Genomic DNA, 57,671 nt, shown 5'->3' with positions numbered 1-57,671 from the left:
GTTATCGATGGACCTTTCAATGGTTTCAATGGAACTATTGAAAAAATAAATGAAGAAAAGCGTAAACTTGAAGTAATGGTGAAAATTTTCGGTAGAAAAACACCTTTAGAATTAAGTTTTATGCAAGTTGAAAAAGTATAATTTTTGTTACATATATATAAACCCGCATTAATCGCTTCCAATGGTTAATGTAAAAATTTAAAAAATGGCTAAAGAAGTTAGTAAAGTAGTTAAACTACAAGTTAAGGGAGGTGCTGCGAACCCGTCGCCACCGGTTGGACCTGCTTTGGGAGCTGCTGGAGTTAACATCATGGAGTTCTGTAAGCAATTTAATGCTAGAACACAAGATAAACCCGGCAAAATATGTCCAGTACAAATTACTGTATATAAAGACAAGTCTTTTGACTTTGTTGTAAAAACTCCACCTGCTGCGGTTCAATTAATGGATGCTGCAAAATTAAAGTCTGGTTCAGGAGAGCCTAATCGTAAAAAAGTAGCAAGCGTTACTTGGGATCAGATTAAGGCAATCGCTGAAGATAAAATGGCAGATTTAAATGCATTCACAATGGAAGCTGCAATGAGTATGATTGCTGGAACAGCTAGATCTATGGGTATAACTGTAACTGGAGATTCTCCTCTAAAATAAGAGATATGGCAAAATTGACAAAAAAGCAAAAAGAAGCTGCAGCAAAAATTGAAAAGAATAAATTATATTCTTTAAAAGATGCTTCAGTATTAATCAAACAAATTGCTTCTGCAAAGTTTGATGAATCAGTTGATATCTCTGTTAGACTTGGAGTAGATCCAAGAAAAGCAAATCAAATGGTAAGAGGTGTGGTTGCATTACCACACGGTACAGGTAAAGATGTAAGAGTTTTAGCCTTAGTTACTCCAGATAAAGAAGCGGAAGCTAAAGCAGCAGGTGCAGACCACGTTGGTTTAGATGACTACCTTCAAAAAATCAAAGATGGTTGGACAGATGTTGATGTAATTATCACTATGCCAGCTGTTATGGGTAAATTAGGTCCATTAGGACGTGTTTTAGGACCAAGAGGTTTAATGCCAAACCCTAAAACAGGTACAGTAACAATGGATGTTGCTAAAGCAATTCAAGAAGTAAAAGCTGGTAAAATTGACTTTAAAGTTGATAAAACTGGTATCGTTCATGCAGGAATAGGTAGAGTATCTTTCGATGCTGATAAAATCTATGACAATGCACACGAAATTGTTCAAACATTAATCAAATTAAAACCAACTGCAGCGAAAGGTACTTACATTAAGTCTATTCACTTAACAAGTACTATGAGTCCTGCTATCGCTTTAGATCCTAAAGCAGTATAATTGGTAGTTAAATATATTTAGTATGACTAGAGAAGAAAAATCAATTGCTATTGAAGATTTAACTGCACAGTTAGCAGATGTGAATGTTGTGTATTTAGCAGACATTTCTGGACTTGATGCAGGGACTACTTCAGACTTAAGAAGAGCTTGTTTTAAAGCAGGAATCAAATTAGAAGTTGTAAAAAACACTTTATTAGCGAAAGCTATGGAGGTTTCTGCAAACGACTATGGAGATTTATCGTCAACTTTAAAAGGAAATACTTCTATAATGATTGCAGATACCGCAAATGGTCCTGCAAAAATTATTAAAGAATTCCGTAAAAAAGGACAAAAACCTGTTTTAAAAGGAGCATATATTAATCAAGAAGTTTACATTGGTGACGAACTTTTAGATAGTTTAGTAGCTATTAAATCTAGAGAAGAAGTTATCGGTGAAATCATCGGATTATTACAATCTCCAGCTAAACGTATCCTTTCAGCTTTATTAAACAATGCTGAAACGAAAGGTGAAGCTGCAGAATAACAAAACAAAACGCACTTAATAAATTACATATTTTAAACACATTAAAGATAGAAAAAATGGCAGATTTAAAACAATTCGCAGAACAATTAGTTAATTTAACAGTAAAAGAAGTTAACGAATTAGCAACAATATTAAAAGACGAGTATGGTATCGAGCCTGCTGCTGCAGCTGTAGTAGTTGCTGCTGGTGGTGGTGATGCTGGTGCTGGTGCTGAGCAATCAGAATTTACAGTAGTATTAAAAGAAGCTGGTGCTTCTAAATTAGGAGTAGTTAAAGCGGTTAAAGAATTAACTGGTTTAGGTCTTAAAGAAGCTAAAGATTTAGTAGATGCTGCTCCAGCAAATGTTAAAGAAGGCGTTTCTAAAGATGAGGCTGAAGGGCTTAAGAAAGCTTTAGAAGAAGCAGGAGCTGTTGTTGAGTTAAAATAATCTCACTCAGTTTGAAATACAGGTTTAGGTCTTGGAAATCGTTTCCAACGACCTAAACCATTTTTCGTATAATAAAATTATATAGTTTTATAATTTCGAAAAATGTTTTTTTAAATCAATACGAAGAAAAAAAATAAATTTCATTTGTTTTTAAAGATGTATTGGTTGTAAAAAAAAAGTATAAAATATTTTATAAATGTTGTGTTATCACAAAAATTACTTTTTTTTAATCAAAAATATTATCCATTGATGATTGCTAATCAAACAGAAAGAATCAATTTTGCCTCGACAAAAAACATTCCGAATTATCCAGATTTTCTAGATATTCAGGTGAAGTCATTTCAAGATTTTTTTCAATTAGAAACTAAATCAGACGAAAGAGGTAACGAAGGTCTTTATAATACCTTCATGGAAAATTTTCCAATAACGGATACTAGAAACCAATTTGTATTGGAGTTCCTAGATTACTTTATTGACCCACCAAGATATACAATCGAAGAATGTATTGATAGAGGTTTAACGTATAGCGTTCCTTTAAAAGCACGTTTGAAATTGTATTGTACAGATCCAGAGCACGAGGATTTTGAAACTATTGTGCAAGATGTATATTTAGGTACTATTCCATACATGGCGCCAAGCGGAACTTTCGTTATTAATGGCGCAGAACGTGTTGTGGTTTCTCAATTGCATAGATCACCAGGGGTTTTCTTTGGTCAATCTTTCCACGCAAACGGAACTAAATTATATTCTGCCAGAGTAATTCCTTTCAAAGGTTCTTGGATAGAATTTGCAACAGATATCAATAACGTAATGTATGCGTACATTGATAGAAAGAAAAAATTACCAGTTACTACTCTTTTCCGTGCCATAGGTTTCGAAAGAGATAAGGACATTCTTGAAATTTTCGACCTTGCGGAAGAAATTAAAGTGTCTAAAACTGGAATCAAAAAATTCATCGGAAGAAGACTTGCTGCTCGTGTATTAAATACTTGGCATGAAGATTTCGTTGATGAAGACACTGGGGAAGTGGTTTCTATTGAGCGTAATGAAATTATCTTAGATCGTGATACGATTTTAGATAAAGAAAACGTAGAAGAAATTATTGAAGCAGATGTTAAAGTAATTTTATTACACAAAGAAGATAGCAATCAAGCCGATTTCGCTATTATCCACAATACATTGCAAAAAGACCCTACGAACTCTGAAAAAGAAGCCGTAGAACATATATATAGACAATTACGTAATGCCGAACCGCCTGATGAAGAAACGGCTCGTGGTATTATCGACAAATTATTCTTCTCTGACCAACGTTACAATTTAGGTGATGTAGGTCGTTACAGAATGAATAAAAAGTTAAACTTAGACATCCCTATGGACAAACAAGTTTTAACGAAAGAAGATATCATTACGATTGTAAAATACTTAATAGAATTAATTAATTCAAAAGCTGAGATTGATGATATTGACCACTTATCTAACCGTCGTGTTAGAACGGTTGGTGAACAATTATCTGCACAGTTTGGTGTAGGTTTAGCTCGTATGGCGCGTACTATTCGTGAAAGAATGAATGTACGTGATAACGAAGTATTTACTCCTATCGATTTGATTAACGCTAAAACGTTATCATCTGTAATTAATTCATTCTTTGGTACAAACCAGTTATCTCAGTTTATGGATCAAACGAATCCATTAGCAGAGATTACTCACAAACGTCGTTTATCTGCACTTGGACCTGGAGGTTTATCCAGAGAAAGAGCGGGATTCGAGGTTCGTGACGTTCACTATACGCATTACGGACGTTTATGTCCTATTGAAACACCTGAGGGACCAAACATTGGTTTGATTTCTTCACTTGGTGTATATGCAAAAGTAAATGGAATGGGATTCATCGAAACACCTTACCGTAAGGTAACTGATGGTGTAGTAGATTTAGAGTCAACTCCAGTTTATTTAAGTGCAGAAGAAGAAGAAGGAAAAATGATTGCACAAGCAAACATTGAAATGGATGCTAAAGGTAAAATTACTGCTGCTAATGTAATTGCTCGTGAAGAAGGAGATTTCCCTGTGGTTTCTCCATCTGCAGTACATTATACAGATGTAGCACCAAATCAAATTGCTTCTATTTCAGCTTCATTAATTCCATTCTTAGAGCATGATGATGCGAATAGAGCCTTGATGGGTTCTAACATGATGCGTCAGGCAGTACCTTTATTAAGACCAGAAGCGCCTATTGTAGGAACTGGTTTAGAAAGACAAGTTGCGTCTGATTCTCGTGTGCTTATTAATGCAGAAGGTGCTGGTATTGTAACGTATGTAGATGCTGATAAAGTAACTATTAAATACGACCGTACTGACGAACAAAGAATGGTAAGTTTTGATGAAGATGAAAAATCTTATAACTTAATCAAATTCAGAAAAACCAATCAAAGTACTACTATTAACTTAAAACCTATCGTAAGAAAAGGTTCTAGAGTGGAAAAAGGTCAAGTACTTTGTGAAGGATATGCTACTCAAAACGGAGAATTGGCTTTAGGAAGAAACCTACAAGTTGCCTTTATGCCTTGGAAAGGGTATAACTTTGAGGATGCAATTGTAATTTCTGAAAAAGTAGTTAGAGATGATATTTTTACATCTATTCACGTTGATGATTATTCATTAGAAGTTAGAGATACTAAATTAGGTAATGAAGAGTTAACTAACGATATACCTAACGTTTCTGAAGAAGCTACTAAAGATTTAGATGAAAATGGTATGATTAGAATTGGTGCAGAGGTGAAACCTGGCGACATTCTTATTGGAAAAATTACACCTAAAGGGGAATCAGATCCAACTCCAGAAGAAAAATTATTACGTGCTATATTTGGTGATAAAGCGGGTGATGTAAAAGATGCTTCATTAAAAGCATCTCCTTCATTACACGGTGTGGTTTTAGATAAAAAATTATTTGCTAAAGCCGTTAAAGATAAACGTAAGCGTTCAAAAGATAAAGAAGATTTAGACAAACTTGAAATGGAATTCGAAGTGAAATTCACCGAATTAAAAGACAGGTTAATTGATAAATTATTCTTAATCGTAGACGGAAAAACTTCTCAAGGTGTAATCAATGATTTAGGTGAAGAAGTACTACCAAAAGGTAAAAAATTCACTAAAAAAATGTTACAAGCTGTAGACGATTTTGCTCACTTAACAAAAGGACAATGGACTACAGACGAACATACCAATTCATTAATTAACGATTTAGTACACAACTATAAAATCAAATTAAACGATTTACAAGGGGTACTAAGAAGAGAGAAATTTACAATTTCTGTTGGAGATGAATTACCTGCTGGAATTTTAAAATTAGCTAAAGTATATATCGCTAAAAAACGTAAGCTAAAAGTTGGGGATAAAATGGCAGGACGTCACGGTAACAAAGGTATTGTTGCTAAAATCGTTCGTCAGGAAGATATGCCTTTCTTAGAAGACGGAACACCAGTAGATATCGTATTAAATCCATTAGGCGTACCTTCTCGTATGAACATTGGACAGATTTATGAAACCGTATTAGGTTGGGCAGGTCTAAAAACTGGTAAAAAGTTTGCAACCCCTATCTTTGATGGTGCTTCATTAGATCAAATTAATGGCTATACTGACGAAGCTGGAATTCCAAGATTCGGTCATACGTATTTATACGATGGTGGAACTGGAGAGCGTTTCCATCAACCAGCAACTGTTGGAGTTATCTATATGCTTAAATTAGGGCATATGGTAGATGATAAAATGCACGCACGTTCTATCGGACCATACTCATTAATTACGCAACAACCTTTAGGAGGTAAAGCGCAATTTGGAGGTCAACGTTTCGGAGAGATGGAGGTTTGGGCGCTTGAAGCATATGGTGCATCAAGTACTTTAAGAGAAATCTTAACTGTTAAATCGGATGACGTTAATGGTAGAGCCAAAACGTACGAAGCAATCGTTAAAGGTGAAACTATGCCAGAACCAGGATTACCTGAATCATTCAATGTATTAATGCATGAATTAAAAGGTCTTGGTTTAGATATCAGATTAGAAGAATAATTTCAGTATTCAGTGGTCAGTTTTTAGTAGTCAGTCTGAACACTAAAAACTGAACACTGAACACTATATTAATAAAGAGTTTTTAGGATTTATACCCGTAAACCGTTCCGATTTTTTATAGAAATATAATTAGCACTTACAACGTTAATGTTGAAGTTTAGAGAAGTAAGCCGAGGTAGCGTTAAATCTAAAGTAAATCTTTAGAGGATAACAAGAATCAATTTTAAATTGCACATAAATCAATAGTAAAAACTATGATGAATAATAGAAATAACAAAGACAAAAGTACAGGAGTTAAAAGATTTAACAGAATAACAATTGGTTTGGCATCGCCAGAAGCCATGTTAGGTGAATCAAGAGGTGAAGTGTTAAAACCTGAAACCATCAACTACCGTACACACAAACCAGAAAGAGATGGACTTTTCTGTGAACGAATTTTCGGACCAGTAAAAGATTTCGAATGTGCTTGTGGAAAATATAAAAGAATACGCTACAAAGGAATCGTTTGTGACCGATGTGGGGTGGAAGTTACTGAGAAAAAAGTACGTAGAGACAGAGTAGGGCATATCAATCTTGTGGTGCCAATTGCTCATATCTGGTATTTCCGTTCACTTCCAAATAAAATTGGTTACGTTTTAGGATTACCATCTAAAAAATTAGATATGATTATTTACTACGAAAGATATGTAGTAATTCAAGCCGGTATAGCTAAAGGTCCAGAAGGAGAAGAATTAAACAGATTGGATTTCTTAACAGAAGAAGAATATCTAAATATTGTGGATACTTTACCAATGGAAAACCAATATTTAGACGATAACGATCCAAATAAATTTATCGCCAAAATGGGTGCTGAATGTATTATGGATTTATTAGCACGTACTGATTTAGATGAGTTATCATACAAATTACGTCACGCTGCAAATAATGAAACGTCTAAACAAAGAAAAACAGAAGCATTAAAAAGATTGAATGTTGTTGAATCTTTCCGTGAATCTAACAAAAACAGAGAAAACCGTCCAGAATGGATGATTTTAAAGGTAATTCCGGTTATTCCACCAGAATTACGTCCTCTTGTGCCTTTAGATGGTGGTCGTTTCGCAACTTCAGATTTAAATGATTTATACAGAAGAGTAATCATCCGTAACAATCGTTTAAAAAGATTAGTGGAAATTAAAGCGCCTGAAGTAATCTTACGTAATGAAAAACGTATGTTACAAGAAGCGGTAGATTCACTTTTCGATAATACAAGAAAAGCTTCTGCAGTTAAAACAGAATCAAACAGACCATTAAAATCTTTATCCGATTCATTAAAAGGAAAACAAGGTCGTTTCCGTCAAAACTTATTAGGAAAACGTGTAGATTATTCTGCTCGTTCTGTAATTGTTGTTGGTCCAGAAATGAAATTGTTCGAATGTGGATTACCAAAAGATATGGCTGCTGAATTATACAAACCATTCGTTATTCGTAAATTAATCGAAAGAGGAATTGTTAAAACAGTGAAGTCGGCTAAGAAAATTATCGACAAAAAAGAACCAGTAGTATGGGATATCTTAGAAAATGTTATCAAAGGACATCCAGTATTACTTAACCGTGCGCCTACGCTTCACCGTTTAGGTATCCAAGCGTTCCAACCTAAGTTAATTGAAGGAAAAGCAATCCAGTTACACCCATTAGTATGTACGGCATTCAACGCCGATTTCGATGGTGACCAGATGGCGGTTCACTTACCTTTAGGTCCAGAAGCAATTTTGGAAGCACAATTATTAATGTTGGCGTCTCACAATATCTTGAATCCTGCGAATGGAGCGCCTATCACGGTACCTTCTCAAGACATGGTGTTGGGTCTGTATTACATGACCAAAGAGCGTTTATCAACTCCGGAACATGCCATTTTAGGAGAAGGATTAACTTTCTATTCTGCGGAAGAAGTAAACATTGCTTTAAACGAAGGAAGATTAGAATTAAATGCTAGAGTGAAAATTAGAGCAAGAGATTTTAATGAAAATGGAGAACAAGTAAACCAAATTATTCAAACTACAGCAGGTAGAGTATTATTTAATGAAGTAGTACCTGAAGCTGCAGGATATATTAATGAAGTTTTAACAAAAAAATCGTTAAGAGATATTATTGGTAAAATTTTATCGGTAACGGATGTACCTACTACAGCAGCTTTCTTAGATGATATGAAAGATATGGGTTACAAATTCGCTTTCAAAGGTGGATTGTCATTCAGTTTGGGTGATATTCGTATTCCAGAACAAAAAACGCAATTAATTGCTGATGCTCGTGTACAAGTAGAAGGTATTTCTATGAACTATAACATGGGACTTATTACAAATAACGAGCGTTACAATCAGGTAATTGATATTTGGACATCTGCCAATGCACAATTAACAGAATTAGCTATGAAAAATATCCGTGAAGACCAACAAGGTTTCAACTCGGTATATATGATGCTTGACTCTGGTGCAAGGGGTTCTAAAGAACAAATTCGTCAGTTAACTGGTATGCGTGGATTAATGGCTAAGCCGAAAAAATCGACTGCAGGTGGTGGTGAAATTATTGAAAATCCAATTCTTTCTAACTTTAAAGAAGGTTTATCAATTTTAGAATACTTCATTTCTACTCACGGTGCACGTAAAGGATTAGCGGATACGGCTCTTAAAACTGCCGATGCAGGATATTTAACAAGAAGGTTACATGATGTATCTCAAGATGTTATTATCAATTCTGTAGATTGTGGAACATTAAGAGGTGTTGAAGTTTCAGCATTAAAGAAAAACGAAGAAATAGTAGAAACCTTAGGAGAAAGAATTTTAGGACGTGTGGCCTTACAAGATGTTGTAAATCCATTTAATTCTGAAGTTTTAATTCATGCAGGTGAGCACATTACAGAAGCAATTGTTAAAGCTGTTGAAGCTTCGCCAATTGAAAAAGTAGAAGTTCGTTCAGCATTAACTTGTGAAGCTAAAAAAGGAATCTGTACAAAATGTTACGGTCGTAATTTAGCTACTGGTAAAATGGCACAAAGAGGTGAAGCTGTCGGTGTAATTGCTGCACAGTCAATTGGAGAGCCAGGTACACAGTTAACACTTCGTACGTTCCACGTTGGAGGGGTTGCAGGGGGTATTTCTGAAGAAGCAGGAATTTCTGCACGTTTTGCTGGAAAATTAGAAATCGAAGATTTAAAAACTGTAAAAGGAGAAGATGCTGATGGTAACGCTATCGATATCGTAATTTCTCGTTCTACCGAATTAAAATTAGTTGACGTTAATACAGGTATTTTATTAAGTACACATAATATTCCTTACGGTTCTACAATTTTCGTTAAAGACGGAGATAAAGTAGAAAAAGGAGCAACAATCTGTAAGTGGGATCCTTATAATGGTGTAATTGTATCTGAATTTACAGGTAAAATTGCTTATGAAGATTTAGAACAAGGACAATCATTCATGGTTGAAATTGATGAGCAAACAGGTTTCCAAGAAAAAGTAATTTCTGAAGGACGTAACAAAAAATTAATCCCAACATTACATATTTATGGTAAAGATGGAGAATTAATTAGATCATACAATTTACCAGTAGGGGCACACCTTATGGTTGATAATGGCGAGAAAATTAAAGCAGGAAAAATTCTTGTTAAAATTCCTCGTCGTTCATCTAAAGCAAGTGATATTACAGGAGGTTTACCAAGAATTACCGAGTTGTTAGAAGCTCGTAATCCTTCAAACCCTGCAGTAGTTACTGAAATTGATGGTGTAGTTACTTTCGGAAAAGTGAAAAGAGGTAACCGTGAGTTATCAATTGAATCTAAATTCGGAGATGTTAAGAAATATTTAGTGAAGCTATCCGCTCAAATCTTAGTTCAAGAAAATGACTTCGTAAGAGCAGGAACGCCTTTATCAGACGGAGCAATTACTCCAGAAGATATCTTAAGAATTCAAGGGCCATCTGCTGTACAACAGTACTTGGTAAATGAAATTCAAGAGGTGTACCGTTTACAAGGGGTAAAAATCAATGACAAACACTTCGAAGTAGTGATTCGTCAAATGATGAGAAAAGTAAGAATTCAAGATCCAGGAGATACATTATTCTTAGAAGATCAATTAGCACATACTTCAGACTTCATTTTAGAAAACGATAAGTTATACGGAATGAAAGTTGTAGAAGATGCTGGTGACTCTTCAAGCTTAAAACCAGGACAAATTATTTCTCCAAGAGAATTAAGAGATGAAAATTCATTATTAAAACGTGAAGATAAAAACTTAGTTTCTGCAAGAGATGTAATTACGGCTACTGCAACACCAGTTTTACAAGGTATTACAAGAGCATCGTTACAAACAAAATCATTCATTTCTGCGGCATCGTTCCAGGAAACAACTAAAGTATTAAACGAAGCGGCTGTTGCTGGTAAAATTGATACATTAGAAGGATTGAAAGAAAATGTAATTGTAGGTCACAGAATTCCTGCTGGAACAGGTATGAGAGATTACGATAACATTATTGTAGGTTCTAAAGAAGAATACAGCGAATTAATGGCTGGAAAAGAAGAATTTAATTACTAATTCTTTTTCTTAATATACTAAAAAGGCCTAACAGATTTTTTTCTGTTAGGCTTTTTTTTAAATCAAAAGGTTTTTGTATTATTGCATTACACGAAAGTCGAAAGTCAAAAGTATAATAAAAAAGCTTACATTCTCTTATATGCCTTATATGTTTAATTTAAAAGTAGAAATTTACAATTTACAATTCACCTAACACCCAATAAAAATGGAAAACAACAACCAAGAAGGCCAAATCAATATTGAACTAGACGAAAAAGTAGCAGAAGGAACCTATTCCAATCTAGCCATAATCAACCATTCGAATACCGAATTTGTATTAGATTTTATTGCTTTAATGCCAGGCGTTCCTAAAGCAAAAGTAAAATCTAGAATTATATTAACGCCACAACACGCCAAACGCTTATTAAAAGCATTAAACGAAAACATTCATCGTTTCGAAAGTACACACGGACAAATAAAAGAGGAAGAGCATCCGCCCATACCTTTAAATTTTGGACCAACTGGTCAAGCATAAATTTAAAACGCCTCAATAATTGGGGCGTTTTTTTTTGTTTTTGTTTGCAAATTCATGCTTTAACTGACAGTATAATAATTATTTGAAAAAAAACATGAATTATTGTTGTTTTTTAAAATTTTTAAATATATTTGTCAATTACACATATCAAACTAAATTACTTATTATGAAAAACAATTACGATTCGGTTGTTTCCTGTAATTCCTCAGGAACACCACAATCTCAAAAACAAGAGAGCACATCGTACACCGCTACAAAACGAAACTGGCTTTCATTTGTAACAGTGTTTGTAGCTTTACTTTCTTTTGTTTTTGTTCAAGGGCAATCATCATCTGCCAATTACACTTTTACATCAGGTGTTAGTACTTTAAACTCGATGACGGGTGCAACAACTTTAGTTACAGGTAATAATGATAACTGGGGAAGTTCCGTATTTCCAATTGGATTTAATTTCGTTTATATGGGGAACATTTATTCTCATATAAGTGTCAATAGTAACGGTCAAGCAAGATTACATGCTAATAGTGCAGCGACTGCAATCGGATCTTCAGCTATTAGTGCATACGCGGCTTCAACAGTTACATTAGCTCCTATGGCTGGAGATAATGAAGTTAATAATGGGATGTCTTATTTGGTTGTGGGTTCAGCACCAAATAGAAAATTAATAATAGAATGGAATCAATTTTACGCATCTAATACAGACATAACTACTTCTGGTAATATGCAATTGGTTTTAAATGAAAGCACTGGTGTTTTTGAGTTTTTATATGGAAGTATATTAAATTCAAGTACTTCAAGTGTAACTAGATCAATTTTTCATAGTTCAAGTAATATTGCTAATTCATCAGATTTTATTACTGTTGGTGTTCCATCAACTCAAAATACTACTACGACAACTCCTACAGTCAATACGTTTGCCGCTAGTGTACAAATAGCTAATTTAGCTAATACTTTTTATACCTTTACACCACCGGTGGCTTTAGCGCCAAGTGCATTAACATTTAGCGGAGTAACAGGTGGAACTACTACTTTAAACTGGACAGATAATGCTACTAATGAATTAGGTTATTTTGTGTACCGTTCAACGGATGGTATTACATATACTTTAGTAAATACATCAGCCGCTAATACTAGTACATATGCGGCTACAGGCCTTACTTTTGGAGCTACTTATTATTGGAGAGTTGCGGCATTTACTGAAGGTGCGGTTAGTGCAAATTTAGAAGGCACTCAAGCTACCCCATCAGGTACTCTAACGGGAACTAAAACTGTTGGTACGGGTGGTGATTATGCAAATTTAACTACTGCTTTTGCCGCTATTAATTCAAACGGATTAGTAGGTAATATTAATCTAGAATTAATTACAGGTTATCCAGTAACACCAGAAACATTTCCTATAGTAGGACCTACAGGTGGAGCAGGGGCTGGGTATACAATTAATGTATATCCTACAACAGTAGCTACACCTTTAACTATTTCTAATGCTACATCATCTTCTATTTTTGATTTAAATAGCACAGCAAAATTAACAATTGATGGACGTGTAAATCAAACAGGTACAACTTCTGTTATGACAATTGCTAACTTAGCGCCAGGTGGAGCTACAGCATCAACTACAGCAACAGGTTCTTCTATAGCAGCATCAACATTTACTGTCGGAACATTAACAGCAGGTTCAGGACCATTTTTAATTGGTCAAACACTTTCAGGAACGGGCGTACTTCCAGGTACTGTAATTACAGGATATGGAACTGGAACCGGTGGCGCTGGAACATATACGCTAAACAACAGTACTAATAATGTATCTGCAATTGCCTTAACAGGAACCTCTACTGGAGGTGCAAATGCCATTATGTTTACTAATGATGCCAATAACAATACCTTAAAATATCTAGATATTAAAAGTGCTAACCTTTCTACAACAGGAGGTTCAGTGTATTTTGGTGCTGGATTGTTTTCAGGTAATGACAACAATACTATCAATAACTGTACCTTTACAGCAAATGCTGCAACGGCAGTGGTTACAGGTTCTCAAACGACAACTGCTATAACTGTATCTGCAGTTACTAGTGGTTTTGTAGTTCCGGGAGCTACTGTTTCAGGAACAGGTGTTACTGCAGGTACAATTATCACGGTAGCAGGAACAGGGACAGGTGGAAATGGAACGTATACAGTAAATGCATCTGCAACAGTTGCGTCAACTGCATTAACACTTACTAACTTCCCAGCGAATGCTATCTATTCAGTAGGTACAAGTGCTGCGGTAGATAATAGTGGAAATACAATAGATAACAATCAAATTTCTGATTACTACAGTCCAATAAGTGCTACCAACGGTATTGCACTTGCTTCAACAGGAAACTCAACGTGGACAATTACCAATAACAAATTATTCCAAACCGCAACCCGTTTATATACTACAGCTAATACGCACAATGGTATTAATATTGGTTCTGGAGGTGGATACACCATTACAGGTAACACTATCGGTTATGCTAATGCATCTGGAACTGGAACAACTAATTTATTAGGTAACTCGCTTCTTCTTACTGGTTTTCCTTCTTCTTATGTTACTTCAGGTACAGCAACAGCAACTCGTTATACAGGTATGACTTTAGGTTTTACAGCAGGTGCTGCAATTTCTAACATTCAAGGAAATACAATTGCTGGTTTTGCATTATTTACTTCAAGTGGTGCATCTACTACAAATGGTATATGGGCAGGTATTAACGTAACTTCTGGAAATGCAAATATTGGTACTACTACAGCTAACACAATTGGAGCAACTACAGGAAACTCATCTGTTTATGCAGCTTGTACAACAACTGGTGGTCAGGTAGTAGGTATTTACGCTACAAGCACAGGAACTGTAACTATTCAAAACAATACTATAGGTGCTATTGATGCTGTGGGAACTACAGCATCAATTAGTGGTGGATTTACAGGAATTGATACAGCTGGAACAGCTGGTGTATTCAATATTAGTAATAATACGATAGGAAATACTACTACTGATAATATTAGAACGGGTTTTACTGCTACTCCTCTTTCAAATTCATCGGGTGTACTAGCTTCAACAACGGGTGCAACTGCAATAGCATTAGGAATTAGAAGTACGGCAACAGGAAATACTTTAGTCGTATCAAACAATACCATTCGTGGTATAGCCGTTTCAGGAACAGTAACTGCTGTTACAGGTATTATTACGTCTGGATCAATGTCAGGAACAACGCCTTCTGTTAATGTTTCTACAAACAGTATCGGTACATCTGCTCTTGGATTTGTAAGATATGTTTTTGCAAATTCAGGAACCTTAACAGGATTAAGTGTAGCGAATACTCTTGCAACAACGCACAATATCACCAATAATGATTTTCAAGGAATTACTCATGCTGTTGCAGGTACACACTCTCAAACATATATTAACCTTACTGGAGCTACAGTAGCCAATAATATTGCTACCGTTTCTGGTAATACTTTTACCAATTTAAATGTAAATACTACAGGTTCAGTAACGTTTATTTCTCACAGTTATTCTGTTGCAGCAACAGGTACTCAAAATATTACTAACAATAATATTGTAACTGCATTTAATAAGTCTAGTGCAGGTGGAGGAATTACAGGGTTTACTTCTAATGGATCATCAGCTACAGGCGCTATAAGTACTATTACAAATAATAATTTTTCAAATATTACTACAACAGGCGCTACAGCTATAACAGGTATTAATAATACTGACGGTTCTAGCTCTGGTGCAACACGAACTGTTACTGGTAATACATTTAATAACTGGACAACAGGTGCGGGTGCAATTACTGGAATGAACTTTGGTTTTTTTGGAGGAACTTCTTCATTATCAAATAATACAGTTACTAATTTAACTGGTCAAAGTTCAATTATAGGTATTACCATTGGATCATCTGGTAACTTAGCCAACCCATTAAATATTGCAAATAATACCATTACGGGTTTATCATCTACAGGAATAGGTGGCTCAGTTACTGGTTTAACATGTGCAAATACATCGCCGGTTGTTAATATTAATGCTAATACTATTAATACATTATCATCATCAGGTGCTTCATCAACTGTGTTAGGTTTAGCTGTTACAGGAGCCACCTTAACAAATGCATTCCAAAATACAATTCATACTTTATCTGGTTCAGGAGCTACATCACCATTAGTACATGGTATGCAAGTTTCTGGTGGAACAACTGTAAATATGTACAGAAATAAAGTATATGGTTTATCTCAAAGTGGTGCAATTACTAGTGCTTTACTTACAGTCAATCCTGTAAAAGGTATTTTATTGTCAGGAGGAACAACTGTGAGTACTTATAATAATATTATTGGTAGTTTAACAGCACCAAATGCAAGTTTACCAGATGCTATCCACGGTATATCTGTTTCTTCAGCTGCTGCAACTTCAGCGCAAAGAGTGTATAACAACTCGGTTTATTTAGCAGGTAGTGGTGGAGCAAACTTTGGAGGTACAGGTATTTTACATACCACAAGTACAACAGCTACAACTGCTTCGTTAGATTTACAAAATAATATGATTTTCAATAACCTAACACCAACAGGTACAGGTTTAGCTGTTGCTTTTAGAAGAACTAGTGGAATTGCTTCTACATTAGCAAATTATGCAGCAACATCAAACAAGAATTTATTTTATGCAGGAACTCCGGGTGCTAGTAATTTAATTTACAGTGACGGAACAATGGGTGCACAAACTATGGCACAATATATTGCAGGAGTATTTACTGCTGGTACAATAGCGCCTCGTGATGCAAATTCATTTACAGAAACTGCTTTTGTTCCAGCAACTTTCTTTACTTCTACAACAGGTTCAGACGCTACCTTCTTAAAACCAGCTGCTGGTATTTCGACTCAAGCAGAAGGTGGAGGAAATCTAATTACTATAACAAGTCCAGATTTTAACGGTGTTTCTCGTCCAGGAGGTTCAGGTACAGGTTATGATATAGGTGCATGGGAATTTGATGCGATTTCACCAAGTCCAGCTTTATCAAATTTATTGATGACACCAATGGGTAAATTTTGTCCAAATATAGCAAGAACAGTTACTGTTACTGTTACTCCAGTATCTGGAACTATTGCTAGTGTTGTAATTAATTATAGTATTAATGGAACAGCACAAACACCAATAACCATGACAAATACATCTGGTAATGATTGGTCGGGTGTTATACCAACTGTTACTCCGTCTAACGGAACGGTAACTTGGTCGGTTACAGCAACCGATTCTAACTCATTAAATAAAAATCAAGAAGGTGTTTCATATACAGATGAAGGATTTAGTAATGATATTATAACAATAACACCTTCAGTTCCTAATTTTTGTGGTACAGGTGGTGATGTTACATTAAATGCAAGTTCTTCAATTACAGGTGTAGTTTACACATGGGAATCATTAACAAGTGGTACTGCATTGAGCACTACAACAGGAGCTTCAATAACGGCTACAATTTCAGCTACTACTGATTTTAAAGTAACCGGAACACCAAATAATGGTGGTTGTCCTTCTGTAGCGTTTATTTCTGTAGGTGTGTATCCTTTGCCTACTGCTACGGTTACTACATCAGCTAATGGAGTATGTCCAGGAACTAGCGCAACTATCAATTCAGGATTAAGTGCGGGGAATTTTACCGCAACTTGTATAACAGCACCAACGGCATTAAGTACAATTCCATCTAATGGTGTAGTATTATGCGAAAATGGAGCAGCTGTTGCTGGTACAGGTAATGTATCAGGTATTGATGATGGTTATTGGAATGCAAAACCAATAGGATTTAACTTTAACTTTTTTGGAACCATTTATACTACGTTAAATATTGCCACTAATGGTACAGTTAATTTTGGCGCAACTGGTTCAACATTATATTCTTTTACTGGAGGTTTTCCAAACACAGCTAATCCTGCGAGTACAATTGCAGTATGTGCTAGAGATTTAAAATTTGATAATTCTACAGTTGGAGTAGATAAAGGAAAAATAGCATATTGGACAGAAGGAATTGCTCCTAATAGAAGATTTATAGTACAATATGCAAATGCTCCATTATGGTGCTCAACTAATGCAACAGATGGTAGAAATTCTGCAGAGTTGGTATTATATGAAACAACGGGAATTATTGAAATTAGAGTTATTAGTGCTACAAACCAATTAGCTACAACATGTTCATTTAATAATGATTCAAGAAATAAATATATTGGTCTTCAGGATCCAACAAAAACAATTGGTGCAACTGCTCCAAACTGCACAACAAATGCAGCAAATTTCTGGAATGGTGTATCGAATGAAATAACTACTCCTTTAGCTTGGAGATTTTCACCACCGGCAAATTATAATACAACATGGACGGCTACTGATGCCAATGGGACAACTACAATTGCAACTGGAACAAATATTTTCTCTCAATCTGTAGCGCCAGTAATTACTACAACGTATTCTATTTCTTATACGAATCAAACTACGGGTTGTACAAATGCCCCAGGTTCGGCTCAAGTATTAATGAATATTTTAAATAATACTCCACCTACAGGTGTAAACACAATAGCTAGTGCTACTACAATTTGTTTGGGTACTAGCGTAAACTTAAGTATCGATTACACAGGAAGTAATGATGGTTTAGCTTTCCAATGGCAATCTAGTATTGACAATGGAGGTTCGTGGCAAGATGTTGCATCTGCAACAGCTACTACTTTAACAGTTACACCAGCTGCTGCCACTCAATATCGTTGTAAGATTGTTGCTTGTGGAGGAACTCCTGGATATTCAAGTATAGCTTCAGTAGTATTTAACAATAACATTACTGCAACAACACCAGCTACTCGTTGTGGAACAGGTACCGCGAGTATTCAAGCTACAGCCAACACCGGATCAACAATTAAATGGTATACAACTGCAACAGGTGGTACTTCTGTAGGAACAGGTTCGCCATTTGTTACGCCACAATTAAGTACTTCGGCTACTTACTATGCTAGTGCAGAAACAGTAAACTCAAGTAATTCATATGTAGGTCTTGCATCAGATTTAAGTTCAAATTTATCATCTCTTGGAGCTTACGGCATGTATGTAGCTTCAGTTAATAGTACAACTATTAATTCAATAGATATTTATCCATCTACCGCAGGTACTCTAAATATTACACTTAGCAATAATTTAGGTGGTTTAGTAATAAGTCAAGCATTTACAATAGATGCTTCGGAAATTAGTACATCAGTAGTTAAGACACTTAATTTAACAGGATTCGTTGTTCCAGCGGGAGCAACAGGTTGGGTTTTAAGTTATGATTTAGCAATTTATAGAGGAGGAGGTACCTACGTATATCCATCTACTGTTAACGGATTCTCAATTACAGGTAACACTATTGATGGTAATAATTTAACCTCAGGATCACGTTATTATTTCTATAATTGGAATGTAAATACTAGTGCGGTTTGTGCTTCTTCAAGAGTTGCAGTTCCAGTAACTGTTAACCCGGCACCAGCGTTAACGTTAAGTAGCGCAAGTACAACAATTTGTGCGGGGGTTGTAACTACTGTTCCTGTAACTGTAACATCTACTTTATCAGATTTTGATACTTATGATTTGTCACCTTCATTAGGTGCTTCAGGAGATAGTATAAATGGTTGGGTGTTTAATCCAACAGCAACTACAACATATACATTAACTGCGAATCAAACTTCTGGTGGACAATGTGTTAATACGGCTACATTTACTGTAACAGCTAACCCATTACCAGTGGTTGTTGCAAATGCTCCAAGTGCAGTATGTATTGGATCTACAGTAGACTTAACAGCTACTGCTGTAACAACTGGTACAACTGCAGGTTTAACCTATAGTTATTTCACAGATGCTTCAGCTACAACAGTATTGGCAAATCCAAATGCAGTTGCAAGTTCTGGAACGTATTATATTAAAGGTACAAATTCTAACGGTTGTGTTGCAATGGCATCAGTAATAGTAACAGTAAATGCTTTACCAAATGTAGTAAGTGTAAACCCAACAACGGTTTGTGCGCCAACTACTGTAAATCTTACAGCATCAGGGGTAACAACAGGTTCTGATTCAGGATTAACATTTACATACTTTACGGATTTAGCGGCTACTACTACTTTAACTTTACCAAGTGCTGTTAGTACCTCAGGTACCTATTATATTAAAGGGACAAATACTAATGGATGTTCAGTTATAGCTCCAGTTACAGTAACTATTAATCCACAACCGGTATTAACAATTACTAACCCAGCCTCTGTTTGTAGTCCATCTACTATAGATATTACAGCAAATGCAATTACCGCTGGTTCGGATTCAGGAATAACATTATCGTATTGGTCAGATAGTTCGGCAACTACTGCTTTAACAACAGCTAGTGCGGTAACCACTTCTGGAACGTATTACATCAAAGCAGTTAATAATGCAAATGGCTGTGAAAAAATTATGCCTGTAACGGTAACAATTAATGTTGCAAATACACCAACAGGAACTGCTTCTCAAGTATTCTGTGGTTCGGCTAATTTATCGCAATTAGTTGCTACGGGTAGTAATATCAAATGGTACAATGCTGCTACAGGTGGTACAGAATACCCTGCTTCATTATTGCCTTTAGTTGGGTTAACAAATGGAACTATATATTATGCTTCACAAACAGTTAATGGTTGTGAAAGTACGACTAGATTTGCAGTAACTGCTGTTGTGAATCCAATTCCTACAGCACCAAATGCATCTGCTCAAACGTTCTGTAGTGCACCATTAGTAGCTAATTTATTACCTAATGGCTCTGCATTTACATGGTATGACGCAGCTACTGCTGGAAATGTCTTAAGTTCAACAGCACCATTGGCAGCAGGAACGTATTATGTTTCGCAAACAGTTAATGGTTGTGAAAGTACTAGAACAGCTGTTATTATAACAATTACACCAATTGCCGCTCCAACAGGTGCTGCTACACAAACTATTTTTGGAGGTGTAGGACCTGATGCAATAATTGAAGATATTTCTGTATCAGGAACAAATGTAATTTGGTATCCAACTGCAGCTGACGCAGCAGCAGGAACAAATGCAATTGCTGCAGGAACTCAATTAGTTGATGGAACTACATATTACGCAGTTTCAGTTGTGGGAACTTGTAGAAGTACTGCTTTAGCAGTTACGGTAACGGTTGTGTTAGAAAATCAAAGTTTTGATATCAAATCTTTAAAATACTATCCTAACCCTGTGGTTGATAAATTAACTATTAGTTATTCTAGTGAAATTACTTCAGTTCAAGTGTACGATATTAGTGGAAGACAAATTAGAAATATGAGTCCAAATAGTAATTTAGTTACTGTTGATTTATCTGATTTAGCTACATCAGTTTATGTAGTAAGAGTTTTTGCTAATGATACCTCAAGTGAATTTAAAGTTGTTAAAAAATAATAACTAGCTTATAATAAAAAAAGGGTCAATCTATACAGATTGGCCCTTTTTGTTTTATTTTAGCCCTATGAAAATGAGCGTTTGTAATAGAGAACAACTTTCGATAGTTCGTGATTTAGCGTATACTATTTGGCCATCCACTTATAGAGAGATTTTATCAAGTGAACAGTTAGATTATATGTTGCATAACTTTTATTCCGTTGCCAATTTAGAAAAGCAAATGGATAATGGGCAAGTATTTGAATTACTGTTTGAAGACACAAATGCTATTGGATTTGTTGCTTATGAATTAAATTGCAACTTTGAGAACTTCAGTCAGACATTAACTAAAATCCATAAAATTTATTTGTTACCAGAAACGCAAGGTAAAGGTTATGGTAAATTTATGATTGATGAAATAGTAAAAATCGCTAAAAGCAATAATCAGAAAGGTGTTTTTTTAAATGTGAACAAATATAACAAAGCAAAATTTTTCTATGAGAAATTGGGTTTTGTTATTTCAAAAGAAGAAGTAATTGATATTGGAAACGGTTACGTTATGGATGACTACGTAATGGAATATCTGTTCTAATGAAAACGCTTTTGCGTTAGTGGTTGTAGCGGCATCCTTTTTGTATTTTGTTGCCTGAGGTTCTCGAAGGTAACAAAATATAAAAAGATATAGCGGAAGACACGACCTGAAAGGGAACGCCCAAATAAAATTATCTATTTCGCTTGTCGTAATTTCTGCTGCCGTAATTGGTTTTCTTATCTCTTAAAATACTGGCATCTTCGGTTTTACTGGAAGGTTCAATAAGAGTATTTAATTCTACGATTTCTTTGTCGGTTAACGGGCGATATTTTCCAACTGGAACATCTAATGTAATGTTGATAATTCGGATTCTTTTTAATGAAGTTACTTCGTAATCTAAGTATTCGCACATACGACGAATTTGTCGGTTTAAGCCTTGTGTTAAAACAATTTTAAACACAAACTGACTCATTTTTTCTACTTTACATTTTTTGGTAATGGTGTCTAAAATAGGCAAACCATTGCTCATTTGATTAATGAAAGTTTCAGTAATTGGTTTGTCAACGGTAACAATATATTCTTTTTCGTGGTTGTTTCTGGCGCGTAAAATTTTGTTTACAATATCGCCATCATTGGTCATAAATATTAATCCTTCACTGGCTTTGTCTAATCTTCCGATTGGGAAAACACGTTCGGGGTAATTGATATAATCAACAATGTTGTCTGGAATGTTAAGATTGGTCGTACATTCAATTCCTGCAGGTTTGTGGAACGATAAATAAACAGGTTTTTTATTCGCGTTGGTTACTAATTCGCCATTCACACGAACTTCGTCTCCAGGAGCTACTTTCGTGCCTAATTCTGGAGATTGTCCGTTGATGGTGATTCTGCCTTCTTCTAATAACCGATCTGCTTCTCTACGAGAGCAAAATCCTGATTCTGACAAATATTTATTGATGCGTACTAATTGTTCTTCCATTAGGCAAAGGTAGTATTTTAGTTTAAATGTTTATGGGGTTTGTTTTGTTTAAAATTCCAATAAAAAAAATTCCAAATCCCAAATTTAAAACTTGGAGTTTGGAATTTTTAATTTGGTTTTTATATTGAGTAAAAGCCTAATATTTCGACTTTAAAACTTTCGAATTTTGGACCTTCGACTAATTCAATTACATTTTGGCGAAAATTTTATCCATTTTTTCTCTTTCTTCATCAGCTAAAACACTATCAACTAAAATACGTCCACTGTGCTCATCGGTTAAGATTTTCTTTCTACCTGCAATTTCCATTTGAGTTTGTGGTGGAATGGTAAAGAAAGAACCTGCAGAGGCACCACGTTCGATAGAAACAACTGCTAAACCGTTAACAACGCTATTTCTAATTCTGTCGTATGCTGCTAATAAACGAGCTTCAATTTTGCCTCTAAAATCATTAGATTTTTCAATTAAAAAGTTTTCGTCTTTTTCAGTTTCAGCCATAATATCACTTAATTCTGCTTTTTTATGTTTTAAGTGATTTTCTTTACTTTCCAGTTTGTCTTTTGTTTGATTAACAATTTCTTTTTTGTTTTCAAACGTAACTTTCATTTCTTTAATGTGCTTTTCAGCCAATTGAATTTCTAATTCTTGAAATTCAATTTCTTTAGATAAAGAATTAAATTCTCTATTGTTACGCACATTTTTTTGCTGTTCTGTATATTTTTTTATTGCTGCTTTGTGGTCATCAATATTGTTCTTTTTTTCTTTTGCTTGATGATCGATGTTGTTTAAATCGTCGTTTAATTTCTCTAAACGTTTAGATAATCCAGCTACTTCATCTTCTAAATCTTCAACTTCTAAAGGTAATTCTCCTCGTACGTTTCTTATTTCGTCAATTTTAGAATCAATTAATTGTAAGGCATAAATTGCTCTTAATTTTTCTTCTACGCTTAGTTCTTTTGTATTTGCCATATTGTTAAAAATATTTAACGGGATTTGTATTTAATTCTGATAAAATGATTGCAAAATTAGTGATTTTTTCTTTAAGAAAGTCAACAATATAATTTTTTGTATATCTTTCGCTTTCAAAATGGCCAATATCTGCTAAAAGTAGCTTATTTTCGGCTTCATAAAATTGGTGATATTTTAAATCGGCGGTTAAAAAAGCATCGGCTCCTGCTGCAATTGCATTTTTTATGGCAAAACTACCGCTTCCACCTAAAACTGCAACTTTTTTGATTTCCGTTGATAAAAATTGGCTATGACGAATGCCACCACATTCTAATTTTTCTTTCACAAATTGTAAAAAAGCGTTTGGTTTCATAGGTTGTTCCAATTCGCCAATCATACCTAAACCAATATTTTGATGTTCATTTTCGGTTTTGTAAATTTCATATGCCACTTCTTCATACATATGATTAGCAAATAATGCCTTTAATATGTTGTTTTGCAAGTGTTTTTCGAAAATTACCTCTATTTTTATTTCCTCTTCAATTTGTAAAATATGTTTTTCTCCAAGTACCGGATTGCTGTTTTCATTTCCTTTAAAAGAACTACTTCCAGCAGATGTAAAACTACAATTATCATAGTTGCCAATACTTCCTGCACCCGCTTCAAATAAGGCTTGTTTTACTTGGTTTTCGTTCTCCGGTTTGGTATAAGTTACTAATTTATAAATGAAATTTTGTTTAGGAATTAGAACTTTAGTATTCGATAAACCTAAAGCATCACAGAAAATTTTATTCACACCATTTTGATGATTATCTAATGCGGTATGAACGGCATAAATGGCAATATCATTTTTTATGGCTTTGATAATCGCTCTTTCTACATAATTTTTTCCTGTTATTTTTTTTAATCTAGAAAACAAAATAGGATGGAAGCAAACTACTAAATTACATTTTTTAGAAATGGCTTCTTCAATAACTTCTTCCAAAGCATCGTGACAAACCAAAATGCCAGTAATATCATTGCTGTGACCAACTAAAAGCCCAACATTGTCAAAGTCTTCAGCGTAAGCCAAAGGAGCCAGTTTTTCAAGATGTTTTGTAATTTCAGATAATTGCATTTTTCGTATTAGTAATTTTGTATTTTTCAAAGATAAAAAATGCAATTGATTTTAAATATAATTTAGTTGAAAATTAATTCGTACGATTTTTGTACATTTGTTTATCTAATTCTATGGGATACTTTTGTAAATCATTATTTAGATAAATAACTATGATGGTAATACGAAAACTACTTTTTCCGCTTGGAGTTGTATATTGGTTAGTCACTTTTATTAGAAATTGGCTATACGATTTAGGTATTTTTACTTCAAAATCATATGATTTACCGATTATAGCAATTGGAAATTTAAGTGCAGGTGGCACAGGTAAAACGCCTCAGACAGAATACATTATTCGATTATTAAAAAACACTTATAAAATTGCTGTTTTAAGTCGTGGTTATAAACGAAGTACAAAAGGTTTTCTATTGGCAAATGATGTTGTTACGTCTTCCGAACTAGGTGACGAGTCGTTTCAAATGTATTCAAAATTTCCTGAAATTTCCGTTGCCGTTTGTGAAGACAGACAAACAGGAATTGAAAACTTAATTTCGAAAAGCAATCCAGATATTATTTTGTTAGACGATGCGTTTCAGCATAGAAAAGTAAAAGCAGGTTTTTATATTTTGTTAACGTCTTATGATGACTTGTTTTCAGATGATTATATTTTACCATTCGGAAATTTACGAGAAAGTGCTATCGGTAAAAAGCGAGCCCATGTAGTTGTTGTAACAAAATGCCCTCAAAATATTAAAGAAAAAAACAAAGATGAAGTAAAGCTTAAATTAAACGTAAATGTGCCCGTTTTTTTCACTTCAATTGACTACGATTCTGATGTGTTTAGTACAGAAAATAGTATTTCGGTTTCAGATATAATTTCTAAAGAAAAAATTATTGTTGCAGGAATTGCTAAGCCAAAATATTTTGTTGATTATTTAAATTCTGGTGCTGATAACGTTATCATATATCCAGACCATCATAATTTTTCAGATGCAGAAATTTCAGAAATAAGTGAACTTTCAAAAGATAAAATTATTGTTACTACAGAAAAGGATTTTATGCGTTTAAACAGAAAAATACACTCGAGTAACTTATTTTATTTGCCTATACAAACCAAATTCAACTCAGATAAAGAGCAATTTGATAGTTTAGTTACAAATTGGGTAAAAAGTTATACTACGTAATCACTTATTACGCTGTAAAAATACTCTGGATTAAAAGGTTTTGTAATTACTTCATTCATACCAAAAGATAATAACATTTCTTTGTTTTCGTTTAATGAAATAGCGGTTAAAGCAATTATTGGTGTTGTTTTGTCAAATTTTCTAATTTCTGCTGTAGCCTCGGTTCCGTTAATTCCTGTTAAGTGAACGTCCATTAAAACCAAATCAAAGGTGTTATTTTGCATTTCAACAATTGCCTCTTCGCCGTTGTCAATTATGGTACAAACCATACCTTTATTTTCCACCATTTTTTTGGTTATCATTTGGTTGATTTTGTTGTCTTCAACCAATAAAACGGTTTTGTTTTTTAAATTGTCGTAAGAAGTTACTTTCTTTTTCTCGTGATTTAAAATAATTTCGGCATTTGATTTTCCGAAATTTAAATCGAAATACAATTTTGTTCCTTCGTTTACTTTGCTTTCTAAATGAATTTCGCTGCCTAATAATTCAATAATTTTCTTGACGATAGAAAGTCCTAAACCCGTTCCGCCATACGTTCTGTTTATTTCTACTGAACCTTGCGAAAAACTATCGAAAATATTGGCAATTTTGTCTTCTGGTATTCCGATTCCGTTATCTTGAATTATGAAATTCAAAGTTACCGTATCGTTTTCTTCTTTTATGGTTTTTACCGAAAGCGTAACCTTGCCGTTTTTAGTGAATTTAATAGAATTATTGATTAAATTTATTAAAATCTGAGATAATTTTGTAGGATCGCCAAGTAAATTTTTGTGGTTTTCTAAATCTAATTCTAATCTGAAATCAATATTGTTTTGTTCAATAAAACCATTGAACGATTCACGAATATTTTGAATTAATTCTTCTAAATTGAAATTAATTCGCTCAATATGTATAGTGTTCGATTCCAATCTGTTTATCTCCAAAATATCATTAATAAAACTTAAAAGATAATTTCCAGAAAACTCTAACGATTTTAAATAATTTAATTGTGTCGATTTTGGATTTTCTTGTAAAAGCAAATGCGTAATTCCGTTTATAGCATTTAATGGCGTTCGTAACTCGTGACTTACCGTAGATAAAAACTCCGAACGGGCATTTGATGCTAGCTCTGCTTTTTCTTTTTGTTCCGTTAATTCCTCGTTTTTTTCTTGTAAAAGTTTATTCGTAACGGTTCTAATTTTATTGTTCTTGTATAAAGAAAAACTCAATAGAGATAAAATGGCAATTAAGACAATGCTCATTATACTTATCAGTTTATTAAACCGAATGGATTTTAATTGGTCGTTTTTTTCTTTTTCCAGTTTTTCAACAATTTCTAACTGATTGTCGTGCTCTTTTTTATTGATAAGTAAATCCGTATTGGCAAGACTAGAGTTGTTTTTAATCTCATTTAAAGTTAAAAATTCTTTTAAATAAAAATTGGATAATTTATAATCTTCTTGTTTTTCACTAATTAAAATAAGGTTATTTAATATTTTCTTTTTAGAAATTCCGACCGTATTATTTTCTACTAATTTTAATGCTTTTTTTGAGAAATCTAATGCCTTTTCATACTCTTCCTGCGAATAATAAATTTTACTAAGCTGATAAAGCGCTTCAATTTTACTTGGTTCTATATCTCTGCTCGTATTGGCAATATTATCAAACACAAGAATGGCTTCTTCTAAATTATTGTTGGCTTTTAAAGTTAACCCTTTCTGAAGTTCAATTAACACTAAAGTATTGTTTGAATTGATTGCATTGTAAATGGAATACGATTTGTTGAAATATAATTTTGCAATCTTAAAATTTCTTTTTTCTAAATATAAGGTTCCTAATGCGTAGTTGATTTTAGCGACTTTAGAAGTACGAACTTGATTGATTTCATAGTAATTAGAACATTTTATGAAGTTAACAATAGCTTCATTAAAATTGTTGGTTTCTAAATACAAGCTTCCTAAAAAATAATAGCAATCGTATAGTTTTTCTTGATTTTTGTATGCTTTAGAATACTCAATAGCTTTCTGAGCGTACTTTATGGCATCTTTAGAATTGTATTTTTCTTCAAAAGAATAATTGGCTAATTCTAAAAAATAGGTAATGCTATCAGTTTTGTTTTCCTTTGTCTGAGAAAAAGTAAATAGTGAGAAAAAAGTAAGTAGAAAAAGGAGTTTTTTCATTATTTAGTATTCAAAACCTATATTAATATTGTTAAAATTAGTATTTATTTTTCGATAAAAAAAGAATTAAATCAATTATACGAGAAGAATATCCAATTTCATTATCATACCATCCTACAATTTTAACCATTTTGTCAATTACAGAAGTGAGTTGCGCATCAAATACACACGAATTTTTATTACCGATAATATCTACCGAAACGATTGGGTCTTCGGTATAGGCTAAAATATTTTTTAATTCGTTTTCAGCAGCTTTTTTAAAGGCTAAATTAATTTCCTCAATAGTAATTTTTCGCTGTACATTAAATGTAATATCGGTTAACGAACCGTCAGGCACTGGAACTCGAATTCCACATCCGCCAATTTTTCCTTCCAATTCTGGAAAAATTTTGGTAATCGCTTTTGCTGCACCAGTCGAAGTTGGAATTATAGATTGCGAAGCACCTCGTGCACGTCTTAAATCTTTGTGTGGTTGGTCGTGCAAACTTTGGTCGGTAGTGTAGGAGTGAACCGTGGTAATATATGCTTGTTCAATACCACACAATTCTTGTATGATTTTAAGCATTGGTGCTGCGTTATTTGTAGTGCAGCTGGCATTTGATATGATAGTTTCCGAACCATCTAAAATATGTTCATTAACACCTAAAACAACAGTTTTTATTGTTTCGTCTTCAGGAGGCGCGGATAAAATTACTTTTTTCGCACCAGCTAAAATATGTAAACCAGCAGTTTCTGAAGATTTAAATTTTCCAGTCGACTCAATTACAAAATCGATATTTAGGTTTTTCCAAGGTAATTTAGAAATATCACTTTCGTGGAAAAATTGAAATTTTAAATCGTCAATTAGTAACGTTTCATTTTCGGTTGAAATAGAATGTTGTAAAACACCGTGAATGCTATCATATTTCAATAAATGACTCATAGTTTTTATATCCGCAATGTCATTTACAGCCACAACTTCTATGTTAGGATGATTGAGTAATAATCGGAAAACATTTCTTCCAATTCTACCAAAACCATTAATAGCGACACGTATTTTCATTTTTAGGTTGTTTGTTTATTTGTTAATTCGATTGGTTGTTGAAAAGGTTTACTTCTAAACAAAAAACAAATAACCGAATAAACTATTTTAGTGAATATGTTTTTCAGCATGATATGAAGAACGTACTAACGGACCACTTTCTACATGAATAAAACCTAATTCTTTACCAATTTTTTCGTATTTTTCAAATTGTTCAGGTGTGATGAATTCTTTTACGGGTAAATGTTTTTTACTTGGCTGTAAATACTGACCAATAGTCACTACATCAACTTTTGCGGCTCTTAAATCGTGTAAAGTTTGAATAACTTCTTCTTCTGTTTCGCCAAGTCCAAGCATAATTCCCGATTTTGTTCGGTTCAATCCTTGTTCTTTTAAATATTTTAAAACGGCTAAGCTTTTATCGTATTTTGCTTGAATACGTACTTCGCGTGTTAATCTTCTTACTGTTTCAATGTTATGTGAAACCACTTCGGGTGCCACTTCAATAATTTTGTCTAAATGCGATTCACTACCTTGAAAATCTGGAATTAAAGTTTCAAGTGTGGTTTTCGGATTCATTCTTCGTATGGCTTTTACAGTTTCCGCCCAAATAATGGTGCCCATATCTTTCAAATCGTCTCGATCAACACTTGTAATAACAGCGTGTTTGATATTCATAATTTTAATGGAACGAGCTACTTTTTCTGGTTCTTCCCAATCTACATTTTCAGGACGACCCGTTTTTACACCACAAAATCCACAAGAACGGGTACAAATATTTCCTAAAATCATAAAAGTTGCGGTGCCTTCTCCCCAACATTCTCCCATATTCGGACAACTACCAGAAGCGCAAATGGTATTTAATTTGTATTTATCAACCAAACCTCTAAGTTCAGTATATTTTTGACCAACGGGTAATTTTACACGAAGCCATTTTGGTTTTGGTGTAGGAGGAAATACACTTTCTGTTGCCATAATTTGAATATAAAATCTACCGCAAATATACAAAACGCATTAAAAACAAAACCTATTTTAAAGTGTTATTTTTCAATTGTAACATATTGCTAACTTTTGTTTAATTATTTTGATTTTAAAACTATTTTTAATCAAAAAACCACATAATGTAAGTGTTATGTGGTCTTTAAAATTTAATAAAATTCAGCTATTTCTATTCTGTTTCAAGCAAGTTAATTTGAATTGGAAGTCTTTTTTCACTTCTTACTACCTCGCCATTAACGCGACCTGGTGTCCATTTCTTTTTCATAGATGTTAAAACCCTAATGGCTTCTTTTTCTAATGCTTTATCTCCTTTACTTACCATTCTGATATCAGTCATTGAACCGTCTTTTTCTATCACAAAAATCATTTCAATAAACAATACCTCTTGATCAAAAGAATTTGGAACTTTATAGTTTTCAGCAATAAAAGTTCTGAACTTGTTAATTCCTCCAGGAAAGCTCGCTTCTGAACCTAATACGCCTTTAAATATACTTGTACCACTTCCATTTCCTGGCGTAGTTGTTGTGATTGGAGTAGTAGAAGTGCCTAACGGATTTCCAACAGGTCCCGGATTTCCATGTTCGCTACCATTTGGATTAAATGGTGTAGAAGGATCAGGGTTTTTGGGTTCAATTGGTGGTTTTACGTCTGTTTTATCCACAACAACTGGTGGTACTTTATTAGGTGTTAGATTTAATTTTGGTTTATTAGTTCCTTTAGTTTGAATTGCTTTTTCTGTTGGAACTTTAGGTGTAAATTTTACAATTGTTACAATTGGTGGCAGCACATTAGGTTCTGTTTTTACTATTGGTTTAGTTTCAGGAGTTGTAAATGAAAACAATCCAATTCCAAAAGCAATACATCCGAAAGTTAACAACATTGCTTTTATGGTAGTTGCGTCACTTTCTTTTCTTAATTGGTAAGCACCGTATGCTTTGTTTCTGTTTTCGAAAGCTATTTCCAACCAGTTTTCGTTTTGTACATTGAAGTTTGACATAATATATAGTTTTAAAGGTTACAACTTGTGTATAATTTAAACTATATGAAATAATCGTGCCAAAAAAACAGGTTTTGGACTAAAAAGATAAATTATTGTTATTTATTGCTAATAATTTCTGCTAATAATTTTTTAGCACGAAGCAATTTTATTTTGATGTTGTTCAGCGGTTCGTTCAATTGTTCTGCCATATCTTGATAGCTCATTTCTTGAAAGTAACGTAATTGTATAACTTCTTGATAGGCAGGTTTTAACTGTTTAATTTGTTGCAATAATTGCGATAAGTTTTGTTCGGTAATTAATTTATCTTCAATAGTTGGTGTGCTGTCTAAAACCTGATTGGCCAAACCATCTTCTTCATCTGTTATTTCTAAAAACAAAGTAGATTTTTTTTTGCGAAGCATATCAATATGGGCGTTTTTAGCAATGGCAATTAACCAAGTATTAAATCCAAATTCAGGGTTGTATGTGCTTATTTTATCAAATGCTTTAGCAAATGTTTCTATTACTATATCTTCTGTATCCGTTTCATTTTCGGTTCGTTTTAGCATATATCCGTACACTTCATTCCAATAAAAATCGAGAAGAAAAGTAAAAGCCACTTGATCGCCAAGTTTTGCTTTTTGAATGTTTTTGAGTATTTTCTCTTGTTTTACTTCCAATGTTCTGGTTTGTGTATCAAATTGGTAAAAGCTACTCGTATTTGAGTTATTAGTAAAATAATTTCAAAAATTGGATACCAAACAATAATATCTTTTTCTTTTAATTTAGCTGCGCCATAACCAAAAACTATCCAGTTAAAAACGTATCTAAAACCTAAAACGCTTGATACAATAATCCAATTATATTGGAAAGATAGTAAAATTACAGCCAAAACAATACAAGATAATTGTGAAATAAAATATAATGCAAGTTGCAACTTATTAAATTCTTTATAATGTTTTTTGGTAGATGTTTCTTTTCTTTTCTGATTTAACCATTCTTTAAAAGTCGTTTTTGGTTCAGAATATGTAAAACTTTCTGGACTATAACAAATGGTTGTATTACTTCTGTTTGCAGCCTCATTAATAAATAAATCATCTTCACCAGAGCGCACTCGAATGTGATTTATAAAACCGTTTACGTTGAAAAACTCTGATTTTTTATATGCTAAATTTCTGCCAATTCCCATATAAGGTTTTCCGATTTTTGCCCAAGAAAAATATTGGATAGCAGAAATTACTCCGTCAAAGCGAATTATTTTATTTAATACAGAACCTTTAATTTTATTATACGCACCATATCCTAAAACGATTGTTTTTTTGAATGAAAAGTGCGAGGTCATTTCTAAAATCCAGTTTTCAGATGTAATGCGACAATCTGCATCAGTAAACAATAAATATTCGTTTTTTGCAGCTTTTATACCTAAGGTTAATGCAAATTTTTTGTTTCCCCAAAAGGCTTCATTGTTTTTTACTTTGACTATTTTAACAAAAGAATATTGCTTTTCGTATTCTTCAAATAAGTCTAATGTTTCATCATTAGACGCATCATCAATAAGTACTAATTCGTAATTTGGATAATTTTGAGAAACTAAAATAGGAAGTTGTGTCACTAAATTTTCATATTCGTTTTTTGCCCAAACTAGTACAGAAACAGGTACGCTTTTTGGAGTTTCTTTCTTAGGTTTCAAAAATGAAAAACGGCTAAAAACAAACGATTGATAAACGAATTGAATGACAAAAAAAACTAAAAATGCAATAAAAAGTATAAATAATGTTGTTTCCATATTCTTTTAAAAGTTGTGCAAATTTACTCTTATTTGTTTACAATTTCAAGTTTAATTTTTATGAGCAATTCGTAAATTAAATCACGTTCACTTCTGCTTCAATGCTAATTCCGTATTTTTCAAAAATAGTTTTTTGAATATTTTGCGCAACGTTCCAGATTTCATTTCCAGTCGCATTTCCGTAATTTACTAAAACTAAAGCCTGCTTGGTATGAATTCCAGCGTCACCAAAACGTTTGCCTTTAAATCCAGCTTGTTCAATTAACCAACCCGCAGGTACTTTCACAAGTGTTTCTGAAACTGGATAATGTGGCATATCTGGATAATTTGCTTTTGCTTTTTCGTAAACTTCAATAGGAACTATAGGATTTTTAAAGAAACTTCCACTATTTCCTAATTCTTTCGGATTGGGTAATTTACTTTCACGAATGGCGATTACGGCTTTACTAACATCTTGAATGGTAGGATTTTTAAAGCCCATATTTTCTAATTCTACATCAATAGCACCGTAGGACGTATTTAGTTTGTGATTTTTTTTAGTTAGTTTAAAAACAACTGATACAATCACATATTGATTTTTTAAATCAGCTTTAAAAACACTTTCTCTATACCCAAACTTACAAGCAGCTTTGTCAAAAGTGGTAATTTCTTGCGTGTCAATTTTCATCGCTTCACAAGAAACAAATGTGTTTTTAATTTCTACGCCATATGCTCCAATATTCTGAATCGGAGTCGCACCAACATTACCAGGAATTAAAGATAAATTTTCAATTCCACCATAGTTTTTTTGGATGCAAAACTGTACAAATTCGTGCCAAACTTCGCCAGCATTACCTTTTACCCAAACAAAATCGTCATTTTCATCAACCACTTCAATGCCTTTATTATTGATGTGCAACACGAATGCATCGACATTCTGAGTTAAAAGCATATTACTTCCACCACCTAAAATAAACAGTTTTTTTTCTTGATTTTCTTTTAAAACACGTGCCAAATCCGAAATTGAATTCACTTCGCAAAATTCCGTTGCAAACGCTTCAATGCCAAAGGTGTTGTATTTTTTTAACGATTGTTGTTGTACGATATTCATATATTTAAGTGAATAGTAAATAATATTTTAATTTGATTTTGGCTTCGAGAGCCTATGTCAACTGGTGACTGAGGTTCTCGAAGTCACATTTTACTTCGTTTCTTATAAAGCTTTTCTCAACTCTTCCTCGCTAACAAATTCATTTTTAAAGAACGTTTGTTTTTCGTTTTTAACTACAATTACAACAGGTAAACCTTGGTAGCCTAATGCGTTAAATAATGATTTGTTTTTATCAGCATCAATTCTGTGAATAATTACTTTGTCAGCTAATTCTTTGCTAATTTTATCTAAATAAGGCCCCATTTTTTTACAAGGTCCACACCATTCTGCATAAAAATCAATTACAACCGTTTTATCTGAAATCATTAGTTTATTGTATGCATCTTGCGTCATACCAGACCAAACACCATTAGTTTTCGGGTTTGCTTTTTCCCAAGCCATATAACCGCCATCTAATTCGATAATGTTTTTAAAACCCAATTCCACTAAATGATTGGCTGCTTTTTTACTTCTTCCGCCACTCAGGCAATAAACAAAAACAGGTTTTGATTTATCTAAATTCGCTACTTGGTCATCAAAATCAGAGCCGTTCCAATTAGCATTTTTAGCATCTGCAATTTTTCCATTCACATATTCACCAGGTGTTCTAACATCTAAAATTTGCGCATCATCCGTTTTTGTAATAGTCGCTTTAAATTCTGCTGCATCTACACTTTTAAAGTTTTGACTATTTGTACAACTAATTGATAATGTTATAATTGCTGTTGCGATAATTGATTTTAAGTTTTTCATTTTTATTAATTGTTATGCAAAGATTCACGAAGAAATCGCAAAGTTTCGCTGAATTGTTTTTTTTTACAGTCTTAATGTTTAAGATTTGAAAATCTAAATATTAAATATTTTATAGCTTTTATGCGTCTGTTTTATAATGTTTTCCGTACGTTCAGGATGTGTGTCGGATATAAAAATTTGTCCAAAAACATCATTGTTTACCATATTCACAATTTGTTGTACTCTAAACGCATCTAACTTGTCAAAGATATCATCAAAAAGTAGAATCGGCAATGTTTTTGTATGTTTTTTGATGAAATCAAACTGCGCTAATTTCAAAGCAATTAAAAATGATTTTTGTTGTCCTTGTGATCCGAATTTTTTAACCGGAAAACCAGCAATGTTGAATAAAACATCATCTTTATGAATCCCACAAGTGGTATATTGCGTAATTCTGTCTTTTTGAAGATTTTGAGTTAGTAAGTTATCCAAATTTTCATCATAAAGTTGACTTTCGTATTCAATAGTTACTTTTTCGGCATTTTCTGAAATAACTTCATATAATTCTTGAAAAACAGGGATGAATTTTTCTAAAAAATCTTTTCTCTTGGTAAAAATTAGTTGTCCAAATTCCGATAATTGTTCGTTGTAAATACTCAAATTATCTGCATCAAAAACCTGATTTAAAGCAAAATACTTCAATAATGCATTACGTTGTTGTAACGTTTTCTGATAATTTATTAATGTGTTTAAATAAGAAGTATCAAAAGTAGAAATTACATTATCAATAAATTTTCTTCGGGTTTCGCTGCCTTCAATAATCAAATCGGTGTCGCTGGGCGAAATAATCACAATAGGAATCAAACCAATATGTTCTGAAAATTTTTCGTAAATTTTTCCGTTGCGTTTTAAAATTTTCTTTTGTGCTTTTTTGTAACTACAAATAATTTGTTCGGTACGATTTTCTTTTTCAAAAACCCCATCAATAACAAAAAACTCTTCACCGTGTTTGATATTTTGCGTGGAAAGTGGATTAAAATAACTTTTACCAACCGCTAAATGATAAATGGCATCTAAAATGGTTGTTTTTCCAATACCGTTTTTTCCAACAATAGCGTTTATTTTGCTTTCAAATTCAAATGAATTTTCGGCAATGTTCTTATAATTAAGTAAAGATAGTTTTTTTAAAATCACGTTTTTTTGGTTAAAAGTGGCAAAAATTACACTTTCGAGTACAAATGTAAGTTCAATTTTTAAAAATATAAATAAAAGCACTTTTAAATTTAAATAAAAAGTATATTTTTGCACTTCTAATAAAATTTTAGTTCAATGGCAACATATAATAAAAGAGGTTATAAATCACCAAAACCTGAAGTAGAAAAAGATCCAGCATTTGATACAAGTGTAGATGAAATTAATGTAAACGAAAACGAAAGTACTACTGCTGGCGTGTTTAATGCGTTAGATGAAACAGCAAATAAAACAGAAGAGTGGGTAATAAGAAACCAAAAAGCAATTTTAGGAGTTATACTAGCAGTTGCAATTGGTACATTAGCTTATATTTTATATGATAAATATGTTGCAACTCCAAGTCAAGAAGAAGCATTTAAAGAAATGAATCAAGCGCAAATGTATTTTCAAAAAGCGGTTGACGCTACAGAAAAACAAGATTCTTTATTTAAATTGTCTTTAAAAGGTGGTGAAGGTAAATTAGGTTTTGAAGGAATTATTTCTGAATATCCGGGTACAAAAGCAGCTAATTTAGCAGAATATTCTGCAGGAATGGCTTGTTTACATTTGAAAGATTTCAAAAAAGCAATTGAGCATTTAGATAATTTTTCTACAAAAGAATTAAATTTACACGCGTTGGCTATCGGTGCAAAAGGTGATGCAAATGCCGAATTAAATAATAATGAAGAAGCGTTGAAATTATACGTTGAAGCCGCTAATGTAGATGAAAATGATTTTGTGACGCCAAGATTTTTATTAAAAGCAGCTAATATGGCAATCGTTTTAAAGAGAAATGATGAAGCACTAGGTTATTTAAAAACAATCAAAGAAAAATATGAAACTTCTCAAGAAGGAAGTACAGTTGATATTTTAATTGCTTCATTGGAAAAATAATGGCAACCGAAAATAAAAATTTATCTCAATACGATAAAAATACAATCCCAAACGCGAAAGATTTTCGGTTTGGGATTGTTGTTTCAGAATGGAATGATACTGTAACTGAAGGGTTGTATAATGGAGTAATTTCAGCATTAACCGATTGTGGCGCCTTGCCAGAAAATATAAATCGTTGGAATGTTCCAGGAAGTTTTGAACTGATTTTTGGTGCCCGACAAATGCACGAAAAATTAGAGTTAGATGCTGTAATTGTTATTGGTTGCGTAATTAAAGGCGAAACGATGCATTTTGAATTTGTTTGCGAAGGCGTAACCCAAGGTATGAAAGATTTAAACTTACTTTATGATGTGCCTACAATTTTTTGTGTGTTAACAGATAATACCATGCAACAATCTATTGATAGAAGTGGAGGGAAACACGGGAATAAAGGTGTAGAAGCCGCAATTGCCGCAATAAAAATGATAGATTTGAATAAACGATATTAAATTTTAATAAAGTTAATTAAAACAAAAATCACGGGTTCCAATATGGTAATCTGTGATTTTTTATTTTTAAAATAACTATTTTGTTATTAACTTTTACAAATTTGTATTTTTTGAGATATAAAAATACGTTTTTAATTTCTTAAATTTGTAACATAACCAAAATAAAAAACAAAACAGATTAATGTCTGGAATCATTCAATTATTACCTGATCACGTAGCCAATCAAATTGCTGCTGGAGAAGTGGTGCAACGACCTGCTTCTGTAGTAAAAGAGTTGGTTGAAAATGCTGTTGATGCAAAGGCAACCGAAATTAAACTTATCGTAAAAGATGCCGGGAAAACGCTTATTCAAGTTATAGATAATGGCTTAGGAATGAACGTTACCGATGCGAGATTGTGTTTTGAACGTCACGCTACTTCTAAAATTCGTCACGCGGAAGATTTGTTTGCTCTTCATACAAAAGGATTTCGAGGTGAAGCTTTAGCGTCAATTGCTGCAGTCGCTCACGTAGAATTAAAAACCAAACAAGATCAAGAAGAATTAGGTATTCATATCATCATTGAAGGTAGTAAAGTAATTACACAAGATGTAGCTGTTTTGCCAAAAGGAACTTCGTTTTTAGTAAAAAATTTATTTTTCAATATTCCTGCGCGAAGAAATTTTTTAAAATCGGATAATATTGAATTAAAACATATTATTGACGAGTTTGAACGCGTAGCTTTGGCGCATCCTACAATTAGCTTTATTATGATTAGTAATGGTAGTGAAGTATTTAATTTACCAAGTTCTAATTATCGCCAGCGAATTGTAAATATTTTCGGAGGTAAAACAAATGAAAAATTAGTTCCTGTAACAGAAGAAACTGAAATATTAAAAATTACTGGTTTTGTAGGAAAGCCTGAATTTGCAAAGAAAAACAGATCAGAGCAATTTTTTTTGGTAAATAATAGATTTATACGAAGCCCATTTTTGCATCACGCTATTATAAATGCTTATGATGGCTTATTGCGAGATAATAATCAACCCAGTTATTTCTTGTTTTTAGAAGTGCCGCCTCACACTATCGATATTAACATTCATCCCACAAAAACAGAAGTAAAATTTGACGACGAGCAAGCCTTGTATGCCATTTTACGAGCAACAGTAAAACACAGTTTAGGTATGTTTAATGTAGCGCCAATTCTGGATTTTGAGAGAGATGCTAATTTAGATGTTCCATATGATTATAAAGATAAAACGTTAGGCACGCCAACCATTCAGGTAGATCGTTCGTTTAATCCATTTGAACCTGAAATTAAAAAATACTCAAGTTCGCCTTCTTACGATAAAAGTAAATCGGCGCAACCCCATTGGGAGAGTTTGTATACCGATTTAAAACAAGATACTTTTGAGGTTAATGCTACAAATTTTGAAAATGATTTAGTGGCCAGTACATTATTTGATGATAAATCGACAGAAAGTCAGACTTTACTATATCAATTCAATAGAAAATACATTATAAATAGTATTAAGTCGGGTTTGTTGGTAATTCATCAAAGTCGGGCACATCAGCGTATTTTGTACGAACAATTTTTAACAAACATTACCGTTCATCAAGCCTCAAGTCAACAGTTGTTGTTTCCTTTAGAACTTCAGTTTTCAAGAGAAGAAATGGTGTATTTAAAAGAAATTCAACCCAATTTAGAAGGAATAGGTTTTGCTTTTGAAAAAATGGGATTGGATGAATTAGTTATATCAGGTTTACCAGCTCAAATTTCAGATACAAATGTTACAGAAATTTTACACGATTTAATTTACAATTTGCAAGAAAATTTACCTGAAGATAGTTTTTCATTAAGTGATAGTATTTCTAAATTTATGGCAAAAAGTGTGGCAATTAAATCTGGTAAATATTTGAATACAATTGAATTAGAAAACATAGTGAATAGTTTATTTGCTTGTAAAGAACCTAATGTATCGCCCTTTAATAAACCAATTTTTATTACATTAACCTCTGAAGATTTAGATAAAAGATTTTAAGTATGTTCAATAATATGACACCGGTTGTAAAACAACTATTAATTATAAATGTTTTGGTTTTTATTTTGAGTCAAGTGCTGCCTCAAAATTATGAAACGTTATCCTTATTTTATTTCGAAAGTGAAAAGTTCCGATTTTGGCAGCCTTTTACACATATGTTTATGCACGCGAAAATGCCAAATTTGATGCATATTTTATTTAATATGTTTGCACTGGTTTCTTTTGGTTCGGCTTTGGAACATTTTTGGGGTGGAAAAAAGTTTTTGTTTTTTTACATTGCTTGTGGTTTAGGTGCAGCTTTAGTTCAAACTGGAATGAATTACTATGAAATTCATCAAGTCATAAATGAATTAGGACTAACTTCTCAAGAAATGCAAATTATTTTTGACACGCCTTTAAGCGATGTGTTTAATTCGGCAGGGCAAACTACAGGAAAAGTAAATCAGATTTTAAATAATGTAGATTGTACCCAAGCTGAATTTGATAAATTATCTTTAATTTATGGAAGTTGTGTTGGTGCTTCAGGTGCTATTTATGGTTTATTAGTAGCCTTTGCCTTTATGTTTCCTATGGCAGAATTAATGATGATGTTTATTCCAGTGCCGATTAAAGCGAAGTTTTTCGTACCAATAATTGTAGGTTTAGATTTATTTTCAGGCGTAACTGGTTTTTCAATTTTTTCTGGCGGAGGTAATATTGCTCATTTCGCCCATATTGGTGGTGCTTTAACTGGTTTTTTATTAATGATGCTTTGGCGAAACAATAAGTTTACACATACCAGATGGAATTAGGTGAAAAAGTGAAAAGTAAAAAGTAAAAAGCGATGCGTTAAATGAGTATTTTAAACGAAATAAAACAACAATATAAAACAGGTGATGTTTCTCAAAAGTTAATTTTTATTAATGTTTTGGTGTTCATTGTTAGTGCTTTGTGTTTTAGTTTTGTTTCAAATCAGTTTCAATATCCAAATTGGTTGGCTTTGTCTTCTAATTATAAAGATGTTTTATGGTTTCCGTGGACATTATTTACTTATGGTTTTTTGCATTCCGAACCAATTCATTTATTATTTAATTTGATTTTTTTGTATTACATAAGTACCATGTTCTATACCTTTTTTACTACCAGACAGTTTTTAACAGTTTATTTTTTAGGCAGTTTTTTTGCAGGATTAATTTTTGTAGCCTACGGATATTTATTTAATTATACTAATTTAATAGTTGGTGCAAGTGCATCCATTATGGCTATTTTTATGGCTGTTGCTACATTTGCGCCAAATTATTCTTTACGATTACCTTTAATTGGCTATTTGAAAATTTGGCATATTGCAGTTTTTTATATTTTTATAGATGTAGCACAATTATTAACTGAAAATACGGGTGGTCATATTGCACATTTGTCTGGTGGTTTAGTTGGATTGGTTTTTGCTATGTTAATGAAAAAAGGAATTGATATAAGTGCGATTTTTGCAATTAAAAAGAAAAAAAATAGTACATTTAAAAAAGTGTATAAAAACAAGTCCGTGAAAAAGTATCAATCCGTTCGTGTTTCGGATGTAAATTTTACACAAAGACAAATTGATGAAATACTCGAAAAAATTAGTAAATCGGGATATGAAAGTTTAACCAAAGAAGAAAAAGAATTTCTTTTTGCAGCCAATAAATAGATGCTAAAAAAAATGTCATTTATTTCAAAAACAATGTTGTTTTTTAATGTAATAGTTGCTATTATTACATTAATGGCTTACTTATTACCATTTTTAGCACCTAAATGGTTTCCTTTTTTAAGTGTTTTAACCTTGTTTTTACCTTTTTTCTTGGTGGTGAATTTATTGTTTTTTATGTATTGGTTATTACAATTTAAAAAATATATTTTCGTTTCTGGTTTGGTGTTGCTTTTAGGCATTACATTTATCAATAAGTTTTATAATTTAAAACCCACAACGTTACCAAAATCGGAAAAAGAGTTCACTATAATGAGTTATAATGTTCGTTTGTTCAACAAATTTAATTGGAACAAAAAAGCGAATATTCCAACCAAAATTGCTGAGTTTGTTAGTGAGAAAAATCCAGATATTTTATGTGTTCAAGAGTATTCGAATTTAGAAAAAACACAATTTTCGAATTATAAGTACAAAAACGTATTTAAAGAAGGTAAAAACATTATCGTAGGAAATGCTATTTTTTCTAAATATAAAATTATAGATAAAGGTGTTATTAATTTTCCAAATTCTACAAATAATGCGGTTTATACCGATATTATTAAAGATAAAGATACGTTGCGAATTTACAGTATGCACTTGCAATCCATAAAAATTAGTACCGATATTGAAGAAGAGGAAATTCAGAAAATGAACGAATCTAAAACAAAATATATTTTCAGAAAAATCAGTAGTGCGTTTACCAAACAACAGGAGCAAGCTTTATTGTTAAAACAGCATTATACGGATTGCAAGTATAAAAAAATTATATGTGGCGATATGAATAATAGTGCTTTTTCTTTTGTGTACAGAACCATAAAAGGGTCAATGCAGGATGCTTTTGAATCAAATGGGGAAGGATTTGGTAAAACCTATAATTTTAAATATTATCCAGCTCGAATTGACTATATTTTTGCCGATAAAAACATTCAAATTAATAGTTTTGAAACGTTAAATGATTTTTATAATAGCGATCATTTTCCTTTAATTTCTCGGTTAGAAATTAAATAATATCCAAATCATATTTATTTAAAAGGCCACTTAAATTCTCATTTGAAAATTTAGTTTTACTTAGTTTATTCTTTTCAGGATCTATTGAAAAATGAAATGCTAAACTGAAGTCTGTTTTTTCTAAATTGGTTGCGTCAAAAATAGATTTTGATAAATCGCAATTTTCAAATTTAACACCAGTAAGTGTAGTATTAGAAAAATCCACATCAATAATTTTTGAATCTTTAAATTTTGAATTTTTTAAGTTCATTTTGAAAAATGAACATACTTGTAACATACAAGAATCAAATGAAACTTCAAATAAAAAGTCATTACAGTATTCAAATTGCAATCCTAAAATCGTACATTCTTGAAAAGTTACTTCTTTAAAAGAAGTATGGCTTACAAATGGAGTTTCAAAATTACAATTAATAAACTCACAGTTTGTAAATACACTATTTGAAAGTGTTGTTTTAATAAATGTACAAGAATTAAAAACACAGGTATCGTATTCGGCAATTTCAAATAATTCGTTAGAATAGTTTATTTTACTAAAAGTCGAGTCTATAATTAGCTTCATAACGAAAGGAATTGTATAATTCTGTCATTCTGAACTTGTTTCAGAATCTCAAAACAAAGAATTTTATATTAAAATAGATTTTGAAACAAGTTCAAAATGACAAAAGAAATAATATTATTTTTCTTCTGTTTTTTTTCGTTCAGCTATCCATTCATTTAAACGTTTTCCATATTTAGATTTAGCAACCTTTGGAACTAACATTTTATTGATTGTGTCTAATAATTTAATATTCGCATCTGGAATTTCACTTAATGCGATATAAGGCGACACTTCATATTTTGGATTTATAAGTGCAAAATTAGCTGTATATAAATATTTTCTAATGGTTAATTTATCTCGTTTGTTTTGAATTTCTTCTGTTACTGTTGCGTTATTTGCTGTTTTGTTTTTTAATTCTTTTTCTAATAAATCTAAGTTTTCATCATTTAATTTCGACTTAATTTTTAAGAATTTTTCATATACTTTTTGATTTTCTGAACCTGTAATTTTTGCATTAGAATAAAAACCTTGTAAAGTAGTTTCTATTTTCATTTTACCTGGTTCTGCGAAAAATTGAATACTATTATCTATAGATTCAGTAGTTCCTCTATCTAAAGTTAGATATAACATTTGTGGTTCATCTAATTGTATTTTGGTGTCAAAGTTAGATTTCCCAGAGATTATTATACTATCTAAAATTACTAAATTAGTATCATTTAGTTTATGAATGTATAGTTTTCCTTTTTTTAATCCGTCTACACTTCCAGATATTTCTAAGTTTCCAGTTTTATTGCTTTCTGTTTTACTACAAGCTACTAAAATGGTAACTAAAAGTATTGTAACTATTTTTTTCATTTTACAGGTGTTGATTTCAATTTATATGAAGTACAAAGAAAATAAAAAAATCCTCAAATTAATAGTAATTTGAGGATTTTATATTGGTCTTTACTTATTGATTATCCTTTTAACCAAGCATTTTTAATTGTTTCTTTTGTTTTATCCGTTGCCATAAATCCAGATTTTTCTTCTTTAGGTAAATTAATTTTACCTTTTAAAACAATTTCTTTTCCATCTCTAATGACAGTTACTGAAATAGCATCGCCGTCTTTCCAAGATTCGCTTGACATAATTAAATCGTATATATTGTCTAAATTATATTCTTTGTCATTAAATGCTTTTAAAACATCATTACCTTTAATTCCTAAAGAAGTCATAAAAATATTATTGCTAACATCTTCTAAAGCTTTAATTTGTTTTGTAGCACCGTCAACTGTAATTAATGGCGTTCTTCCGTCTTTTAGAAAAGGATTTCCTGTAGCGATGGTTTTACCTTTTGTAACACCCATTTTAGCAAAAAACACTTCGTAAGGAATTGGAGTTTCACCAGCAACGTAGGTATTTAAAAATTCTCCAATTTGCGGATATGTAATTTTTGTAATTGTAGCAAATAATTCTTCATCTTTAAATGGTTTATTGCTTCCAAATTCGTTAGATAAATCTTGCATTAAACTAAGAATTCCTCTTTGTCCGTTGCTTAATTCTCTCATTTGAATATCAATACACATAGCAATTAAAGCTCCTTTTTGATATACATTTAAGTATTGCTCTTTATAAGGTTGTTCTAAAACGTTTTTACTCATTTTTGTAAAACTCATTTTGTCATTCATAGCATTTGCTTCCTCAATTTTACCATTCATTCTTTTGTAGAAATCTTCTTCAGATATTAATCCTTGATTTACTTGGAATAAATTCGCAAAATATTCGGTAATTCCTTCATACATCCATAAATGTTCAGACATTTGAGGTTTGTTGAAGTCAAAATAATGGATTTCTCTTGAATGAACACTTAACGGTGTTACAATATGAAAAAATTCGTGTGAAACTACATCTTTTAATTGTTCTTGTAATGCTTCTAACGGCATCATTTCTGGCATTACGACGGTTGTTGACGTCATATGTTCCAAAGCACCAAAACCTTTTGCATCTTTAGCTGCCATATCAGAAAGATATAACAAAACCGTATATTTTTTATTGGCGTTAAATTTACCTAAGAATTTTTTTTGAGCTCTCATAAACTTTTCAGTTTCTGGTGTAATATCAGCCGCTTTATATTTTCCATTTGGAGAATAAATACTGATTACAATATCCATACCTTCAACGTTAAACTCAGTATAATCTGGTTTAGAATACATTATAGGATTGTCGACCAAAGCGCCATATCTTTCTGCAGTAAAGATGTCAACTTCATTACTTGGATTGGTATCAACTAATGAAGTAGCTCCCCATAAAGTTGCCGGGTGTTTTATTTCAACAGTATAAGGAATTTCGGATTTTCCTTCAAAATAGCCTATAAAACCGTGCGTGTTAAGCATAAAGTTTTCTCCAGCTTTAATGTTAGTCCCAGCAGGTGAAAATATATCTTCGCTTTCGCCAAAACCAGCACCGCCTTCTGTATCGAAAGTGTCACTCACATTATAAGTTACTTTGGCTAATTTAGTTGCTTCGTAGATGGTGTAGGAGTTCTCATCCATTTTAGCAATTTTTAAAGGATTTCCTTTTTTGTCAAACGCTTTAACATTGTCCACAAATCTTCCGTAATTGTCTTCAGAATAGGTTCCTGGAACAATTTTAGGAATGTTAAACGTGGTAGTTTCAGTTGTTATTGTAGGATTAATTATTGTAACTTTTACTTTGTCGTCAGTTATATTTACTAAATCAATGCTAACAGAAACATCATTTTTTACAGTTGAAGTAACATTAGATGTTTTACAACTCATTAAAAAAATGGCGCAACTAAGGGTAAGTACTATTTTTTTCATTTTTATATTGTTTTTTCTATGGAATAAGTAGTTAAAAGTATAAAATTGTTACAAAAAAAATCCTGTCGTGATAGGTATCAGACAGGATTTTTATTAATCGAATTTATTTTTGAAATAATATTTGCTATCTAAATCATCAATGTCGTCATCTAAAACGTTGGTTTTAAATGCCTTTGGTTTAGGTTTTCCTGCTGCAACTTTCTTTTTCCAAAGTTCAAAATTATCTTTAGAAAGTTTTTTTCGCATAATTTCCGTTACCTCGCTTTCGGAAATACCAAATTCTTCTTTAATTACTTCAAAAGGCTTTTTTTCCTCTTGAGCCATACTAATTACACGTTCTGTATCTTCGTAATTTAGTTCAATCTTTTTACTTTTTTTCATTAGTGAAAAGCATAATTTGTTAATTATTCTATCTTATTTTTAATTTATTATTCAATATTATTAAAAAAAATATTTTGAAGCAAAAAAATAGAGGCTTTTTTTAAAGAATTTTTCTGAAAGTTAAATTTATTCTTGGGTTTTTAGGTTGAGTGGCTTTTGGGATTTGATGTTTATAATGAATTTGAGCACCATTTTTCATTACTAATAAACTACCATGTTCTAATAATAAAGATTGCTTGAACTCTTTTTTTGTATTGTGTTTTATTTGAAACATTCTTGCTTCTCCAAAACTTACGGAAGCGATAACGGGATCTCTGCCTAATTCTTTTTCGTTATCGGAATGCCAACCATTGCTATCTCTTTCGTTTCTATAATAATTTAGTAAAACTGTTGTAAAGTGTTCGTTTATAGCACTTTCGATTTCTTCTTTTATGAAGGTTAAAGCACTATTAAATGGATGAGGTTGCATAACAATATTCGAATATCCATAGGATTTTCCTTCATTACCGTATAGTGCTGTTAATCTTGGTTGAGCTATTTTTTTTCCAAAAATGGTAATGTCATCTTGTTGCCAAGCTATTTCTTTAGATAGGGTTTCTAAAAATAAATCGGCTTTTTCTTTAGAGAAAAAATTTGGATAATAAATAAACTCGGCATCGGGTAAATTTAAAAATATAGGTTCTTTATCAAATAAATTAAGCATAAAAAAAGCGATGATTTACACCGCTAATTTATTGCTATTTTTTCGAATTAGTGTTCCTTTTTTGAAAAATTAAGATTCATTATCACAATAGCTAAAATAATTAAAGCGATGCCACTCCATTGCCAAATAACTACTTTTTCATTTAATATTAAAAACGCCATAAGAACTGAAACCGGTAATTCTAAAGAAGCAACAATACTTCCTAAGCCCAGTCCTGTTTTTGGAAAACCCGCATTTAGTAATATTGGTGGTATAATTGTTCCGAAAAGCGCTAAAAATAATCCGTAATTCTTGAAAATCTCAATGTTTAAAGAACCAACTTGTGTAAAAGCCGAAAATAAAAATACAATTACGGCACCACCTAATAGCATATACAAACTTCGTTGTGCGGATGAAATTTCCAAAGCTACTTTATTCGCTGTAAACATAGTTGTGGTAAATGAAGCTGCAGCTAAAATACCCCAAAATATGCCTCTCCAATCTAATTGAATTGTAAATTCATATAATTTTGTAGCTAAAAATGTTCCAAATAAAACAATAATTACCGAAATTATCTTTTGGGTAGAAGGTCGTTTTTTATCTAAAATCCACTCTAATAAAACGCCCATCCAAACGGTTTGCATAAGAAGTACAATAGCTATTGAAACGTCAATATATTTTACACACAAATAGTAAAAAACACTTGTCATTCCTAATGAAGTTCCTGCAACCATTAGTTGGAAAATATTTTTTGAGCTTGCTTTTTGAGCTTTTTCTTTATTAACTATTTTTTGAAATAAATTAATTAATAATACTCCAAGAATTCCATAGATAAATTGTGAAGAAGTTACTTCAGCCGTTGTGTAGCCGTCTTTGTATGCTAATTTTACAAACGTTGCTAACATTCCATAGCTGGTAGCGCCTAATGCAACAAGAAAAACACCTTTTAGTACATTATTTTTCATTAATCTGTTTTTATAAAGTCAACAAAGGTAGTTATAAAAATGACGATTAATTTTTTTCGTCCTCAACTAAATCTTTAAGATGAATTCGAAGCGCATTTACGGATATGCTAATCTCCCAAAACGAAATACCTAATGAAATAAGTAACGACAATAAACTGATGCCAAAAATATAAATCCCAGCAGTTTCATAGTTTAAAAACAGTAAAAACATCGCAAAAACAGACAAAAACAAACACAATACACCAAAAAGTTGCATATATCTAATCAATGTGATTCTTTGGTTGAGGTTTTTAATTTCAACTAAAATAGATTTATTTTGATCTTGGTCGTAGTTTTTCTTTAAACTTCGTACAATCTGAGCAATGGTTAAAAATCTATTGGTATAGGCTAATAAAATTAATGAAGTTGCTGAAAACAATAATGCTGGAGTTTCAATAGGAAGATTCATCAGAAGTAATTTTAATTTAAATTAATAAAGTTTAAAGATACTTTTTTATGTAAAATATAATGTAACTTTTAGCTCATTTTTTCGTCTTACAAGTAACTAAATTCAAATATTTATTTATTTTTTATGAAAAAGCTTATTCTAAATTTCTTATTTTCCACTTGTTTTGTTCTTTTTGCTTTTGCTCAAGATACCACAAAAGTAAAAAAAGACGATATTCAAAAAGAAAATCAGATTGAAGAAGTAAAAATTGTAAAACAGAAAAAAGCCATTGAGCAAAAACCAGATCGAACTATTTTTAATATCTCGGATCAACCGAATTTAAATGCGGGAACTTTAATGGAAACCATCAAGCAATTGCCAGGATTAATTTCTTCAGATGTGGCAGGAATGATGTATCAAGGAAAACAATTAGAGGTTTTTTTAGATGGAAGACCATTAAATATTTCAAGTTTAGAATTAAATTCTTTTTTAGAAGGAATGCCCGCTAATTCTGTAGAACGAATTGAAGTAATTACGCAGCCAGGAGCTGAATTTCCAGCAACTTCCGGTGGTGCGATTTTAAATATTATTACAAATAGAAACGCAAAAAAATACTTAAGTGCTACTTATACGAGTAGTTCGGCTTTTAATACTTACGATACTTCACGTTTTAGAACGTATAATAGTGTGTTGTTAAATGCTAAGAATAAATATTTTGGGTGGCAATTAAATTTTGGACAAAATTATCGTGAAAACGCCACTTGGTCCGAATTTTTAAATACCAGTTCTAACACTATTTTATCAAAAGTAGAAAGTGATAAGATAAATCGATCGCAATTTTTAAAATCTGGGATTACTTTTGATATTAATAAAGATAGGTTATTGTTGAATTATGATATTAATGTGGCAAACAGCGATAGTGAAACAGAAGGTTTTGGTTTAGGATTTGTTACTTCAGATAAAGGAAAATCCCATAATACTCGACAAGATGCTACAATAACGTATCAGAAAAGATTTGATGATAAAAGTCAAAAATTAGATTTTGTTTTTAATTATAACAACAATAAAAATGATTTCAACCTGTTTTCAAACGTTTTTAGAAATGCAGTTTTAGATAATTTTTCGAACCAAAATTATTACAACGGAAAATTTGACTACTCGCAAGGATTACGAATTTTAGATGAAGGAAAAGTTAGTTTTGGTGCCTTATATGAAAAATTACTTTTTGAAGCTGAAAATTTTGGAAGCATAAATTTAGACTATCAAAGAACAACTGCTTCCACTTATTTAGAGTTTCAAGCGAAATACAATAAGTTCGATTTTATTTTAGGTTCCAGAGCCGAAAAATATGAAATTAACGGAAAAACAACTACTGCAGATTTGATTCCGTTTGACCAATTTAGATGGTTTCCAAACGCTACGGTACAATATAATATTTCGCCACAAATTTTCTTAAATATGAATTACAACAAGAAAATTACATTGCCATCTACTTCTGCATTAAATCCGAACAATACCACGTATCAAAACCAGAATTTAAATTCGGTTGGAAATCCAAATTTACAACCTACCATTTTTGATAATTTTGAAGTTAAAATTAGTGCTTTTGATTACGCTTATTTAGGGTACAACTTAAGTAGTGTAAAAAATCAAGTGGTTCAACAAGTAAGTTTAAATGGAAATTTAGTTCAAAGTAGTAATTTTAACGTATCGGAAGTTAAAATACATAATTTTAATTTTGCACTTCCTTTGCCATATATGCTATTTACAAAAGGATTAAAAGAAACGATGAAATTTGATTTTAATCCAGACAAAATCAACTTTTTATACCTTTATACGGGATATCAATTGCATCAAATTCCAAATGTTACCACAAAAGGTTTTTGGAATTTAAACTTAATGTCGCAAATAATTTTACCAAAAGATATTAAATTTATTACAGAGTTTGGTTTCATCACTTCAGGTGGAAATTACTTTTATTTTGTTGCCGACAAACCATTTAATAATTATTTAGATATGACTTTTAGTAAGAAATTCCTAAAAGATCAATTAACGGTTACAATTTTTGGAGACGATATTTTTAATATGAATAGAAGTTTGTTCCGCCCAATAAATGATCCATTATTATCTTATAATAAAAGTGATACTCGAAAATTTGGCTTTACAATAAATTACAAATTACCAACAAAAAATAAGGCAGCAAAAATAGAACAAAACATACTTAAAGACGACAAAAAGGAAGAAGGAACAGTTATTGGGAATTAATTTTTTTGTCAAGTAATAAAGATAACTTTTTTGCACCAATATCATTTAAATGGTCCGCATCATAAAAATCGGCTGTTATAAATTTGTCAGATTTCAATAGATTTAAATAACTGCAATTTTGGTTTTTTTGAACCAATTCATTTATAGTTTTAATTGTTTTAGACAATTGAATTTGGTTTAAATTCTTAAAATAAGAAACATGAGCAGGCGTGGTAATAAATAGAATTTTAATATTCTTTTTTTGACACATTTTAATAATTTTCTGAAGACTTTTTATATTTCCATCAAATAATTTAAAGTTTTTTGCAGTATGTTTTTTTGCAGTATATTGACCTTCAAATTTTTTTCTTTCTTTTGAATTAAAGTTTGTTCCCCAACCCAAATTAGACGAAGTTATAAATGATTTATTTAAAGCGTAATGTTTTACTGCTTTTTTTATATTTAATAAAATATCATGATTTAAAGTTTCAAAATTATCTGTAAAATGATATTTATTCTCAAAACCATAATACAAGATGTAGTTTTTTAAACGCCATTTTTCAACATCAGTTTCTAAGGTTTCAAACAGACTAAAATATGAAATAGGAATAATCACTGTTTCTAAATTCGTTAATTTATCCTTGTAATGATGTAAGAGTTCTTCGTCTAAATCTAATGTTTGTGAAACATAAGCGGCATTCAATGTTTGCTTTGAAAAATATTCAGGATTAATGCCATAAAAACTATGAGAACTTCCTAAAACAAGGGTGTTAATTTTTGAAGCATTTTTATCTAAATAGGATTTTTTTAGCTGATAGTCGTTAGGTATTTTACGAATAGCTATTTCTAAAACCAAAAAGAAAATAAAAATTGGCACTATGATTTTCAAAATATGTAACCAAAATTTTTTCATTTAAGTGCACTGTAATAATTAATATTAATCGCAATATATAAAAAAATCCTGACAGAAAAAATGTACTGTCAGGATTTATAAAATATGTATTGCTTATTATTTTAAGGTTTCAAAACTTCTTTTTACAAAAGCAGTTAAATCTTCACCTTTTAATAAACCTTGAGATAGTTTAGCTAAATCTAAAGCATTTTTAACTAATTCTTTTTGATTTTCTTCATTAGCTTGTAAAATTGAAGTTGCTAATTCAGAATTCGCATTTACTACTAAATTATACATTTCGGGCATGTTGCTCATTCCAAACATACCGCCTCCGCCACTTTGACTCATTTCTTTCATACGACGCATAAATTCGGGTTGCGTAATTATAAATGGCGTAGCATCACTATCTAATGATTCCAATTGTACAGAATACGCTTTCGGAATTACAGCTTCTAAAGACGTTTTTAAGGTTTCTTTTTCAGTATCTGATAATTTAGAAATTTGCACTTCTTCTTTATTGATTAACTTATCAATATGATCGGCATCAACTCGTGCAAAAGTCAGATTTTCGTTGTCTGCTTCTAATTTCTGAATTAAATGCGACACAATTGGAGAATCTAATAGCAATACTTGATACCCTTTGTTGGTAGCGATATCAATATAACTGTGTTGTGTTTCTTTATTTGATGCGTATAAAACAACTAATTTTCCATCTTTATCTGTTTGTAAATCTTTAGTTGCTTCTTTTAATTCTGCTAACGTGTAATATTTGTTTTCAGTTGTAGGATATAAAACAAAATCACCCGATTTCTCATAAAATTTTGGTTCAGAAAGCATTCCGTATTCTAAAACAATTTTAATATCGCTCCATTTTGCTTCAAAATCCGCTCTATTTTCATTAAATAACGATTTCAATTTATCAGCTACTTTTCGTGTAATGTAATTTGAAATTTTCTTCACATTACTATCGGCTTGTAAACCAGAACGAGAAACGTTTAAAGGAATATCTGGTGAATCTACCACACCTTTAAGCATTAATAAAAATTCAGGAACAATTCCTTCAACATTATCCGTTACGAAAACTTGATTTTGATATAGTTGAATTTTGTCTTTCTGAATTTGTAAGTCGGAACCTAATTTTGGAAAATATAAAATACCCGTTAAATTAAAAGGAAAATCTACATTTAAATGAATGTGAAATAAAGGTTCTTCAAATTGTGAAGGATATAATTCTCTATAAAAACTTTTATAATCTTCATCAGACAATTCGCTCGGTTGTTTGGTCCAAGCTGGATTTGGGTTGTTTATGAAATTATCAACATCAATATATTCCGCTTTATAATCGTCTCCAGCATCTTCTGGTTTTGGCAATGCTTCTTTTTTAGTTCCAAATTTTATTGGAATCGGCATAAATTTATTGTACTTAGTAAGTAATTCACGGATTTTATACTCTTCTAAAAACTCCAATGAATCTTCTGCAATGTGTAATACAATTTCGGTACCTCTATCGGTTTTAGTATGAGGTTCTAAAGTGAATTCAGGACTTCCATCGCAAGTCCAATGCGCAGCTGGCTCGTCCTTAAATGATTTTGTAAAAATTTCAACTTTAGAGGCTACCATAAAAGCAGAGTAAAATCCTAAACCAAAATGTCCTATTATTCCAGAATCTTTAGCTGAATCTTCGTATTTATTTAAAAATTCTTCTGCTCCGGAAAATGCCAATTGGTTAATGTATTTTTCCACTTCATCTGAAGTCATACCAATACCTTGATCGATAATGTGAAGTTTTTTACCTTCCTTATCAATTTTAATTTCTATAATCGGATTCCCGTATTCCGTTTTCGCTTCACCAATGCTGGTAAGATGTTTTAATTTTAAAGTGGCATCGGTTCCGTTAGAAATTAATTCACGAAGAAAAATCTCGTGATCGCTGTACAAAAATTTTTTAATCAATGGGAAAATATTCTCCACCGAAACATTAATTTTTCCTGATGTCATATTGTATTTATTTAAATTAATTTTACGTAGTTTAAGTAGTCAAATTAAGTACCAATATTACTTTTGCTGACAAATTGACATTTTTATTTCATCAAAAACATCAAATTTTTTTGGTTACATTTAAAGTAATATATTTACACTTTATTTTTAGAATTATTTTCTTACTATTCGCAAATGCTTCACGTAACCATTCCTTCTTTTTCTTATCAAGAAAAAATTATATTACAAAATCTAACATTTACTTTAGATGAAGGGCAACAATTAGCCGTTATTGGAGAAAGTGGTTGCGGAAAAAGTACTTTATTGAAATTAATTTACGGATTATATGACTGCGATGAAGGCAATCTTTCTTGGAAGTCAGAACCTATTTTAGGTCCGAAATTTCATCTTATACCCGGAATGCCTTTTATGAAATATTTAGCACAAGATTTCGATTTAATGCCATTTATAACAGTAGGGGAAAACGTTGGGAAATTTTTATCAAATTTTTATCCAAAAGAAAAACAAAATCGAATAGATGAGCTTTTAAATTTGGTAGAAATGTCTGAATTTAAGCACGTAAAAGCCAAATTTTTAAGTGGCGGACAGATGCAGCGTGTGGCGTTGGCACGAGTTTTAGCACAAGAACCAGAAGTATTACTTTTAGATGAACCATTTTCGCACATTGATAATTTTAGAAAAAATAAATTAAGAAGAAAAATATTTCAATATTTAAAAGAAAAACAAATTACAACTCTTGTTGCAAGTCACGACATTAATGATGTATTGTCATTTTCAGATGAGGTAATTGTTTTAAAAGATACAACTATTTTAGAAAAAGCAACCCCTCTTGAATTATATAACCATCCTAAATATCAATATACTGCGGCTTTATTTGGCGAAGTAAATGAAATAGAAATAAATGGAAAAATGCAGTTAATCTATCCCAATCAATTGCAAATTGTAGAAAAATCTGACATTCAAGTTGAGGTAGTTTCTTACTATTTTAAAGGGAAATATTATTTAACTGAAGCCAAATTTGAAAATCAACTTGTGTTTTTTGAATCAGAATTTAAAATTGATAAACACAGTATCATCAATCTTAAAATTAAGGAATAATTACCAAAATATAAATAATAAATTATAGCATATTTTTCTTAAATTTGCTTAATAAATCGAATAAAATGTACCACTCAAAAATATCGGGCTTAGGTTATTATGTGCCAGAAAACATTGTAACAAATGATGATTTATCCAAAATAATGGATACCAATGACGAATGGATTCAGGAAAGAACAGGAATTAAAGAGCGTCGTCATATTATTAGAGGTGAAGACACCACTACTTCTATGGGTGTAAAAGCTGCAGAAATAGCTATACAGCGTGCAAATGTTGCTAAAGAAGATATTGATTTTGTAATTTTTGCCACACTTTCACCAGATTATTATTTCCCAGGTCCTGGCGTGTTAGTACAGCGTGATTTAGGTTTAAAAACAGTAGGTGCATTAGATGTTAGAAATCAATGTTCTGGATTTGTGTATGCGATTTCAATTGCGGATCAATACATTAAAACAGGGATGTATAAAAATATTTTAGTAATTGGATCCGAAGTACACTCAACCGGATTAGATATGTCTGATAAAGGCAGAGGTGTTTCAGTGATTTTTGGAGATGGAGCAGGAGCAGCCGTACTTTCCAGAGAAGAAGATTTGAATAAAGGAATTTTATCAACTCATTTACATTCCGAAGGGCAACACGCAGAAGAATTAGCTCTTATTGCACCAGGAATGGGAAAACGCTGGGTTACAGATATTCTTGCAGATAATGATCCAAATGATGAAAGTTATTTTCCTTATATGAATGGACAATTTGTATTTAAAAATGCAGTAGTTCGTTTTAGTGAAGTCATTAATGAAGGCTTAATAGCCAATAATTTACAAGTTTCAGATATTGGTTTATTAGTGCCGCATCAAGCGAATTTAAGAATTTCCCAGTTTATTCAGCAGAAATTTAAATTGTCTGATGATCAAGTGTACAACAACATAATGAATTATGGAAATACGACCGCCGCATCTATTCCGATTGCTTTAACAGAAGCTTGGGAAAAAGGTAAAATTAAAAGTGGCGATGTAGTTGTTTTAGCCGCATTTGGTTCTGGTTTTACTTGGGGAAGCGTCATTATTAGATGGTAATTTTTTTAGAGTATAGATTTTAGAATATGGAATTAATTTGGCTAGTTCTATGAACTAGCCAAATTAATTTTCAAAAAGTATTATCCGTGATACACTCTGGAAAAAACTATTTTACCAGCATCAATTTCTAAAACTTCTGCAACAAGCATATCTTCTTCGCCTTCAACTTGTCTAACATATTCCATAAACACCCTGTTATTGTTGGATGTTAACGAAGTCACTTTATAGTATAAAGTAGGAAGTCTGTCAAACGCATCATTCCACCAAATTCTTAATTCGCTTTTCCCTTTTATTAAACCATTGGTTTCTGGTTTTCTTATCTTTAATTTTGGACTAAAGTGCGTGGCTGATTCATCATATAAATATAATAAATCATCAAGGTTTTGCGAGTTAAATGCTTCAAACCATTTTTTAGCTATAGCTTCATTTTGCAATATCATATTTAGACTAAAAAATGTTATTTAAAATATGAAAAATCGTGATTATTTTCAATTTTTAACAATGTTTCGTAAATCAATTTAATCACATTTTCAACATCTTCTCTTTGCACCATTTCTACTGTAGTGTGCATATATCGTAAAGGCAGCGAAATTAATGCACTAGGAACGCCTCCATTGCTGTATGCAAAAGCATCTGTATCTGTTCCAGTAACTCTAGATGTGGCATTTCGTTGAAATGGAATTTTCTTTTCATCTGCGGTATCAGTAATTAATTCTCTTAATTTGTTTTGTACAGCAGGTGCGTATGCGATTACAGGGCCTTTTCCCATTTTAATATCACCTTGAATTTTTTTATCAATCATTGGTGTTGAGGTGTCGTGTGTTACATCTGTAACGATGGCAATATTCGGCTTAATGCTTTGCGTAATCATTTCTGCACCTCTTAAGCCAATTTCTTCTTGAACAGCATTAACTACATACAATCCAAAAGGAAGTGTTTTTTTATTTTCTTTTAAAAGTCTGGCCACTTCAGCTATCATAAAACCACCCATTCTATTGTCTATGGCTCTACAAACAAACTTATTTTCATTTAAAATTTCAAAACCATCAGGATAAGTAATCACACATCCTACGTGAACGCCTAAATCTTCTACTTCTTGTTTAGTGTTACAACCGCAGTCAATAAAAATATTTTCCACTTTTGCGGTTTCTTCTTTTCCAGCAATTCTTGTATGAATAGCAGGCCATCCAAAAACACCACGTACAATTCCTTTTTTGGTATGAATATTCACGCGTTTTGAAGGCGCGGTTTGATGATCACTTCCTCCGTTTCTAATTACATAAATCAATCCGTCATCAGTAATATAATTTACATACCACGATATTTCATCACTATGCCCTTCAATTACAACCTTAAATGGAGCATCTGGATTGATAATCCCAACTGCAGTACCATAATTATCGGTAATAAAAGTATCCACATATGGTTTCAAATAATTCATCCATAATTTCTGTCCTTCACTTTCATAACCTGTTGGCGATGCGTTATTTAAATACGATTCTAAAAATGCAATCGAACTATCTTTTAAAATACTTTTCATAAAATTCAAACTTTTTTTGCTAAAATAAAAAATTGGCATCTAACTTGCTAATAAAATTTATAATTTTACACTTTAATATATTACGATATGGTACGTACTATTTTTATAACACTTTTGTTTTTAAATTTTTTATCACTTTCTGCACAAGAAGGAGAAGGTTCGGGTGTGTCCGATACTATTGAATATATTAAAGATTCAGATACGATTCGAGAAATAATAATTGAAGAGGTCACTATTTCTGATGAAAATACTGTAAAACTTACAAAAGCTGAACGCGAACAAATAAAACTACTCGAGTTTAGAGTGCGAGTAGTATATCCGTATGCAAAATTAACTGCCGAAAAGTTAATGCAAATTAATGCTACAATGGCAAAGCTAAAATCTCCAAAAGAAAAAAGAAAATATTTTAAACTTGTAGAAAAGTACTTAAATGAAGAGTTCGAACCAAAGCTTAAAAAATTATCTCAAAAACAAGGGCAAATTTTAGTCAAACTCATTAATCGTCAAACCGGACAAACCACTTTCGATTTAATAAAGAATTACAAAAGTGGCTGGAAAGCATTTTGGTCTAACAATACCGCTAAATTATTTAATATCGATCTAAAGAAAACGTATGATCCCATGGAAGTCCCAGAAGATTTTTATATTGAATCCTATCTTCAACGTGCTTTCGATGAAGGGAAATTAGCAAAACAAGAAGCTAAAAAACCAATTTCAGAATCCGAATTAAGAGTAAATTGGGCAGCAAAAAATAAAGAAAAAGTAAAACTTAATTAGCAGCTCTTTCCTGCTCTCCGCTATATCTTTTTGGTTACTACACTTCAAAAAAGGAAGTCTAGTAACCAAAAAGGATGCCGCTACGATCAGGGCTATGGCCTTGTTTTTTCAGTTGAATTCCCTTGCAAAACTTTTTTATCAAGAATTCTTGCTATGTAACTTATTGTGCTTCAGAAGCTAAGAAAATACTTTAAAAAAAGATTAGTATAAGGTTAGGAAATCCGAATAAAGTTGCTAGTTTTGCACCCGCATTCAGAGCGACGTTCTTTATTAAACAATACTTAAATCCTACGAATTTTATTTTTGATAAAAGGATAAAAAAAGATTTGGTATTTAGTAAATAAAGATGTTATCTTTGCACCCCGCAAGAGGAATAGTTCTTTTACAATTTAGTTATAACAAAACGGAGATACAATTTTCTCAAAAAAAAGTGTATTAAAGTTTTGGTAATAAAAAAAAAGGTTCTACTTTTGCACCCGCTAACTCAAAGAGAAGGCAAAAAATA

Annotated in this window: 44 protein-coding genes (1 of these 44 running past the window's edge); 21 read left to right on the top strand and 23 right to left on the bottom strand. The window is 32.0% G+C overall.

Going from position 1 to position 57,671, the window contains the following annotated elements:
- The 10 genes from nusG to ACIQ16_RS02135 form a co-directional block, all read left to right on the top strand.
- Positions 1-141: the 3' end of a transcription termination/antitermination protein NusG gene (gene nusG / locus ACIQ16_RS02180; RefSeq protein ID WP_353150104.1), read on the top strand. It extends 411 nt beyond the left edge of the window; the window shows 141 of its 552 coding nt (coding positions 412-552); its start codon lies beyond the left edge, outside the window; it ends in the stop codon at positions 139-141.
- 64 nt (positions 142-205) lie between these two features.
- Positions 206-646, top strand: a complete 441-nt coding sequence (rplK, locus tag ACIQ16_RS02175) for a 50S ribosomal protein L11 (protein WP_091309369.1) — start codon at positions 206-208, stop codon at positions 644-646.
- Positions 647-651: 5 nt separating this feature from the next.
- Positions 652-1,341, top strand: a complete 690-nt coding sequence (gene rplA / locus ACIQ16_RS02170; RefSeq protein ID WP_166075916.1) for a 50S ribosomal protein L1 — start codon at positions 652-654, stop codon at positions 1,339-1,341.
- Positions 1,342-1,363: 22 nt separating this feature from the next.
- A complete protein-coding gene (gene rplJ / locus ACIQ16_RS02165; protein WP_396148350.1) occupies positions 1,364-1,864 on the top strand; it encodes a 50S ribosomal protein L10 in 501 nt (166 codons plus the stop codon).
- Between the two features lie 56 nt (positions 1,865-1,920).
- The gene (gene rplL / locus ACIQ16_RS02160; protein WP_396148349.1) at positions 1,921-2,292 is read left to right on the top strand and encodes a 50S ribosomal protein L7/L12; all 372 of its coding nucleotides are present in this window, start codon (positions 1,921-1,923) and stop codon (positions 2,290-2,292) included.
- Positions 2,293-2,541: 249 nt separating this feature from the next.
- Positions 2,542-6,354, top strand: a complete 3,813-nt coding sequence (gene rpoB / locus ACIQ16_RS02155; protein ID WP_396148348.1) for a DNA-directed RNA polymerase subunit beta — start codon at positions 2,542-2,544, stop codon at positions 6,352-6,354.
- 254 nt (positions 6,355-6,608) lie between these two features.
- Complete coding sequence (gene rpoC, locus ACIQ16_RS02150) at positions 6,609-10,919, top strand: DNA-directed RNA polymerase subunit beta' (protein WP_396148347.1); 4,311 nt, start codon at positions 6,609-6,611, stop codon at positions 10,917-10,919.
- 205 nt (positions 10,920-11,124) lie between these two features.
- A complete protein-coding gene (locus tag ACIQ16_RS02145; RefSeq protein ID WP_353150085.1) occupies positions 11,125-11,433 on the top strand; it encodes a DUF3467 domain-containing protein in 309 nt (102 codons plus the stop codon).
- Positions 11,434-11,599: 166 nt separating this feature from the next.
- Positions 11,600-20,872, top strand: a complete 9,273-nt coding sequence (locus ACIQ16_RS02140; protein ID WP_396148346.1) for a beta strand repeat-containing protein — start codon at positions 11,600-11,602, stop codon at positions 20,870-20,872.
- A 73-nt stretch (positions 20,873-20,945) separates the two neighbouring features.
- On the top strand, positions 20,946-21,443 hold the full coding sequence (locus ACIQ16_RS02135) for a GNAT family N-acetyltransferase (protein WP_396148345.1): 498 nt from the start codon (positions 20,946-20,948) through the stop codon (positions 21,441-21,443).
- 130 nt (positions 21,444-21,573) lie between these two features.
- Here the strand turns inward: ACIQ16_RS02135 and rluF are convergent, their stop codons facing one another.
- From rluF to ACIQ16_RS02120, 3 genes are all read right to left on the bottom strand, one after another.
- Entirely contained in the window at positions 21,574-22,362 is a 789-nt protein-coding gene (gene rluF / locus ACIQ16_RS02130) for a 23S rRNA pseudouridine(2604) synthase RluF (protein ID WP_396148344.1), read from the bottom strand.
- Between the two features lie 187 nt (positions 22,363-22,549).
- Positions 22,550-23,329 (bottom strand): zinc ribbon domain-containing protein, encoded by a 780-nt coding sequence (locus ACIQ16_RS02125; protein ID WP_396148343.1) that lies wholly within the window; start codon positions 23,327-23,329, stop codon positions 22,550-22,552.
- Between the two features lie 4 nt (positions 23,330-23,333).
- Complete coding sequence (locus tag ACIQ16_RS02120) at positions 23,334-24,425, bottom strand: Nif3-like dinuclear metal center hexameric protein (protein WP_396148342.1); 1,092 nt, start codon at positions 24,423-24,425, stop codon at positions 23,334-23,336.
- Between the two features lie 152 nt (positions 24,426-24,577).
- Between ACIQ16_RS02120 and lpxK the strand changes: the two genes are divergently transcribed.
- The gene (lpxK, locus tag ACIQ16_RS02115) at positions 24,578-25,588 is read left to right on the top strand and encodes a tetraacyldisaccharide 4'-kinase (protein ID WP_396148341.1); all 1,011 of its coding nucleotides are present in this window, start codon (positions 24,578-24,580) and stop codon (positions 25,586-25,588) included.
- Here lpxK and ACIQ16_RS02110 read toward each other — a convergent pair.
- The 9 genes from ACIQ16_RS02110 to recF all read right to left on the bottom strand — a co-directional run bounded on the left by ACIQ16_RS02110 (position 25,576) and on the right by recF (position 35,587).
- Positions 25,576-27,747 (bottom strand): ATP-binding protein, encoded by a 2,172-nt coding sequence (locus ACIQ16_RS02110; protein WP_396148340.1) that lies wholly within the window; start codon positions 27,745-27,747, stop codon positions 25,576-25,578. The genes lpxK and ACIQ16_RS02110 overlap by 13 nt on opposite strands.
- A 37-nt stretch (positions 27,748-27,784) precedes the next feature.
- A complete protein-coding gene (gene gap, locus ACIQ16_RS02105) occupies positions 27,785-28,789 on the bottom strand; it encodes a type I glyceraldehyde-3-phosphate dehydrogenase (protein ID WP_396148339.1) in 1,005 nt (334 codons plus the stop codon).
- 87 nt (positions 28,790-28,876) lie between these two features.
- Positions 28,877-29,743: a lipoyl synthase gene (gene lipA, locus ACIQ16_RS02100; protein WP_353079481.1), complete on the bottom strand. Its 867-nt coding sequence runs from the start codon at positions 29,741-29,743 to the stop codon at positions 28,877-28,879.
- A gap of 193 nt (positions 29,744-29,936) precedes the next feature.
- Complete coding sequence (locus tag ACIQ16_RS02095) at positions 29,937-30,764, bottom strand: energy transducer TonB (RefSeq protein WP_396148338.1); 828 nt, start codon at positions 30,762-30,764, stop codon at positions 29,937-29,939.
- 98 nt (positions 30,765-30,862) lie between these two features.
- Positions 30,863-31,426, bottom strand: coding sequence for an RNA polymerase sigma factor (locus ACIQ16_RS02090; RefSeq protein WP_396148337.1), 564 nt, complete (start codon positions 31,424-31,426; stop codon positions 30,863-30,865).
- Positions 31,417-32,532 (bottom strand): glycosyltransferase, encoded by a 1,116-nt coding sequence (locus ACIQ16_RS02085; RefSeq protein WP_396148336.1) that lies wholly within the window; start codon positions 32,530-32,532, stop codon positions 31,417-31,419. Before ACIQ16_RS02085 ends, ACIQ16_RS02090 begins: the two co-directional genes overlap by 10 nt.
- A gap of 76 nt (positions 32,533-32,608) precedes the next feature.
- Positions 32,609-33,622 carry a UDP-N-acetylmuramate dehydrogenase gene (gene murB / locus ACIQ16_RS02080; protein WP_396148335.1) on the bottom strand — a complete coding sequence of 338 codons (1,014 nt, stop codon included), beginning with the start codon at positions 33,620-33,622 and terminating at the stop codon, positions 32,609-32,611.
- A gap of 102 nt (positions 33,623-33,724) precedes the next feature.
- Positions 33,725-34,414, bottom strand: coding sequence for a thioredoxin domain-containing protein (locus ACIQ16_RS02075; RefSeq protein ID WP_396148334.1), 690 nt, complete (start codon positions 34,412-34,414; stop codon positions 33,725-33,727).
- Between the two features lie 93 nt (positions 34,415-34,507).
- Positions 34,508-35,587, bottom strand: coding sequence for a DNA replication/repair protein RecF (gene recF, locus ACIQ16_RS02070; RefSeq protein ID WP_396148394.1), 1,080 nt, complete (start codon positions 35,585-35,587; stop codon positions 34,508-34,510).
- 135 nt (positions 35,588-35,722) lie between these two features.
- On the opposite strand from recF, the gene ACIQ16_RS02065 reads away from it, so the two are divergent.
- The 6 genes from ACIQ16_RS02065 (at position 35,723) to ACIQ16_RS02040 (ending at position 41,732) form a co-directional block, all read left to right on the top strand.
- Positions 35,723-36,517 (top strand): hypothetical protein, encoded by a 795-nt coding sequence (locus tag ACIQ16_RS02065; protein ID WP_396148333.1) that lies wholly within the window; start codon positions 35,723-35,725, stop codon positions 36,515-36,517.
- Positions 36,517-37,005: a 6,7-dimethyl-8-ribityllumazine synthase gene (ribH, locus tag ACIQ16_RS02060; protein WP_396148332.1), complete on the top strand. Its 489-nt coding sequence runs from the start codon at positions 36,517-36,519 to the stop codon at positions 37,003-37,005. The genes ACIQ16_RS02065 and ribH overlap by 1 nt, the downstream gene beginning before the upstream one ends.
- Before the next feature lie 181 nt (positions 37,006-37,186).
- Positions 37,187-39,025: a DNA mismatch repair endonuclease MutL gene (gene mutL, locus ACIQ16_RS02055; RefSeq protein ID WP_396148331.1), complete on the top strand. Its 1,839-nt coding sequence runs from the start codon at positions 37,187-37,189 to the stop codon at positions 39,023-39,025.
- Positions 39,026-39,027: 2 nt separating this feature from the next.
- On the top strand, positions 39,028-39,816 hold the full coding sequence (locus ACIQ16_RS02050; protein WP_396148330.1) for a rhomboid family intramembrane serine protease: 789 nt from the start codon (positions 39,028-39,030) through the stop codon (positions 39,814-39,816).
- A gap of 41 nt (positions 39,817-39,857) precedes the next feature.
- Positions 39,858-40,688, top strand: a complete 831-nt coding sequence (locus ACIQ16_RS02045) for a rhomboid family intramembrane serine protease (protein ID WP_396148329.1) — start codon at positions 39,858-39,860, stop codon at positions 40,686-40,688.
- Between the two features lie 12 nt (positions 40,689-40,700).
- The gene (locus tag ACIQ16_RS02040; protein ID WP_396148328.1) at positions 40,701-41,732 is read left to right on the top strand and encodes an endonuclease/exonuclease/phosphatase family protein; all 1,032 of its coding nucleotides are present in this window, start codon (positions 40,701-40,703) and stop codon (positions 41,730-41,732) included.
- On the opposite strand, the gene ACIQ16_RS02035 is transcribed toward ACIQ16_RS02040, so the two are convergent.
- The 7 genes from ACIQ16_RS02035 to ACIQ16_RS02005 form a co-directional block, all read right to left on the bottom strand.
- The gene (locus ACIQ16_RS02035; protein WP_396148327.1) at positions 41,725-42,291 is read right to left on the bottom strand and encodes a pentapeptide repeat-containing protein; all 567 of its coding nucleotides are present in this window, start codon (positions 42,289-42,291) and stop codon (positions 41,725-41,727) included. The genes ACIQ16_RS02040 and ACIQ16_RS02035 overlap by 8 nt on opposite strands.
- 114 nt (positions 42,292-42,405) lie before the next feature.
- Positions 42,406-43,125 (bottom strand): DUF4369 domain-containing protein, encoded by a 720-nt coding sequence (locus tag ACIQ16_RS02030; protein WP_396148326.1) that lies wholly within the window; start codon positions 43,123-43,125, stop codon positions 42,406-42,408.
- Positions 43,126-43,226: 101 nt separating this feature from the next.
- On the bottom strand, positions 43,227-45,089 hold the full coding sequence (locus tag ACIQ16_RS02025) for a peptidase M61 (RefSeq protein WP_396148325.1): 1,863 nt from the start codon (positions 45,087-45,089) through the stop codon (positions 43,227-43,229).
- 93 nt (positions 45,090-45,182) lie between these two features.
- Complete coding sequence (locus ACIQ16_RS02020; RefSeq protein WP_353077860.1) at positions 45,183-45,470, bottom strand: TIGR03643 family protein; 288 nt, start codon at positions 45,468-45,470, stop codon at positions 45,183-45,185.
- A gap of 100 nt (positions 45,471-45,570) precedes the next feature.
- Positions 45,571-46,173: an alpha-ketoglutarate-dependent dioxygenase AlkB family protein gene (locus tag ACIQ16_RS02015; protein WP_396148324.1), complete on the bottom strand. Its 603-nt coding sequence runs from the start codon at positions 46,171-46,173 to the stop codon at positions 45,571-45,573.
- Positions 46,174-46,220: 47 nt separating this feature from the next.
- Positions 46,221-47,117, bottom strand: a complete 897-nt coding sequence (locus ACIQ16_RS02010) for an EamA family transporter (RefSeq protein ID WP_396148323.1) — start codon at positions 47,115-47,117, stop codon at positions 46,221-46,223.
- A gap of 46 nt (positions 47,118-47,163) precedes the next feature.
- Positions 47,164-47,565 (bottom strand): DUF2721 domain-containing protein, encoded by a 402-nt coding sequence (locus ACIQ16_RS02005; RefSeq protein WP_396148322.1) that lies wholly within the window; start codon positions 47,563-47,565, stop codon positions 47,164-47,166.
- 123 nt (positions 47,566-47,688) lie between these two features.
- Between ACIQ16_RS02005 and ACIQ16_RS02000 the strand changes: the two genes are divergently transcribed.
- On the top strand, positions 47,689-49,809 hold the full coding sequence (locus ACIQ16_RS02000; RefSeq protein ID WP_396148321.1) for a TonB-dependent receptor domain-containing protein: 2,121 nt from the start codon (positions 47,689-47,691) through the stop codon (positions 49,807-49,809).
- On the opposite strand, the gene ACIQ16_RS01995 is transcribed toward ACIQ16_RS02000, so the two are convergent.
- Together ACIQ16_RS01995 and htpG are read right to left on the bottom strand one after the other, a co-directional pair.
- Positions 49,796-50,701: a DUF1574 family protein gene (locus tag ACIQ16_RS01995; RefSeq protein WP_396148320.1), complete on the bottom strand. Its 906-nt coding sequence runs from the start codon at positions 50,699-50,701 to the stop codon at positions 49,796-49,798. The two genes, ACIQ16_RS02000 and ACIQ16_RS01995, sit on opposite strands and share 14 nt — an antisense overlap.
- Positions 50,702-50,797: 96 nt before the next feature.
- Positions 50,798-52,678 carry a molecular chaperone HtpG gene (gene htpG, locus ACIQ16_RS01990; RefSeq protein WP_396148319.1) on the bottom strand — a complete coding sequence of 627 codons (1,881 nt, stop codon included), beginning with the start codon at positions 52,676-52,678 and terminating at the stop codon, positions 50,798-50,800.
- 174 nt (positions 52,679-52,852) lie between these two features.
- Here htpG and ACIQ16_RS01985 point away from each other — a divergent pair, with 174 nt between their 5' ends.
- Both ACIQ16_RS01985 and ACIQ16_RS01980 read left to right on the top strand, forming a co-directional pair.
- A complete protein-coding gene (locus tag ACIQ16_RS01985; protein ID WP_396148318.1) occupies positions 52,853-53,776 on the top strand; it encodes an ABC transporter ATP-binding protein in 924 nt (307 codons plus the stop codon).
- A gap of 65 nt (positions 53,777-53,841) precedes the next feature.
- Positions 53,842-54,849, top strand: coding sequence for a 3-oxoacyl-ACP synthase III family protein (locus ACIQ16_RS01980; protein WP_396148317.1), 1,008 nt, complete (start codon positions 53,842-53,844; stop codon positions 54,847-54,849).
- Between the two features lie 80 nt (positions 54,850-54,929).
- Here the strand turns inward: ACIQ16_RS01980 and ACIQ16_RS01975 are convergent, their stop codons facing one another.
- Together ACIQ16_RS01975 and ACIQ16_RS01970 are read right to left on the bottom strand one after the other, a co-directional pair.
- Entirely contained in the window at positions 54,930-55,289 is a 360-nt protein-coding gene (locus ACIQ16_RS01975; protein ID WP_396148316.1) for a nuclear transport factor 2 family protein, read from the bottom strand.
- Positions 55,290-55,306: 17 nt separating this feature from the next.
- A complete protein-coding gene (locus tag ACIQ16_RS01970; protein WP_396148315.1) occupies positions 55,307-56,389 on the bottom strand; it encodes a M42 family metallopeptidase in 1,083 nt (360 codons plus the stop codon).
- Positions 56,390-56,476: 87 nt separating this feature from the next.
- Here ACIQ16_RS01970 and ACIQ16_RS01965 point away from each other — a divergent pair, with 87 nt between their 5' ends.
- A complete protein-coding gene (locus tag ACIQ16_RS01965; RefSeq protein WP_353079227.1) occupies positions 56,477-57,166 on the top strand; it encodes a DUF4294 domain-containing protein in 690 nt (229 codons plus the stop codon).
- Positions 57,167-57,671: the final 505 nt, after the last annotated feature.

This window comes from Flavobacterium sp. (assembly GCF_044360715.1).
Lineage (GTDB): Bacteria > Bacteroidota > Bacteroidia > Flavobacteriales > Flavobacteriaceae > Flavobacterium.
This window is presented reverse-complemented; position numbering and strand designations above follow the sequence as displayed.

Coding starts and splice junctions, on each gene's coding strand:
- ACIQ16_RS02110 (WP_396148340.1), bottom strand. CDS start 27,747: ATGAAAAAACTCCTTTTTCTACTTACTTTTTTCTCACTATTTACTTTT.
- lpxK (WP_396148341.1), top strand. CDS start 24,578: ATGATGGTAATACGAAAACTACTTTTTCCGCTTGGAGTTGTATATTGG.
- ACIQ16_RS02120 (WP_396148342.1), bottom strand. CDS start 24,425: ATGCAATTATCTGAAATTACAAAACATCTTGAAAAACTGGCTCCTTTG.
- rplA (WP_166075916.1), top strand. CDS start 652: ATGGCAAAATTGACAAAAAAGCAAAAAGAAGCTGCAGCAAAAATTGAA.
- ACIQ16_RS02015 (WP_396148324.1), bottom strand. CDS start 46,173: ATGCTTAATTTATTTGATAAAGAACCTATATTTTTAAATTTACCCGAT.
- rpoC (WP_396148347.1), top strand. CDS start 6,609: ATGATGAATAATAGAAATAACAAAGACAAAAGTACAGGAGTTAAAAGA.
- rplJ (WP_396148350.1), top strand. CDS start 1,364: ATGACTAGAGAAGAAAAATCAATTGCTATTGAAGATTTAACTGCACAG.
- lipA (WP_353079481.1), bottom strand. CDS start 29,743: ATGGCAACAGAAAGTGTATTTCCTCCTACACCAAAACCAAAATGGCTT.
- gap (WP_396148339.1), bottom strand. CDS start 28,789: ATGAAAATACGTGTCGCTATTAATGGTTTTGGTAGAATTGGAAGAAAT.
- ACIQ16_RS02025 (WP_396148325.1), bottom strand. CDS start 45,089: ATGAAAAAAATAGTACTTACCCTTAGTTGCGCCATTTTTTTAATGAGT.
- rluF (WP_396148344.1), bottom strand. CDS start 22,362: ATGGAAGAACAATTAGTACGCATCAATAAATATTTGTCAGAATCAGGA.
- ACIQ16_RS01980 (WP_396148317.1), top strand. CDS start 53,842: ATGTACCACTCAAAAATATCGGGCTTAGGTTATTATGTGCCAGAAAAC.
- ACIQ16_RS02005 (WP_396148322.1), bottom strand. CDS start 47,565: ATGAATCTTCCTATTGAAACTCCAGCATTATTGTTTTCAGCAACTTCA.
- ACIQ16_RS02135 (WP_396148345.1), top strand. CDS start 20,946: ATGAGCGTTTGTAATAGAGAACAACTTTCGATAGTTCGTGATTTAGCG.
- ACIQ16_RS02075 (WP_396148334.1), bottom strand. CDS start 34,414: ATGAAAAACTTAAAATCAATTATCGCAACAGCAATTATAACATTATCA.
- ACIQ16_RS02145 (WP_353150085.1), top strand. CDS start 11,125: ATGGAAAACAACAACCAAGAAGGCCAAATCAATATTGAACTAGACGAA.
- murB (WP_396148335.1), bottom strand. CDS start 33,622: ATGAATATCGTACAACAACAATCGTTAAAAAAATACAACACCTTTGGC.
- ACIQ16_RS02065 (WP_396148333.1), top strand. CDS start 35,723: ATGGCAACATATAATAAAAGAGGTTATAAATCACCAAAACCTGAAGTA.
- ACIQ16_RS01965 (WP_353079227.1), top strand. CDS start 56,477: ATGGTACGTACTATTTTTATAACACTTTTGTTTTTAAATTTTTTATCA.
- ACIQ16_RS02035 (WP_396148327.1), bottom strand. CDS start 42,291: ATGAAGCTAATTATAGACTCGACTTTTAGTAAAATAAACTATTCTAAC.
- ACIQ16_RS02000 (WP_396148321.1), top strand. CDS start 47,689: ATGAAAAAGCTTATTCTAAATTTCTTATTTTCCACTTGTTTTGTTCTT.
- htpG (WP_396148319.1), bottom strand. CDS start 52,678: ATGACATCAGGAAAAATTAATGTTTCGGTGGAGAATATTTTCCCATTG.
- rplL (WP_396148349.1), top strand. CDS start 1,921: ATGGCAGATTTAAAACAATTCGCAGAACAATTAGTTAATTTAACAGTA.
- ACIQ16_RS01985 (WP_396148318.1), top strand. CDS start 52,853: ATGCTTCACGTAACCATTCCTTCTTTTTCTTATCAAGAAAAAATTATA.
- ACIQ16_RS01995 (WP_396148320.1), bottom strand. CDS start 50,701: ATGAAAAAATTTTGGTTACATATTTTGAAAATCATAGTGCCAATTTTT.
- ACIQ16_RS02085 (WP_396148336.1), bottom strand. CDS start 32,532: ATGGAAACAACATTATTTATACTTTTTATTGCATTTTTAGTTTTTTTT.
- ACIQ16_RS01975 (WP_396148316.1), bottom strand. CDS start 55,289: ATGATATTGCAAAATGAAGCTATAGCTAAAAAATGGTTTGAAGCATTT.
- ACIQ16_RS02030 (WP_396148326.1), bottom strand. CDS start 43,125: ATGAAAAAAATAGTTACAATACTTTTAGTTACCATTTTAGTAGCTTGT.
- ACIQ16_RS02125 (WP_396148343.1), bottom strand. CDS start 23,329: ATGGCAAATACAAAAGAACTAAGCGTAGAAGAAAAATTAAGAGCAATT.
- ACIQ16_RS02045 (WP_396148329.1), top strand. CDS start 39,858: ATGAGTATTTTAAACGAAATAAAACAACAATATAAAACAGGTGATGTT.
- ACIQ16_RS02050 (WP_396148330.1), top strand. CDS start 39,028: ATGTTCAATAATATGACACCGGTTGTAAAACAACTATTAATTATAAAT.
- ACIQ16_RS02020 (WP_353077860.1), bottom strand. CDS start 45,470: ATGAAAAAAAGTAAAAAGATTGAACTAAATTACGAAGATACAGAACGT.
- rplK (WP_091309369.1), top strand. CDS start 206: ATGGCTAAAGAAGTTAGTAAAGTAGTTAAACTACAAGTTAAGGGAGGT.
- ACIQ16_RS02140 (WP_396148346.1), top strand. CDS start 11,600: ATGAAAAACAATTACGATTCGGTTGTTTCCTGTAATTCCTCAGGAACA.
- ACIQ16_RS02010 (WP_396148323.1), bottom strand. CDS start 47,117: ATGAAAAATAATGTACTAAAAGGTGTTTTTCTTGTTGCATTAGGCGCT.
- ribH (WP_396148332.1), top strand. CDS start 36,517: ATGGCAACCGAAAATAAAAATTTATCTCAATACGATAAAAATACAATC.
- ACIQ16_RS01970 (WP_396148315.1), bottom strand. CDS start 56,389: ATGAAAAGTATTTTAAAAGATAGTTCGATTGCATTTTTAGAATCGTAT.
- ACIQ16_RS02095 (WP_396148338.1), bottom strand. CDS start 30,764: ATGTCAAACTTCAATGTACAAAACGAAAACTGGTTGGAAATAGCTTTC.
- mutL (WP_396148331.1), top strand. CDS start 37,187: ATGTCTGGAATCATTCAATTATTACCTGATCACGTAGCCAATCAAATT.
- ACIQ16_RS02040 (WP_396148328.1), top strand. CDS start 40,701: ATGTCATTTATTTCAAAAACAATGTTGTTTTTTAATGTAATAGTTGCT.
- rpoB (WP_396148348.1), top strand. CDS start 2,542: ATGATTGCTAATCAAACAGAAAGAATCAATTTTGCCTCGACAAAAAAC.